Annotated in this window: 52 protein-coding genes; 51 read left to right on the top strand and 1 reads right to left on the bottom strand. The window is 41.1% G+C overall.

Annotated features, from left to right (window positions below):
* Positions 1–177: 177 nt before the first annotated feature.
* The 34 genes from L1D15_RS21585 to L1D15_RS21400 all read left to right on the top strand — a co-directional run bounded on the left by L1D15_RS21585 (position 178) and on the right by L1D15_RS21400 (position 29,331).
* Complete coding sequence (locus L1D15_RS21585; protein ID WP_239877004.1) at positions 178–582, top strand: GFA family protein; 405 nt, start codon at positions 178–180, stop codon at positions 580–582.
* Positions 583–726: 144 nt separating this feature from the next.
* The gene (locus L1D15_RS21580; protein WP_239877003.1) at positions 727–978 is read left to right on the top strand and encodes a hypothetical protein; all 252 of its coding nucleotides are present in this window, start codon (positions 727–729) and stop codon (positions 976–978) included.
* Entirely contained in the window at positions 975–1,172 is a 198-nt protein-coding gene (locus tag L1D15_RS21575; protein WP_239877002.1) for a hypothetical protein, read from the top strand. Before L1D15_RS21580 ends, L1D15_RS21575 begins: the two co-directional genes overlap by 4 nt.
* A 154-nt stretch (positions 1,173–1,326) precedes the next feature.
* A complete protein-coding gene (locus L1D15_RS21565) occupies positions 1,327–2,400 on the top strand; it encodes a hypothetical protein (protein WP_239877000.1) in 1,074 nt (357 codons plus the stop codon).
* 137 nt (positions 2,401–2,537) lie between these two features.
* Positions 2,538–3,140 carry a hypothetical protein gene (locus tag L1D15_RS21560; RefSeq protein ID WP_239876999.1) on the top strand — a complete coding sequence of 201 codons (603 nt, stop codon included), beginning with the start codon at positions 2,538–2,540 and terminating at the stop codon, positions 3,138–3,140.
* Positions 3,141–3,192: 52 nt separating this feature from the next.
* Positions 3,193–3,525, top strand: a complete 333-nt coding sequence (locus tag L1D15_RS21555) for a hypothetical protein (RefSeq protein ID WP_239839134.1) — start codon at positions 3,193–3,195, stop codon at positions 3,523–3,525.
* A 162-nt stretch (positions 3,526–3,687) separates the two neighbouring features.
* Complete coding sequence (locus L1D15_RS21550; RefSeq protein ID WP_239876998.1) at positions 3,688–4,071, top strand: nuclear transport factor 2 family protein; 384 nt, start codon at positions 3,688–3,690, stop codon at positions 4,069–4,071.
* A gap of 1,110 nt (positions 4,072–5,181) precedes the next feature.
* Positions 5,182–5,943, top strand: coding sequence for a PhzF family phenazine biosynthesis protein (locus L1D15_RS21545; RefSeq protein ID WP_345779275.1), 762 nt, complete (start codon positions 5,182–5,184; stop codon positions 5,941–5,943).
* Positions 5,944–6,405: 462 nt separating this feature from the next.
* Entirely contained in the window at positions 6,406–6,555 is a 150-nt protein-coding gene (locus L1D15_RS21535; RefSeq protein WP_239876997.1) for a hypothetical protein, read from the top strand.
* A 28-nt stretch (positions 6,556–6,583) separates the two neighbouring features.
* Positions 6,584–7,126, top strand: coding sequence for a hypothetical protein (locus L1D15_RS21530; RefSeq protein WP_239876996.1), 543 nt, complete (start codon positions 6,584–6,586; stop codon positions 7,124–7,126).
* 144 nt (positions 7,127–7,270) lie between these two features.
* A complete protein-coding gene (locus L1D15_RS21525; RefSeq protein WP_239871547.1) occupies positions 7,271–7,774 on the top strand; it encodes a hypothetical protein in 504 nt (167 codons plus the stop codon).
* A gap of 1,105 nt (positions 7,775–8,879) precedes the next feature.
* Complete coding sequence (locus tag L1D15_RS21520) at positions 8,880–9,500, top strand: hypothetical protein (RefSeq protein ID WP_239876995.1); 621 nt, start codon at positions 8,880–8,882, stop codon at positions 9,498–9,500.
* Positions 9,501–10,058: 558 nt separating this feature from the next.
* Positions 10,059–10,865, top strand: coding sequence for a trypsin-like peptidase domain-containing protein (locus tag L1D15_RS21510; RefSeq protein WP_239876994.1), 807 nt, complete (start codon positions 10,059–10,061; stop codon positions 10,863–10,865).
* 912 nt (positions 10,866–11,777) lie between these two features.
* Positions 11,778–11,945: a hypothetical protein gene (locus L1D15_RS21505; protein WP_239876993.1), complete on the top strand. Its 168-nt coding sequence runs from the start codon at positions 11,778–11,780 to the stop codon at positions 11,943–11,945.
* A gap of 604 nt (positions 11,946–12,549) precedes the next feature.
* The gene (locus tag L1D15_RS21500; protein WP_239876992.1) at positions 12,550–12,747 is read left to right on the top strand and encodes a hypothetical protein; all 198 of its coding nucleotides are present in this window, start codon (positions 12,550–12,552) and stop codon (positions 12,745–12,747) included.
* Between the two features lie 276 nt (positions 12,748–13,023).
* The gene (locus tag L1D15_RS21495; RefSeq protein WP_239876991.1) at positions 13,024–13,569 is read left to right on the top strand and encodes a DUF6228 family protein; all 546 of its coding nucleotides are present in this window, start codon (positions 13,024–13,026) and stop codon (positions 13,567–13,569) included.
* 604 nt (positions 13,570–14,173) lie between these two features.
* A complete protein-coding gene (locus L1D15_RS21490) occupies positions 14,174–14,584 on the top strand; it encodes a hypothetical protein (protein ID WP_239876990.1) in 411 nt (136 codons plus the stop codon).
* A gap of 185 nt (positions 14,585–14,769) precedes the next feature.
* The gene (locus tag L1D15_RS21485; protein WP_038177580.1) at positions 14,770–15,285 is read left to right on the top strand and encodes a hypothetical protein; all 516 of its coding nucleotides are present in this window, start codon (positions 14,770–14,772) and stop codon (positions 15,283–15,285) included.
* A 1,550-nt stretch (positions 15,286–16,835) separates the two neighbouring features.
* The gene (locus L1D15_RS21480; protein WP_239839075.1) at positions 16,836–17,381 is read left to right on the top strand and encodes an N-acetyltransferase; all 546 of its coding nucleotides are present in this window, start codon (positions 16,836–16,838) and stop codon (positions 17,379–17,381) included.
* A 189-nt stretch (positions 17,382–17,570) separates the two neighbouring features.
* A complete protein-coding gene (locus L1D15_RS21475; RefSeq protein WP_239876989.1) occupies positions 17,571–18,317 on the top strand; it encodes a hypothetical protein in 747 nt (248 codons plus the stop codon).
* 581 nt (positions 18,318–18,898) lie between these two features.
* A complete protein-coding gene (locus L1D15_RS21470) occupies positions 18,899–19,306 on the top strand; it encodes a VOC family protein (protein ID WP_132937395.1) in 408 nt (135 codons plus the stop codon).
* 607 nt (positions 19,307–19,913) lie between these two features.
* On the top strand, positions 19,914–20,369 hold the full coding sequence (locus L1D15_RS21460; protein ID WP_239876988.1) for a GNAT family N-acetyltransferase: 456 nt from the start codon (positions 19,914–19,916) through the stop codon (positions 20,367–20,369).
* A gap of 596 nt (positions 20,370–20,965) precedes the next feature.
* Positions 20,966–21,769 carry a hypothetical protein gene (locus L1D15_RS21455; RefSeq protein ID WP_239876987.1) on the top strand — a complete coding sequence of 268 codons (804 nt, stop codon included), beginning with the start codon at positions 20,966–20,968 and terminating at the stop codon, positions 21,767–21,769.
* 624 nt (positions 21,770–22,393) lie between these two features.
* On the top strand, positions 22,394–22,867 hold the full coding sequence (locus L1D15_RS21450; protein WP_239876986.1) for an HAD family hydrolase: 474 nt from the start codon (positions 22,394–22,396) through the stop codon (positions 22,865–22,867).
* A gap of 799 nt (positions 22,868–23,666) precedes the next feature.
* A complete protein-coding gene (locus tag L1D15_RS21445; protein WP_239876985.1) occupies positions 23,667–23,993 on the top strand; it encodes a hypothetical protein in 327 nt (108 codons plus the stop codon).
* Positions 23,994–24,240: 247 nt separating this feature from the next.
* Complete coding sequence (locus tag L1D15_RS21440; RefSeq protein ID WP_239876984.1) at positions 24,241–24,726, top strand: GNAT family N-acetyltransferase; 486 nt, start codon at positions 24,241–24,243, stop codon at positions 24,724–24,726.
* A 645-nt stretch (positions 24,727–25,371) separates the two neighbouring features.
* On the top strand, positions 25,372–25,815 hold the full coding sequence (locus L1D15_RS21435) for a GNAT family N-acetyltransferase (protein ID WP_239876983.1): 444 nt from the start codon (positions 25,372–25,374) through the stop codon (positions 25,813–25,815).
* A gap of 171 nt (positions 25,816–25,986) precedes the next feature.
* Positions 25,987–26,418: a hypothetical protein gene (locus tag L1D15_RS21430; protein ID WP_239876982.1), complete on the top strand. Its 432-nt coding sequence runs from the start codon at positions 25,987–25,989 to the stop codon at positions 26,416–26,418.
* A 957-nt stretch (positions 26,419–27,375) separates the two neighbouring features.
* Entirely contained in the window at positions 27,376–27,534 is a 159-nt protein-coding gene (locus L1D15_RS22130; protein ID WP_345779274.1) for a hypothetical protein, read from the top strand.
* A 41-nt stretch (positions 27,535–27,575) separates the two neighbouring features.
* Entirely contained in the window at positions 27,576–27,836 is a 261-nt protein-coding gene (locus L1D15_RS21415; protein ID WP_239871653.1) for a YrhK family protein, read from the top strand.
* Entirely contained in the window at positions 27,805–28,059 is a 255-nt protein-coding gene (locus tag L1D15_RS21410; protein WP_239876981.1) for a hypothetical protein, read from the top strand. The genes L1D15_RS21415 and L1D15_RS21410 overlap by 32 nt, the downstream gene beginning before the upstream one ends.
* A 240-nt stretch (positions 28,060–28,299) precedes the next feature.
* On the top strand, positions 28,300–28,434 hold the full coding sequence (locus tag L1D15_RS22090) for a hypothetical protein (RefSeq protein WP_275658456.1): 135 nt from the start codon (positions 28,300–28,302) through the stop codon (positions 28,432–28,434).
* Positions 28,435–28,451: 17 nt separating this feature from the next.
* On the top strand, positions 28,452–28,793 hold the full coding sequence (locus tag L1D15_RS21405; protein WP_239876980.1) for a hypothetical protein: 342 nt from the start codon (positions 28,452–28,454) through the stop codon (positions 28,791–28,793).
* Between the two features lie 145 nt (positions 28,794–28,938).
* Entirely contained in the window at positions 28,939–29,331 is a 393-nt protein-coding gene (locus tag L1D15_RS21400; RefSeq protein WP_239876979.1) for a nuclear transport factor 2 family protein, read from the top strand.
* A gap of 648 nt (positions 29,332–29,979) precedes the next feature.
* On the opposite strand, the gene L1D15_RS21395 is transcribed toward L1D15_RS21400, so the two are convergent.
* Positions 29,980–30,369: a hypothetical protein gene (locus tag L1D15_RS21395; RefSeq protein ID WP_042766358.1), complete on the bottom strand. Its 390-nt coding sequence runs from the start codon at positions 30,367–30,369 to the stop codon at positions 29,980–29,982.
* Positions 30,370–31,111: 742 nt separating this feature from the next.
* Between L1D15_RS21395 and L1D15_RS21385 the strand changes: the two genes are divergently transcribed.
* The 17 genes from L1D15_RS21385 to L1D15_RS21305 all read left to right on the top strand — a co-directional run bounded on the left by L1D15_RS21385 (position 31,112) and on the right by L1D15_RS21305 (position 42,748).
* On the top strand, positions 31,112–31,849 hold the full coding sequence (locus tag L1D15_RS21385; RefSeq protein ID WP_102543689.1) for a hypothetical protein: 738 nt from the start codon (positions 31,112–31,114) through the stop codon (positions 31,847–31,849).
* 180 nt (positions 31,850–32,029) lie between these two features.
* On the top strand, positions 32,030–32,269 hold the full coding sequence (locus tag L1D15_RS21380) for a hypothetical protein (protein WP_239876978.1): 240 nt from the start codon (positions 32,030–32,032) through the stop codon (positions 32,267–32,269).
* A gap of 24 nt (positions 32,270–32,293) precedes the next feature.
* Positions 32,294–32,494, top strand: a complete 201-nt coding sequence (locus tag L1D15_RS21375; protein WP_239876977.1) for a hypothetical protein — start codon at positions 32,294–32,296, stop codon at positions 32,492–32,494.
* Positions 32,495–33,141: 647 nt separating this feature from the next.
* On the top strand, positions 33,142–33,537 hold the full coding sequence (locus L1D15_RS21370; protein ID WP_219584165.1) for a hypothetical protein: 396 nt from the start codon (positions 33,142–33,144) through the stop codon (positions 33,535–33,537).
* A 156-nt stretch (positions 33,538–33,693) separates the two neighbouring features.
* Positions 33,694–34,044, top strand: a complete 351-nt coding sequence (locus tag L1D15_RS21365; protein ID WP_239876976.1) for a hypothetical protein — start codon at positions 33,694–33,696, stop codon at positions 34,042–34,044.
* 146 nt (positions 34,045–34,190) lie between these two features.
* Positions 34,191–34,595, top strand: a complete 405-nt coding sequence (locus L1D15_RS21360; protein ID WP_021458089.1) for a lysozyme inhibitor LprI family protein — start codon at positions 34,191–34,193, stop codon at positions 34,593–34,595.
* Positions 34,596–35,042: 447 nt separating this feature from the next.
* Positions 35,043–35,207 carry a hypothetical protein gene (locus L1D15_RS21355; protein WP_239876975.1) on the top strand — a complete coding sequence of 55 codons (165 nt, stop codon included), beginning with the start codon at positions 35,043–35,045 and terminating at the stop codon, positions 35,205–35,207.
* 75 nt (positions 35,208–35,282) lie between these two features.
* Positions 35,283–35,660 (top strand): hypothetical protein, encoded by a 378-nt coding sequence (locus L1D15_RS21350; protein WP_239876974.1) that lies wholly within the window; start codon positions 35,283–35,285, stop codon positions 35,658–35,660.
* A gap of 161 nt (positions 35,661–35,821) precedes the next feature.
* Positions 35,822–36,394 carry a hypothetical protein gene (locus L1D15_RS21345; RefSeq protein WP_239876973.1) on the top strand — a complete coding sequence of 191 codons (573 nt, stop codon included), beginning with the start codon at positions 35,822–35,824 and terminating at the stop codon, positions 36,392–36,394.
* Positions 36,395–37,871: 1,477 nt separating this feature from the next.
* Complete coding sequence (locus L1D15_RS21340; protein ID WP_239876972.1) at positions 37,872–38,243, top strand: hypothetical protein; 372 nt, start codon at positions 37,872–37,874, stop codon at positions 38,241–38,243.
* A 129-nt stretch (positions 38,244–38,372) separates the two neighbouring features.
* Positions 38,373–38,852 carry a hypothetical protein gene (locus L1D15_RS21335; protein WP_239876971.1) on the top strand — a complete coding sequence of 160 codons (480 nt, stop codon included), beginning with the start codon at positions 38,373–38,375 and terminating at the stop codon, positions 38,850–38,852.
* Positions 38,853–38,988: 136 nt separating this feature from the next.
* Positions 38,989–39,576 (top strand): hypothetical protein, encoded by a 588-nt coding sequence (locus tag L1D15_RS21330; RefSeq protein ID WP_239876970.1) that lies wholly within the window; start codon positions 38,989–38,991, stop codon positions 39,574–39,576.
* A gap of 3 nt (positions 39,577–39,579) precedes the next feature.
* A complete protein-coding gene (locus tag L1D15_RS21325) occupies positions 39,580–40,002 on the top strand; it encodes a hypothetical protein (RefSeq protein WP_239876969.1) in 423 nt (140 codons plus the stop codon).
* A 159-nt stretch (positions 40,003–40,161) separates the two neighbouring features.
* Positions 40,162–40,845, top strand: a complete 684-nt coding sequence (locus tag L1D15_RS21320) for a hypothetical protein (RefSeq protein WP_239876968.1) — start codon at positions 40,162–40,164, stop codon at positions 40,843–40,845.
* Positions 40,846–41,281: 436 nt separating this feature from the next.
* Positions 41,282–41,761 (top strand): hypothetical protein, encoded by a 480-nt coding sequence (locus tag L1D15_RS21315; RefSeq protein WP_239876967.1) that lies wholly within the window; start codon positions 41,282–41,284, stop codon positions 41,759–41,761.
* A gap of 161 nt (positions 41,762–41,922) precedes the next feature.
* The gene (locus L1D15_RS21310; protein ID WP_239876966.1) at positions 41,923–42,186 is read left to right on the top strand and encodes a hypothetical protein; all 264 of its coding nucleotides are present in this window, start codon (positions 41,923–41,925) and stop codon (positions 42,184–42,186) included.
* Positions 42,187–42,391: 205 nt separating this feature from the next.
* The gene (locus L1D15_RS21305) at positions 42,392–42,748 is read left to right on the top strand and encodes a hypothetical protein (RefSeq protein WP_239876965.1); all 357 of its coding nucleotides are present in this window, start codon (positions 42,392–42,394) and stop codon (positions 42,746–42,748) included.
* Positions 42,749–42,976 lie beyond the last annotated feature (228 nt).

Raw genomic sequence — 42,976 nt, 5'->3', positions numbered from 1 at the left:
ATTGTTGCTGTCAGTGTTTTCAATAAGAGCAGCAAGAGAACTAGCTTCAAAATTCGCATAACAAAGCATTTAAGAGTGATTCGCAACGTTTGGCGTTTTCGCTTCGCTCAAGTATAGCCAAGCGCCGCTCACACCTTAATGCGGCGTTATACGCTTGATAGTTTATAGGGAATAATAATGAGAAAATTAGTTGGTTCGTGTCTGTGCAGAAAGGTTCAGATAGAAGTTCCAGATGAATTTGAATATATGGGCAATTGCCATTGTTCTGAATGTAGAAAGTTCACTGGTTCGGATTACTCGTCAGTTGGTGGATTAAGCTCTGATAAATTTGGCTTTAAATCCGGTGAAGAGTTTGTATCCGTTTTCAAGAAGAGCGCGGAGACGGAATTAGCGTTTTGTAGTTGTTGTGGTTCGAGCTTATTTTCGCGAAAACTCAAAACGGGCAAGTACAACATTCGCTTGGGTATTTTAGATAACGAGCCGACTCACAAGCCAAGTTTTCATATTTTTACAGGCTCAAAAGCACCTTGGAATGAAATCACTGATGGCTTAAAGCAATTTGATAAAGGTCCGCTTAAATAAAGAAGGTTAGGTACGCGTATAACAAAGCATTTAAGAGTGATTCGCAACGCTTGGCAGTTTCGCTTCGCTCAAGTATAGCCAAGCGTCGCTCACACCTTAATGCGGCGTTATGTGAATTCTAGAAAGTTGAGTAAGGAGTCGATTTTGAAACAGTTAGTGTTATTGACTTTTTTCCTTGGTTTAACTGCTTGTAAATCTAGTACCAGTGAACCAAGTAAAGAGTGCATTCAAGCATTGAATAAGGTAAGTGTTTATACAAAAAGTTTGGAAGATCTGCACGAGTTATATAAAGGTGATTTGGATTCGGACGAGGCTAAACGTCGGATCTCTACGATGGAAAATCGTATTAAAAAAGCTAAAACATATCAAAGTCAAAACTGCGAGGTTGCTGAATGATTCCTCAAATTATATCTGTAGAAAAAGACGGAAAAAGATATGTTGCACAATATAGCGTAAGTAACGGAATACTAGTTGTGACCGCAATGTTTGGCTCAAAGAAAATACACGCAGGAACGTCAGATCCTAACTCAGTCGCAATTGACATTCTGCGGGAGTTAATTAGTGAAGGTAAGGCTTCTGATGCGCTTTAAAACATTCACATAACAAACAATTTAAGAGTGATTCGGCACGCGTGGCATTTTTACTATGCGTTGGCTTTAGTGATTAAGGTGGCATGCGGCGGCACCGACATTGCGTGCCTCACACCTTAATTGGGCGTTAACCGTCTAAATAGGTTCACATAGAATGAATGGAATAGAACAGCTTTCCGATATAGAAAGATTAAAAATACTTAAGTCCATAAGGCTTGGTTGTTCCACTGATAACGAATTTAAACCGTATCTAGAAAACTATGCTGGTAGCTTGGGTGTTACAGAAGCTAATAGGCGCGTTGATGGCCTTTTGCTCGAAGATGAGTTTTTGCTACTTTGCAAGTTAATGAAGTCTTGCTTTGTTATCAATGGACTGGATCAAGGGTTAACGATTGAGAATAACCTTAAAGTCCCGGACTATTTAGCTGTGTTCGATACACGAAACTGTATTTATGATTCAGAGTCGATATTGGAAAAACTATCAGCATTTGTTGAAGTTAAAACGACTGATAATGCCGAAACAAAAAAGTTAGGTGCTGGTTTCTTTAAAAAGTATTCAAACTACGCTGATACCTTTGGCATTCCTTTACTTATTGCGTCAAGGTTGAAAATAAACGCTCAACAGCAATGGTGGATTATACAAAATCAAGAGCAATTTCAAAATCATGGGCGAAAAGCCAGCGTAGAGTGTTTAACTAATAGTGTGGGTCATATTCTACTAAATGACTGCTTCATAACGGCGACTAAAAATATATATGTAGAAAAAACATTTTCAAACTCACCATCTATATCAAAAGTATATGACCCAGCATATGGTTATTTGAAATCTGTAACTGTAAAAACAGATGAAAGTGCTATTGTGCTAGAGGAACGTGACTTTTTATTTAATTTGTTTTTAGATTGCTTTGCGCAAAAGCAACTGCCCATAAGGCAACACGGTGAAGAAGTCATATTAACAGGTGTTATTGATTTTATGCAGAATCAACTTTCAAGCGATATGTTGCTAAGGGCTAATTTTTGCATTCTTGATGGGCATGGTCATAGGTATTCAAGTGCAAGTAGGCTTTTGGCACTAGTTGAAAGTGGTAATGCAACTATTCTATATAGAGATTTTATTGAACATTCTCTGAACTTTTTTAACTCGGATAATTTTTTGTTTATGGTCACAAAAATTGGTAAAGAGAAAACTAATCAAGACATTGTGAGTTCACTCGCAGTCGACGGTTAACAAGCAATTTAAGAGGGATTCACAACGCTTGGCACTTTTGCTTCTACTTCAGTTTTAGTGTTTATGGCACAATGCTTTAGGTTTGGGTGGAGGCGTTGTTCACCCCTTAATTSGGCGTTATGCGAATGGAGGTAATATTGGACTATTCATTATCTAAAGATCTAATTGGCTTCTTTAACAATAGCGAGTCAGTAGCAATTGCTGGTAGCGCATTTCTATACTTTTTCGGAATCTTAATTCGGATCATTTATCATTGGCGTACAAATAAAGAAAGTTCAATTCGTTTGCTTATCGAAAATTTTAATGCGGCTAACGGTAATTTTTACTTAACTGAGCAAGCTTTTGTTGAAAGATATAGGGTTAACATTCCGTACAGAGGTATTCAGTTGTTTCTACGCTCAAACTTTTCCTCCGATCTGTTAGTTAAGTATCGTTTAGGACACAAATATTTGGAATTTTCTGAAGATTACAGAAAAGTATTTCTTAAAAAGACGCTAAATGCTTTAAAAGTTAAGTCAGTTTTGTATGGTCTAGGTTACGCCGTTTTTGGGTTCTTTGGGATATATATGCTGATTATCACTCCAGAAGCAGCCATTGAGTCGGGACTTAACATGGGTGCATGGATTGTTGCTGTCAGTGTTTTCAATAAGAGCAGCAAGAGAACTAGCTTCAAAATTCGCATAACAAAGCATTTAAGAGTGATTCGCAACGTTTGGCGTTTTCGCTTCGCTCAAGTATAGCCAAGCGCCGCTCACACCTTAATGCGGCGTTAAGTTGAAAGAGGAAAGCTAAATGGAAGTTATTAAGAAAGAGTCTAATAAGGGAGCAGTCTCTAAATTAATGTCAGGAGACTACCGCTTAGTCGATGTTTTTTGGGCAGGTTATATTATTTTTGGGGCGGTATTAACAAGCTTTGTTACTAAGCTCTCAACGGTGGAAGCAGCAATCGCGGGAGTTATTCTTCTGTCAATTTACTATCTATTCTTGAGCGTAGCTGTATGGAGATCTGCTAATAAATATACTGGAAGAAAGCTCTGGGTGGTTTTAGCAAAGGTTATTGTTGTTCTTAATTTGTTGCAAACTATTGTTAGTATAGGCGCTATTGTTTATGCATTTGTTTCGTAAAAATTTATCAACTTAACAAAGCGTTTAAGACGGATTCCCAACGCTCGGCATTTTCGGTTTGCTTCAGTTTAAGTGTTTACGGCACAATGGTTTAAGTAGGGTGCTCTGCGTTGCTCACCACTTAACGCGGCGTTATGCAAATTACAAATAAGGATAATTAGCATGTCAGAAAGTGAAAAAATTGAATTGGTCGAGGCCTATATAAGTCGTTACAACGCGTTTGATGTGATTGGGATGTTAGAGCTTCTTAGTGATAATATCGTTTTCGAAAACGAATCAAATGGTGAGATAACGGCGCGTACAGTAGGTAAGGTAGACTTTGAAAACTTAGCTTCCCAGTCAGCAAAAATGTTTAGTGCTCGCCATCAGGTGGTTACGGATATGCAGCTAAGTGATAGTACAGCAACAGTCAGTATCGATTATACGGGTACTTTAGCAATCGATCTTCCCAATGGTCTCAAGGAAGGTCAGGAATTAGTTCTGAAAGGTAAAACGTACTTTGAGTTTCAAAATGGTAAAATACATCACATTAAAGACGTGAGCTAAATTTGCATAACAAAGCGTTCAATGGGACAGTCAACGCTTAGCAGCTTTATCTTACATTTTTGCTTTTGTGTTGATGTTGCAATGGTTTAAGTATGTGGTAGCGTTGCCTGCCCCTTAACGCGGCGTTAGGTTGCTTTAAGCTTGTGTGGTTTGTTGTTTTGCAATCAGCCACTTCAATTGCCTTATTCGTCACAAACTTGAGCGGCTACGTGGCTCGAACTTTTTCAGGTGAAAGCTTCTTTCAATTAGCTAAATCTGGCTTGAATGACTGAGTGTTTCTCGTTTTAAGTGCTCTTGGTCAAGTTTGTTCGTTGAAAGTTCTTTATCTCAATTTGATTAGCTTTTTTGCTTCAGAGAACCACCGCAAAAATGGTGACGTGGCTGTTATTCAGCTTCGGTGGTTATTGCGGTGCATTTGGCTTTGGTATTTCATGGGTTAGTCCTATAGCTCAAGCTAGCTAAAGTGTTCGTAATGAGCATACCTAACCATTCGCTCAAGACGGACAACCAACGCTTTGCGATTTTGTGTCTGGTTGGGTGTGGTGTTTAGGGTGGTTTGCTGTAGTTTTGTGGTATCGTTGGTAGCCGCTTAGCAAGGGCGTTAGGTTGCTTTGGGGTTGTACGGTTTTGTTTTTTTAGTTTAGCGCTTAGCCACTTCAATAGTCTTGTTATCGCGAATCTCAGCAGTCATGTGGCTCGAATTTTTTCAGGTGAAGGTTCATTTAGTTGGCAAGTTTTGACGTTAGTGATTGAGTGTTTTCTGTTTTTAAGTGCTCTTGTCCAAGTCTGCCCATTGGAAGTTCATTATCTCAATTTGGTTAGTCTTTTTGCTTCAGTGAACCACCGCAAAAATAGTGACGTGGTTGTTATTCATCTTCGGTGGTTGTTGCGGTGCAGTTAGCTTTGGTGTTTCATAGGTGAGTCCTATAGCTCCAGCGAGCAAAGATGTTCGTAATGAGCATACCTAACCATCCGCTCAAGACGGACAACCAACGCTTGGCGGTTTTGTGTCTGGTTGAGCTTGGTGTTTACGGTGGTTAGTTTGGGTTTTGTGTTATTGTTGGTTGCCGCTTAGCAAGGGCGTTAAATTGCAATCGAGGGTGGTGAATTATCAAATTAGAAACATATGATGTGTTTGGTGGTGAGTCGGCTTCTGGTAACCCTTGTGGTGTATTAGAGCTTGATAGTTGGCTTTCTGATGAAGAGTTACAGAAAATAACTTGTGAAGCAGGACTTCCTGTTACCTCTTTTGTCGTCCCAATTAATGGACAGTTTCACATTCGTTGGTTTGCGCTGGATGGGGAAATTAACCTGTGTGGGCATGGTAGCTTAGGGGCTGGTGCTGCAATCATCTCTAAGTACAAACTCGATAGTGTACTTTTCATTAGCAAATACGGAGACCTCTCAATTGCCAAAAAGAATGGTGTGTATACTCTTGAGATGCCTAGCTGGAAAAGTGAAACATGTGTTGTTCCGCCAGAAATAGCGGATTTGGCAGCTGATGCTATTGACGTATTTTCAACTCGAGACTTAGTTATAGTCTTGCCCTCAATAGAATCTGTAAGAGATTTTAAGCCTGATGATATGCGCTTTAAACAGCTTGGTAATTACCATGCTTTAATCGTGACTGCAGCAAATGGCGAAAATGGGTACGTATTAAGATATTTTGCGCCCAAAATTGGTATATCTGAAGATCTAGCGACAGGCTCTGCTCAATGTTCTTTAGCTCCATACTGGTTTGACAGGCTTGACTCAGATTCACTTCAGGTACACCAACTTTCGTCGTCAGGTGGCTATTTTGACGTAAGGCGTATTTCAGGTGGCTCAATCGTGTTATCAGCAAATGCAAAGCTACGGAAAATAGCAATTTAACAAACTGTTCAAGAGGGATTCGCAACGCGTGGCATTTTTACTATGCGTTAGTTTTAGTGGTTAAAGTGGTATGCGGCAGCTCCGGTATTACGTTGCTCACCCCTTAACAGGGCGTTAGGTTGCTTTAAGCTAGTACGGTTTGTAGTTTTGCAATCAGCCACTTCGAATCTTTCTTTGTCGCTAGTTTCAGTGGTCATGTGGCTCAAACTTTTTCAGGTGAAGTTTTTATTCAACTGCCAAGTTTTGACGTTAGTGATTGAGTGTTTTCTGTTTTTAAGTGCTCTTGTCCAAGTTTATTCATTGAAAGTTCGCTCTTTCAATTTGGTTAGCTTTTTTTGTTTCAGCGAACCACCGCAAAAATAGTGACGTGGTTGTTGTTCGGCTTTGGTGGTGATTGCGGTGCATTGAGCTTTGTAGTTTTATGGCTTAGGCCTATAGCTTAAGCGAACAGAGATGCTCGTAATGAGCATACCTAACCATCAGCTCAAGACGGACAACCAACGCTTGGCGGTTTTGTGTCTAGTTGGGTATCGTGTTTACGGTGGTTTGTTTGAGTTTTGTGTTATTGTTGGTTGCCGCTTAGCAAGGGCGTTAGGGCTACAGAGGAGTTGAAGTGCTTAGGAAACAGAAAAGTAGGTGTGTGGACTGTAAACAACTACTGTTGTACTCACCGAGCCGTTGTCACCACTGCGGAGCGTATCAAAACATCGTTAAAAGAGGCTTAATATTCTCCGCTCCGGTTATTGCTAGTATATCTGCGGCAGTTGCATTGCTAGTTGCAATATGGCCTTACTATGTTGATGCCTTTGTAGAGAAGCGTGCTGAGTTATATGTGGAAATATTGTCCTTAAATGAAGGTAATGAAGGTGTTGCTGAGTTACTCGTACGAAATGACGGTAGAAAGTCGGGTGTAATTGATCGATTGGTTTTCTCAGCAGAGAATACAGATGAAACTGTATGCGAAGTTCTTGAGTTCAAAATATCTAAAGAGCGAGTTATTAAGCCTTATGAAGAAACAATTGTGGTTACAGACGCTTCTTCATCTTTGCCTCGATTTCCACTTTTACCTCCTATAACGGAGACGCAAAAAGAAAACGCTAGCTATTGTAAAGTAGGAATTGTTGCTATTTCTAAATCAACAGACGTTTACATTAGTAATTCTGAGTTTTATTGTGAAATGTAGCCCTAACAAACTGCTTAAGACGGACTATCAACGCTCGGCGATTTTAGTTCTAGTCTGGTACAGTGTTTACGGTGGTTGGTTTGAGTGTTGTGGTATGCGTTGCTAGCCACTTAGCAGGGCGTTATGTTTTTTGGGGAGAAAAAGGTGACCATTTCAGAGGCAGTATCAGTAATTTCATTGGTTATATCGTTAATTGCGTTGTATTTCGCAGCAATCAAAGAGGTCTATCTTATTCGTATTGTCCTCAAGCGGGTTGACAACTCATTCAAATCATATGTTTCAATTATCAACCATAGCAAATTTCCAATAGACATCTCTGCTCTCGGTTATGTTAATGAAGAAGGTGAATTCAATTGGCTTGAGGGTTTTGCGTCAGCTCGTGAAGGGATGGATGTTGATGTTCCAGTTTCAGTGGGCGCAAGATCTGCTTATGAGGCATCAGTAAGAGATTATTACGTCAAAAATTTCCAAAGCAAAAATTTTGCATTTGTTGTTCAACTAGTCTGTGGAAGGACGTATTTTGCAAATAACGGGTTACCTTACCAAGTTGCGCTTAAATTCTGGCTTAGGTGTAAGTTATCTCACATCACAGGGGGATTACTTGGATTCGAAAAGAACTATGTCCATACTCGCAAATACGGTGACTAGCTTGTGAACTAAAGAAACATAACAAATTGCTTAAGAGTGACGGCTAACCTTTGGCATTTTTGGTTTAGCTGGCTTTCGGGAATACGGTGGCTTTGCTTGGGTTTCGTGGTAGTTAGCCGCACCTTGGCAAGGCGTTATGGTGCAGCAAGATAGAGTTCTTCTTTGGTTGATTGGCTCAGCGTTCGCTGTGAATTTAATGGCAGTTTTTGTACACCCACTTGGTTCTAAATTCTAATCTCTGGTGAAAGTCGCTTTGAGTGCGTCGTGAAGGCTAATCTGCCGTTTGCATTTGGCTCCCAAGTAAAATTTGTATTGCGGCAATTAGCTGAACATAGGCTATAGTGGGGCGGCCCTTCTTTGTTTCAATTGGCCGTATCGTTGTTGTTAGGTTTCTTCTTTAGGCTTTTGGGGGTTGCTGTATGAGGTTTGTTGGGTTTTGTGGTTACAAAGACTTGCAGTTGTGCGGTGAGCGTACTGGTTGTTTCAACCTTCCATAACCAAGCGTTCAATCGGACAACCAACGCTTGGCAGTTTTGGTTTACATTTTAGTTTTTGTGTTTATGGCACAATGGGTTAAGTATGTGGTAGCGTTGCTTGCCCATTAACGCGGCGTTAGGTTGCTTTGGATTTGTACGGTTTTAGTTTAGCGCTCAGCCACTTCGAATCTTTCTTTGTAGCTAGTTTCAGTGTTTATGTGGCTCGAACTTTTTCAGGTGAAGGTTTCATTCAACTGGCAAGCTTGGATGTTAGTGGCTGAGTGTTTTCTGGTTTTAAGTGCTCTTGGCTGGGGTTATTCATTGAAAGTTCGTAATCTCAATCTGGTTAGCTTTTTGGCTTCAGTGAGCCACCGCAAAAATAGTGATGTGGTTGTTATTCAACTTCGGTGGTTGTTGCGGTGCATTTAGCTTTGGTGTTTCATGGTTTAGTCCTATAGCTTAAGCGAGCAAAAGCGTTTGTAATGAGCATACCTAACCATCCGCTCAAGACGGACAACCAACGCTTAGCGGTTTTGTATCTGGTTTTGCTCAGTGTTTACGGTGGTTTTTTGAGTTTGGTGTTATTGTTGGTCGCCGCTTAGCAAGGGCGTTAGGCTTCAGGAGGATAAATGTCAGAATTATGGAAAGCTATTAAGTATGACGTAGTTAAGAGTTTGATAGATAAGCTCTTCATTGGAGCGATAGTTAGCGCGGCTGCATTTTATGCAGCACATTTGTTAGAAGAAAATAAGTCTATTAATAATGCTTATGTCGAATTTAACAAAACAAAAGTGATGAAGCTTGCTGAAGTCTGGGAGCAGGCTTATCTACTCAACACCTCTCTGCATTTATATGATGACTACTACAAATCGGTTGATAAAGAAATTAAGTCTAAACTGATAAAAATGCAGCAGCAAATCAAAGATGGCGTTCCAGCTAAGCAAGCTGAGTTAACCGTTTTGAATGCAGAGAAAACAATAGCTAGGGATTTTAAGAGACAGGTCCTAGTCCTCAATCAAAAACACCTAAAGCCTTTTAATGATATATTAAATAAAAACATGTTCTGGCTAGAACCAGAGCATTTGACTCCTCTGTTAGAGTATTCGAAAGTTGTAAATGAAATAGCGAGAACTGCCTCGTTAACAAATGAGGCATCCAAACAACGAGTAAAAGTATTGCGAGCTAAGGCTGACGAGTATTCAAAAACTATCAATGACGTGAGGGATCAACTATTGCGGCAATCACTCTGAAGCTAAGAAGCCTAACAATCTGTTTAAGAGTGATTCGCAACGCGTGGCATTTTTGCTATGCGTCGCGTTTTGTGTTTAAGGTGGTATGCGGCAGCATCGGTGTTGCGTTGCTCACACCTTAACAGGGCGTTATAGCTACTGGAGGGTTGGTGGTAGTTTTAGATGAAGAACACATGTCATGGCTTCTTTTCCAACACACAAACGATATGTATTTGTCGGTGGTATGTGGAACTGTCGGCATGTTTACCATAGAGATTCAATTAACTCATTCGGAAGCATCAAGTTATAAATCAACGGGCAAATCATATATCGATCAACTTGCTAGTAGTATCCGTGCGAAACCGGAGTATTTTGCACCGAGGAAAGTAGCTAATTTCAGAACTAACTTTAACGTCACTGAGGCTTTATCTGAATGGCGAAGTTCGTAGAGTTGTAGCTATAACAAATTGTTCAACAGCGACTCAAAACGCGTGCCATTTTCGCTTCGCTCAATAGTATGGCACACTAGTTTCTCGCGCGTTAACAAGGCGTTAGCTATTCTCAATAAATAGGTGGTTTATGATTTTTGACTTTTCGGAGTTCAGTGACTCAAATTTAGATTACATAGATAAGATTGTTGATCGCTATAAAGAAGTCATCGTTCCTTTTTACACAAATAACCTTGAAAAAGGTCGAGATTTCAACGGTTTTGGTTCAGGTTTTGTTGTCAAACACCTAGGTAGCTATTTTGTAGTCACAGCAGAACATGTCATGTCAGATGCTAAAAGGTATGGAATGTCAGCTATCATATTTGGTGAGCGAAAAATGATCCTCGAACATATTGCGGTTGTATTTAATAAAAAAAGAGATGTAGCGGCATTCTGTATAGACAAATGGATGAAAAGTGAGGGAATTAAAGAGTTACCTCATACCACCCTTTATGATGATTCTAGCTTTGAATCAGTCAATGAGAATCCTTTCTTTCTTTTAATGGGGTACCCTGGAACAAAAAATCGAGTACGTGATTTCCGTAAAGGGCTAAACCCGCATTTATTCAGTATCACAGCAGAACAAATTTCCGCACCTAATAAGTTGAAAACAAACGTAGAATCACCACTTTACTATGAATTCCATCCCAAAAAATTAATCGATAGTTTCAGTAAAAAATTTGGCAGCCCACCTGATTTATATGGTATGAGCGGTGGTCCCGCATTTGAGCTGCAAGCGAGACGTCCTATGCTGATGCAATCCGACACCAAAATCGAGTTTTCTCTGTGCTTACGTGGAGTGTTAGTCGAATGGCATAAGTCTCACAAATGCATTTTGTCGTCTACAAAAGACGTAGTAGAAGTGCTATTGGAAATGAGCCTAGAAAAAGAAAGCTAACAAAGCATTTAAGAGTGATTCCCAACGCTTGGCATTTCTCATTCCATCGTTGGGTTTTGTGTTTACGGTGGTATGGTTTAGTTATGTGGAAGCGTTGCTCACACCTTAATGCGGCGTTAGGTTGCTTTAAGCCAGTACGGTTTTTTAGTTTTGTACTCAGCCACTTCGAATCTTTCTTTGTCGCTAGTTTCAGTGGTCATGTGGCTCGAACTTTTTCAGGTGAAGGTTTCATTTAATTGGCAAGCTTTGGCGTCAGCGGCTGAGTGTTTTCCGTTTTCAGTGCTCTTGGCTGGGCTTGTTCATTGAAAGTTCGTAATCTCAATTTGGTTAGCTTTTTTGCTTCAGTGAACCACCGCAAAAATAGTGACGTGGTTGCTATTCAGCTTTGGTGTTTCATGGTCTAGTCCTATAGCTCCAGCGAGCAAAGACGTTTGTAATGAGCATACCTAACAATCCGCTCAAGACGGACAACCAACGCCTAGCGGTTTTGTGCCTGGTTATGTTTAGTGTTTACGGTGGTTGGTTTGAGTTTTGTGGGTATCGTTGGTAGCCGCTTAGCAAGGGCGTTAGGTTGCTTTAAGTTTGCACTGTTTTTTAGTTTGGCAGTCAGCCACTTCAATAATCTTGTTTGTCGCGAATCTCAGCGGCCATGTGGCTCAAACGTTTTCAGGTGAAAGTTTCTTCAACTGGTAAGCTTTGACGTTAGTGGCTGAGTGTTTTCTTGTTTTAAGTGCTCTTGGCCAAGCTTGTTCGTTGAAAGTGATCTATCTCCATCCGATTAGTTTTTTGCTTCAGTGAACCACCGCAAAAAAGTGATGTGATTGCTATTCAGTTTCGGTGGTGATTGCGGTGCAGTTGGCTTCGGTGTTTCATGGGCTGGTCCTATAGCTCAAGCTAGCAAAGGCACTCGAAATGAGCATACCTAACCATCCGCTCAAGACGGACAACCAACGCTTGGCGGCTTTGGGTCTGGTTGGGTATCGTGTTTACGGTGGTTTGTCTGAGTTTTGTGGTATCGTTGGTAGCCGCTTAGCAAGGGCGTTAGGTTGCTTTAGGCGAGTACGGTTTTTGGTTTTTTAATCAGCCACTTCAATAATCTTGTTTGTCGCGAATTTCAGCAGCTATGTGGCTCTAGCTTTTTCGGGCGAAAGTTTAATCTGGCAAGCTTTGCCGTCAGTGGCTGAGTNGGCGTTAGGTTGCTTTAGGCGAGTACGGTTTTTGGTTTTTTAATCAGCCACTTCAATAATCTTGTTTGTCGCGAATTTCAGCAGCTATGTGGCTCTAGCTTTTTCGGGCGAAAGTTTAATCTGGCAAGCTTTGCCGTCAGTGGCTGAGTGTTTTCTGTTTTTAAGTGCTCTTGTCCAAGTCTATTCATTGGTAGTTTGTTCTATCAACTAGGTTAGCTTTTGGGCTTCAGCGAACCACCGCTAAAATAGTGGCGTGGTTGTTATTCAGCCTCGGTGGTTATTGCGGTGCAGTTGGCTTTGGTGTTTCATGGGTTAGTCCTATAGCACCAGNTATTCATTGGTAGTTTGTTCTATCAACTAGGTTAGCTTTTGGGCTTCAGCGAACCACCGCTAAAATAGTGGCGTGGTTGTTATTCAGCCTCGGTGGTTATTGCGGTGCAGTTGGCTTTGGTGTTTCATGGGTTAGTCCTATAGCACCAGTGAGCAAAGCGTTCGTAATGAGCATACCTAACCATCCGCTCAAGACGGACAACCAACGTCTGGCGGTTTTGTGTCTGGTTGAGGCTAGTGTTTACGGTGGTTTTCCGGAGTTTTGTGGTATTGTTGGTAGCCGCTTAGCAAGGGCGTTAGGTTGCTTTAAGATTATACGGTTTTTAGTTTGGTGCTCAGCCACTTCGAATCTTTCTTTGTCGTGAGTTTCAGTGGCCATGTGGCTCGAACTTTTTCAGGTGAAGGTTTCATTCAACTGGCAAGCTTGGATGTTAGTGGCTGAGTGTTTTTCGTTTTAAGTGCTCTTGGTCAAGTTTGTTCGTTGAAGTTCGCTATATACATCCGGTTAGTTTTTTTGTTTCAGTGAACCACCACAAAAATAGTGATTTGGTTGTTATTCAGCTTGGGTGGTTATTGCGGTGCAGCTAGCTTTGGTGTTTGATAGTTTAGTCCTATAGCTCAAGCTAGCAAAGGTGTTTGTAGTGAGCATACCTAACAATCCGCTCAAGACGGACAACCAACGCTTGGCGGTTTTGTGTCTGGTTATATTTAGTGTTTACGGTGGTTTGTCTGAGCTTTGTGGTATTGTTGGTAGCCGCTTAGCAAGGGCGTTATATGCTCCACAAGGAATTGAATTAAAGATGAAAAATGTAGTTCTAAAATCGGCAGAAACATCTTCTGAAATTTGCTTCTTCGACCGTGACGGTGATTACTTCTACATCTCGTATAAGTCTCCATTCATGAGCTATAGCAAACGTATATGGGGTTATTCAGACACAGCTCATTGGATGGAAAGTATCCAGTTTATGGCTGAAAATTGGAAGGGCTGGGATGGTCACGTTCTAATTCAGTCAATTGAGCAAGACCTCAGTCTAACTTTTACTTGTGACTCTCTAGGGCATGTTAACGTTTTACTTTCCGTGTGTGAAAATGAAGGTCCGGAGCCTTGGGAAGTCAGGTCAGAACTGACGACAACTACAGTAGCAATGTCATCATTCCATAGTGATGTAGTTGAGTTTTTTAGCTAAGTTTTAGAACGCATATAACAAAGCATTTAAGAGTGATTCGCAACGCTTGGCAGTTTCGCTTCGCTCAAGTATAGCCAAGCGTCGCTCACACCTTAATGCGGCGTTAGGTTGCTTTAAGTTTGTTCGGTTTTTTAGTTTGGCGTCCAGCCACTTCAAAATATTGTTTTCGCTAGTGTCAGTGGTCATGTGGCTCGAACTTTTTTAGGTGAAGGTTTCCTTCTATTGACAAACATTTGTGTGAGTAGGCAGAGCGTCTTCTGTTTTAAGTGCTCTTGTCCAAGTCTATTCATTGGAAGTTTGTCATCTCAATTTGGCTAGCTTTTTGGCTTTAGTGAACCACCGCAAAAATAGTGATGTGATTGCCATTCAGCTTCGGTGGTTGTTGCGGTGTAGTTAGCTTTGGTGTTTCATGGGTTAGTCCTATGGCTCAAGCTAGCTAAAGTGTTCGTAATAAGCATACCTAACCATCCGCTCAAGACGGACAACCAACGCTTGGCGGTTTTGTGTCTAGTTGGGTATCGTGTTTACGGTGGTCTGTCTGAGTTTTGTGGTATCGTTGGTTGCCGCTTAGCAAGGGCGTTATGTGTCAAATCAGGGAGGGAATGTGAGTCAAATATTAATAATAATTGGAGTGTCAATATTCGGTGTTCTGGGCGCTATCCACTTGGTGTATACATTTTTCACAGAAAAGTTTAACCCTTATGACGCTTCAGTGTTTACTGCCATGAAAAGTACGTCACCAAGACTTACCAAAGAAACTACAATGTGGCGCGCTTGGGTAGGTTTCAATGCTAGCCATAGTTTAGGTGCCATGTTACTACCAGCAATTTACCTTCCATTGGCCGTTAACCATTTCGAAGTCATTAAGAACTCTATTTGGTTTTCTCTTTTACCAGTAGTGGTTGGTGTGTCATATTTAATTTTGGCCAAAAAATACTGGTTTAAAATTCCATTTTTAGGTGTACTTATTTCTTTAACTTGCTTTCTGGTTTCAGCATGGTTAATCAACACATAACAATCTGCTCAAGAGGGATTCACAACGCTCGGCAATGTTGGTTTGAATGAGTTTATGTGTTTACGGCACAATGGCTTAGTTTTGATGATATGCGTTGTTCACCCCTTAGCAGGGCGTTATGTTGCAATCGAATCTAGCACGTATTACCGTATCTGAAAGTAACGATAAATCAGGATGTTGCGCTTATGTACCAGTTGCGATGCACAAAAAAAGTTCAAGATGCGCTAGGCTTGAAACCAGCAGATTTAATCGAAGTTCAAGATGAAAACTTCACCATAGGTAATTGGTATGTAAATCTTTTTACGGCTGACCGTAGAAAATGTCTAGTTTTCATGGAAGAACAAACCTTAATGTCGTTCATATTGGTTGGTTATCGAAAGGAGCATGCAAAAGACATAGGTAAAATCTTTAAAAATGGTGTCTTGCAACTACTTGAACTTGAGGGTTTTCCTTCTGAAATTATCGAAGCTTATGAGAAAGCACCGGAAAATGTTCTCTTTACCAAAACAGCGAGCAAAAAGTTGTTGGGTAATATGAAAGATGTTTTAAGTGGCTACGAGCACTTTATCTACATGGACGGTGGGTTAAAGCACTGTGACTTTACTGATGCAATGTTACGCATCAATCGCACACCACAAAGAACTTTGAAGTGGAAATTCCCGATAGAGTCTCTACATCAGCTCTTCGGAACGGCAACATAACAAAGCATTTAAGAGTGATTCGCAACGCTTGGCGGTTTCGCTTCGCTCAAGTATAGCCAAGCGTCGCTCACACCTTAATGCGGCGTTATGTTTCTTGCGTGAATAGCATTATACGTTGGATTGAAGTTTTAATAGTAGGGGCATGATGCTAAATGATTTTTTAACTTCAGGTGGAGCCTTCTTCTTGTTGGTAGTTCTTTCTGGGTTTCACTTTTACAGAAAGTGGCAAGGCAGAGCGTACATCGGAATTAGCTTCATACTTACAGGGAGTTTGTCTTTTGTATGTATGGATGTTCATTTGGAAAACACTGTCGTATGGTTTCTATCTCTTGTACTGCTTTTGGCAAACGTAATCCTTCACATGACGCCTGACAAGAGAACATAACAAAGCGTTCAATTGGACAACCAACGCTTGGCAGTCCTAGCTCATGGTTTGGCATCAGTGTTTATGACACAATGTTTTATGTTTGTGGCAGCGTTGTTTGCCCATTAACGCGGCGTTATGTGCTTTTCGGGAAAGGTTAGATGGAAGAAGATAAAAAGTTGGTTGCTGCGATTTGTGGTGACGGGGCTGAGTACTTTGTAGCGTCTCAAATCATGCTTAATCTGAGGCTGTTAGTAAGTATCGCTCCTACATCTTCACCTAGTTGGGATTTAGAAGTTACGCATCCGCTAACTGGAAAATCTGCAAAAATTCAGGTGAAATACCGCTCTCGTATTGAGAAAAGCACTCCGCATTTGAGGCTACGAGGTGGTGTCAATTTTGACTTCCTTGTATTGGTTGAAACANACCAGAGCATTTGTTTAACTGGCAAATCATAAAAGACGCACTTGAATAGCACGCACATAACAAAGCATTTAAGAGTGACTCGCAACGCTTGGCAGTTTCGCTTCGCTCAAGTATAGCCAAGCGCCGCTCACACCTTAATGCGGCGTTATACAAATGCACCAGAGTATAAGATTTTAGCCCTGCAGACGTGCAGGGCTAGTATTAAGTTCTGTTATATTTCTGCTTCGACATCGAGTTCTAAATAACGCCCTATTTGTTCAGCTCTATATGTAGAACGAACACTTTATTAACCGAGATTTTTAGCATAAGCCTCACCTCTTTTTTAATAGCGTAAGTTATGAGTGACGTAATAAGAATGAGTAAGAATATGAATATAGCTAGATAAAGCATGATCGTATAATCGAATGCCATGTTGGATATACCGCTATATAAAACTCAGTCTGGACAGGAGGTTTTCAATTGACAACAATCAAAAACAGTTATGCGGTATCGCAGGCGCTACAGAAATAGCGGAAGAAGAAAAATGGCGGCACTCACGTGTTGACTTGTTACCCGCCGATAAGTCGCTTTCAACTTAATCCTAAATTATGAGATATGCAAGCTACAAACGCTAATATAGTGGTACTATTCAAAATTTGTATAACAAAGCATTTAAGAGTGATTCGTAACGCTTGGCAGTTTCGCTTCGCTCAAGTATAGCCAAGCGTCACTCACACCTTAATGCGGCGTTATGCGTAATCGATGGACTACGGAGTATTAGATGGAAGTAGTAGAAGCGAGAAAATCGGATTTAGATTCATTCTTTGCGTATCTTGAAAATCAGCTGTCTGAAAATGGTAATGGAGAAGTTCCTCTTTTCCAGCCAATGTCCAGAGAGCAAAGTGAAATTCCAGAAGCAACAAAAGATAAGTTTATCCAAGGTTTTTCCCATCACTTTGGCGATTTAGGTTGGAGAAAGCTCTGGGTTGTAAAAGACACCTCTGGAAGTATCAAAGGTCACATTGATCTTCGCCACCACGGTGATGATAGCCGTTCTCATCGAGTTCTACTTGGTATGGGCGTAGATGTTTCCTGCCGGAAGCAAGGTATTGGTCAACGACTCATTGATGCGGTTATAAATTTCTGCCAAGAAAAAGCCGAAATTGACTGGGTTGATCTTTGTGTACTATCAGAGAATTTCCCAGCAAAGAACCTCTACCTAAAAGCAGGGTTCGATGTTGTTGGAGAGTTCAAAGATCAATATAGAATCGACGGTTTGTCAGTCTCGGAAACAGCAATGACAAAGTACGTCAAAAATTACGCATAACAAAGCGTTTAAGACGGATTCCCAACGCTAGGCATTTTTGCTTCTACTTCAAATTTAGTGCTTACGGTACAATGCTTTAAGTGCAGTGGTAGCGTTGCTCACCACTTAACGCGGCGTTATAAGCTCAATCTATGCATTTGGGTTCATTTGTGATATCAAGGTGACATTCTTATTCGTTTGGAGCGTGAAGTGTCTGAAATAAAACAAAAATTATCAGTTTCGGTGTTCGAGTCGTTACTGAAGCCCAGTACAGATTACTTAGGCACTGAATTAAAGGACTACTTTCAAAATCGAATTGAAGGAGCTAAAGCTAAACGAGAGGAACAAAATCTACTTTCACACATTGAATCGGTTCGCAAAAAGTCGGTTAGCAAGCAAGAGACCGAGCTTTCTTATTCTCAACTAGAACTATTTGAGCAATGGGCTGGGGAGATAGAAAAGATAGATCCTTCAGATGAAACGTTATCAGATATCTGGCATAACTTACTATTAAACTCTGAGGATAGTTTTAATTCTGAAGTACTGCTTACAAAGCTTAAGAAACTATCATCCGGAGACGCTATAACTCTAATTAAGGTGTTTAATCGAGACAGCTTGAGTAGAGAGGACCGTTATCGTCTAACAAATCTAAAAACTCTGGGGTTGGTTGAACAAAATGAATTAAAAATAGGGTTGATCCAATTTTTATTTATGGCAATCACATTTTTAGCGCTCTTATCGACGGTCGTTCTTCTGTTTTCTCCTCCCGAAGTACTAGCAAGCCTTTCCAAGCCAGTCTCTAAAACGATAGCTTTCTTACCTATGATTGTTTCTGGGTTAAGTGCTGTCGGCATTGTAAAGTACCTCAAGGCAGGTAATGGCAAACGTTTCAACATTTGGCGGCTTACTTGGCTAGGAGAACGGTTAGTTTCCCTTAGTAAAAAAGAACGCTTATAACAAAGCATTTAAGAGTGATTCGCAACGCTTGGCAGTTTCGCTTCGCTCAAGTATAGCCAAGCGTCGCTCACACCTTAATGCGGCGTTAGGTTGCTTTAAGTTTGTACGGTTTGTAGTTTTGCAATCAGCCACTTCAATAATCTTGTTTGTCGCTAATCTCAGTGGTCATGTGGCTCGAACTTTTTTCAGGTGAAAGTTTCATTCAACTGGTAAGCTTTGACGTTAGTGGCTGAGGACTTTCCGTTTTAATTGCTCTTGCCCAAGTCTATTCATTGGTAGTTAGTTATCTCAATTTGGTTAGCTTTTTGGCTTCAGCGAGCCACCGCAAAAACAGTGACGTGGTTATTATCCAGCTTTGGTGGTTATTGCGGTGCAGTTGGCCTTGGTGTTTCATGGGTGAGTCCTATAGCTTAAGCAAACGTAGATGCTCGTAATGAGCATACCTAACCATCCGCTCAAGACGGACAACCAACGCTTAGCGGTTTTGTATCTGGTTGTGCTCAGTGTTTACGGTGGTTTTTTGAGTTTGGTGTTATTGTTGGTCGCCGCTTAGCAAGGGCGTTATGTGAATAGGGAAAATCATGACATTACGAGTAGTTCCAGAATTGTATTGTTTCGATATAAATGTAAGTAAGGCTTTCTTCACAGATATTCTTGGTTTTGCCATCAAATACGAAAGGCCAGAAGAACAGTTTGTATATTTAACACTCGATGGTGTCGATTTAATGTTAGAAGGCTTATCCAGTCAAAGTCGTAAGTGGATCACTGGTAATCCAGAATTCCCGCTGGGCCGTGGTATGAACTTTCAGTGGGATGTTAATGACATTGAACGCTTATATCGTGAAGTGTGTTCGAAATCTAATGAGTCAATTTATCTAGCGCTCGAATCTAAATCGTATGAATGTGGTACTAAGTCCGTCGTTCAAAAGCAGTTTATCGTGCAATCACCAGACGGGTACTTGTTTAGGTTCTGTCAGGACGTCCGTTGACAAAATTCACATAACAAAGCATTTAAGAGGGATTCTCAACGATTGGCGGTTTCAGTTTAAAGTTCAGCTTAAGTGTTTATGGCACAATGGCTTAGTTTTGGGTGGCTTGCGTTGTTCACCCCTTAATGCGGCGTTAGGTTGCTTTAAGACTGTACGTTTTTTAGTTTGGTGCTCAGCCACTTCGAATCTTTCTTTGTCGCTAGTTTTAGTGGTTATGTGGCTCAAACTTTGTCGGGTAAAATTTTATTCAATTGGCAAGCTTTGATGTCAGTGGCTGAGTGTTTTCCGTTTTAAGTGCTCTTGGTCAAGTTTGTTCGTTGAAAGTTCGTTATCTCAATTTGGTTAGCTTTTTGGCTTCAGCGAACCACCGCAAAAATAGTGACGTGGTTGTTCTTCAGCTTGCTGGATATTGCGGTGCAGTTAGCTTTGGTGTTTCATAGGTTGGTCTTATAGCTCCAGCGAGCAAAGCGTTCGTAATGAGCATACCTAACCATCCGCTCAAGACGGACAACCAACGCTTGGCGGTTTTGTGTCTGGTTATGTTTAGTGTTTACGGTGGTTTGCTGTAGTTTTGTGGTATCGTTGGTTGCCGCTTAGCAAGGGCGTTATGAGGCATATGGATATTCAACTAGTACAAATAGAAAGTGATGAGTTTGAAAATCTGTTTTCTGTTGTGAAACAAGGACTTTATTCGCATGTTGATGCCGTCTTTGGTTGGTGTGATGAGTTTCAGGTCAATCGCTTAAAAAGTGACTACGAGCCGCATTGGTTTCACTGGGTTTATCTCAATAACACGCAAGTAGGAATGCTATGTTTCAAGCCTTACGACGCTGCACTTCATGTACATTTATTCATTGTGTTTCCAGAGTTTCAAAATCAAAAATTGGGTCGAAAGGTAATGAATATGGTTCACGAAATAGCGCGAGAGCAAGGGCGTAGTCACGTAACCTTATCAAGCTTTACTAGAAATGAGTCAGCGGTAAGGTTTTACAAATCTCTAGGGTACAAGGTGACTGAAAGCGATGAAAACTTCCTTTCTTTGTCTCTTCAAGTTGCCTCATAACAAAGCGTTAAAGACGGACTCGCAACGCTGGGCGGTTTTGGTTGCAAATTTTAGTCCGGTGTTTAAGGTTGTTTTATTTAGTGTAGTGGGGCGTTGCTCACCACTTAACGCGGCGTTATGTTTGCTCGATTGTTAGCAATTTATATAGAGGTCTTAGTGAATTTCATAAAATTATCGATGTTATGCTTTATAAGTGTATTTGTTTTTCAATTAATAGCACTTACAACGTTCCCTAGTGTAATTGAGCAGTATGAATGGATTTCGTGGGTAGAAGTTGTGCTCTTGAGCGTTGGTGTTTTTGGCCTCTGGCTTTCTCCAGCGGTGGTTGCATTTCGTGCCAGAGAGGTTCGACACCGATTTTTAATAATTTTTTTGTCGTTGGGCCTTCCTATTGTAGGTGGTTTTATAGGTTATTTTATTCTCAAAGGAGAGATAAAGCATCTTCAAGAAACATAACAAACTGCTTAAGACGGACAGCCAACGCTCGGTGACTTTATATTTGGTTGAGTTAAGTGTTTAAGGTGGGCTGTTTGAGTTATATGGTATTGTTGGCAGCCGCTTAGCAGGGCGTTATACGAATTATCAGGGAGTATCGATTGGAAGTAGTTGTTCAAAGAATTTTTAAGAGAGTTCTACTGATATTTGCTGGGTCTGGGTTGTTAACCAATGCAATGTATGTCTACGGTCTTGGTTACTACCAAGGGTATGTGGAAGCTTTTGGTTTTGAATATGCATTTTTCGCTATAGACTGGGCTAATGCAATAGTATGGACATATTATGCAAGTAGGGAACTAGGCGTAAACTTAATAATTATAATGGGTACATACCCCCATGCAGTATTAGTGATTTTCCCTACGGTGTATTTATTTGCAAGGGTTTGGTCGTCCTTAACCGCAGAAACTACAACCTCAAATGTACAAGCTATAGATGCAAATGGTCTTAAAAACTATAGGTCGAAAGTACGTTATGTGCGCTTTAAAGCCACTCATCCATTTCTATTTGCTTATATCCTCAAACCACTAGCATGGCTCTTTGCGAAGGAACAGGCATTTTTTGCTTTCTTGGCGTCATATTTTTTCTTATTCATTTTATGTCTACTACCTTTGTTCGTTTCTATATGGGTATTTTTGCCAAGCATTGGCAATCAACATGGTCAACTAGTTGTGTCAGAGTACCTAGACGGGAAAAGTGGTAAAATTTGTGAAAGGGCTGAGAACGGCTGGAATCCCTGCGTTTCAATTAAGACTAAGCATCTTAAGGAGTATAACCCGACTATTGAAGAAGAAGTCACAGGTTTAATTATCTTAAAAAACGGGTCTTATGTTGGTCTCTATACAGAAAGTGGCTCAATTACAATGACATTACCGCAAGGCTTTTACTATAAAAATGAACAGCAATAAAAATTCGTATAACAAAGCGTTTAAGACAGATTCGCAACGCTCGGCATTTTCGGTTTGATTCAGCTTTAGTGTTTACGGCACAATGGTTTAGGTTCAGTGGGTGCGTTGCTCACTACTTAACGCGGCGTTAGGTTGCTTTAAGTTAGTACGGTTTGTAGTTTTGCAATCAGCCACTTTGAATCCTTTTGTTGTTACTAGTGTCAGTGGACATGTGGCTCGAACTTTTTTAGGTGAAAGCTTTCTTCAATTAGCTAACTCTGGCTTGAATGACTAAGTGTTTTCTGTTTTTCAGTGCTCCTGCCCAAGTTTATTCATTGGAAGCTCGTTATCTCAATGTGGTTAGCTTTTTTGTTTCAGTGAACCACCGCAAAAATAGTGACGTGGTTACTATTCCCGTTTCGGTGGTTATTGCGGTGCAGTTGGCTTTGGTGTTTCATGGCTTAGTCTTATAGCACCAACGAGCAAAGGCACTCGAAATAAGCATACCTAACAATCAGCTCAAGACGGACAACCAACGCTTGGCGGTTTTGTGTCTGGTTTGGTGCGGCGTTTACGGTGGTTTGTTTTAGTTTTATGGTATTGTTGGTAGCCGCTTAGCAAGGGCGTTATGTGCAAGGAGGCAATATGACCAAGGTTTACCTATTTGACTGGGGTGACACGTTTATGATCGATTTCCCAGAACACAGCGGAAAAATGTGTGACTGGGTGACGGTTCAGGCTGTCGATGGGGCTCTTGAAGTTCTTAGAAAGCTATCAATAAACAATAAGGTCTACGTAGCCACAAATGCTTCAGATTCATCAGAAGCTGATATCAAGGCTGCATTTGACCGAGTTGGTTTGTCTCAATATATCTCAGGTTACTTCTGTAAAGCGAACCTTGGTATTGGTAAGGGAACGCCAGGGTTTTTCGACAAGATAATCGGGGTGTTAGGCATAGAGCCTAAATCAGTTGTGATGGTTGGGGATACATACGATAAAGACATTGCGCCAGCAATCACAGCGGGCATTAATGTAATCTGGTTTAATCCCACAAAACAAAGTGTTAGTGCTGTCCACAATGTAAAGCAAGTCTGTCATTTGTTGGAAATTTGCACATAACCAAGCATTTAAGAGTGATTCGCAACGCTTGGCAGTTTCGCTTCGCTCAAGTATGGCCAAGCGTCGCTCACACCTTAACTGGGCGTTAGGTTGCTTGAAGTTTGTACGGTTTTTTAGTTTGGCGCTCAGCCACTTCAACTGTTTTGTTTGTCACGAATTTAAGTGGTCGTGTGGCTCGAACTTTTTCAGGTGAGAGCTTCATTCAACTGGCAAGTATTTGATGTTAGTGNGGGCGTTAGGTTGCTTGAAGTTTGTACGGTTTTTTAGTTTGGCGCTCAGCCACTTCAACTGTTTTGTTTGTCACGAATTTAAGTGGTCGTGTGGCTCGAACTTTTTCAGGTGAGAGCTTCATTCAACTGGCAAGTATTTGATGTTAGTGACTGAGTGTTTTCTGTTTTTAAGTGCTTTTGGTCAAGTTTGTTCGTTGAAAGTTCGTTCTCTCAATTTGGCTAGCTTTTTTTGCTTTAGCGAACCACCGCAAAAACAGTGATATGCTCGTTACTCCACTTTGGTGCTTATTGCGGTGCATTGAGCTTTGGTATTTCATGGCTTAGTCCTATAGCTCAAGCCAGCAAAGGTGTTTGTAATGAGCATACCTAACCATTAGCTCAAGACGGACAACCAACGCTTGCCAGCAAAGGTGTTTGTAATGAGCATACCTAACCATTAGCTCAAGACGGACAACCAACGCTTGGCGATTTTGTGTCTGGTTATGTTTAGTGTTTACGGTGGTTGGTTTAAGTTTTGTGGTATCGTTGGTTGCCGCTTAGCAAGGGCGTTATGCGTAACAAGAGGTAATATGACTGATATAGCAACAATAAGTACAGCACTAACGAGTCTGAAAACAGCTGTTGAACTCACGAAAGCGGTTAGAACAAGTACTTCTGCGCTTGAACAAGCAGAAATTAACCTTCAATTGGCTGATCTTATCTCTGCTCTCGCTGATGCACGAATTGAAGTGTCAGAAATACAGGGATTGTTGTTAGAAAAAGAACAACTAATCTCTCAACTTCAAAAACAATTGGAAAACCAAGGCAATACTATCTACGAAAAGCCTTATTACTGGTTAGAGTCTGGTGGTAAAAGGGACGGCCCGTATTGCCAACGTTGTAAGGATATTAGTTAGGCTTCAAGAGGCAGGTTCTAAAGGTCGTTGGTCTTGTCGGTCATGCAGCGAAATATTTCTAGACAGTGATTATGTGGCTCCAAAAAAGAGAAAGCGGGTACATAGTACAGGGTTAGTCAATCGTTGGTAGGTTACGCATAACAAAGCATTTAAGAGTGATTCGCAACGCTTGGCGTTTTCGCTTCGCTCAAGTATAGCCAAGCGTCGCTCACACCTTAATGCGGCGTTATGTTCTAGGAGGAAATTCATGATTAGGGAAATCACAAAAGCCGATTTTGAGTCGTTTTGGCCAACATTTTCAGCGGTAATTCAGGCACAAGAAACTTATGCCTTTGACCCAAATATGACGCTAGAACAATCATTCGCTTTATGGTGTGAATCTCCCCTGAAAGCTTTTGCTTTCGTAGAAAATGACGTTGTACTGGGCTCTTACTACATCAAGCCAAATGCAATGGGGCCAAGTAGCCATATATGTAATTGTGGATACATGGTTTCTAGCGAAGCTAGAGGTAAGGGCATTGCACGCCTTATGTGTGAACATTCTCAGGAAACAGCTCTAAGACTTGGCTTTGATGCGATGCAATTTAACAGCGTGGTCTCTACCAATGAAGTTGCGGTGAAGCTTTGGGAGAAGCTAGGGTTTCAAATCATAGGTACAATTCCCAAGGCATATAAGCATGCTCATTTAGGGTTAGTTGATAGCTACGTCATGTACAAATGGCTACGAACATAACAAGCAATTTAAGAGGGATTCACAACGCTCGGCATTTTTGCTTCTACTTCAAATTTAGTGTTTATGGCACAATGCTTTAGGTGTGGGTGGTGGCGTTGCTCACCCCTTAATTGGGCGTTAGGTTGCTTTAAGTTTGTACGGTTTTTTAGTTTGACAGTCAGCCACTTCAATAATCGTATTTGTAGTGAACCTCAGCGGCCACGTGGCTCGAACTTTTTCAGGAGAAGGTTTCATTCAACTGGCAAGCTTGGATGTTAGTGGCTGAGTGTTTTTCGTTTTAAGTGCTCTTGGCCAAGTTTGTTCGTTGAAAGTTCGCTATATACATCCGGTTAGTTTTTTTGCTTCAGTGAACCACCGCAAAAATAGTGATTTGGTTGTTATTCAGCTTGGGTGGTTATTGCGGTGCAGCTAGCTTTGGTGTTTGATAGTTTAGTCCTATAGCTCCAGCGAGTAAAACGTTCGTAATGAGCATACCTAACCATCAGCTCAAGACGGACAACCAACGCTTGGCTATTTTGTGTCTGGTTTGGTGCGGCGTTTACGGTGGTTGGTTTGAGTTTTGTGATAGGTTGGTAGCCGCTTAGCAAGGGCGTTAGTTTTCACGCCACCACAGGAGGTTTATCATAAATGGTCTCATTCAGAAGTATGAATGACGCTGAATTTCGGTCTTATAGATCGTATTCAAATAAATTTAGGGGCTTAGAATTAGCTCAAGCTAATTATGTTTCTAGCGAAGATGGTATTCGGCTAGCGAATATCGAACTAGATGAGTGCTTACCTCAAGGCTTAGATACACCAAATAATGTTCTTCTTAGTCTTGAAGCTAAAACCCAAAAGGGTAAGAGCCAAATTGGTTATTTTTGGTATGGTTCAAATAGTGACAATGTGTTTATCTATGATTTTCAGGTTTTTCCCGAGTTTCAAGGTAAAGGTTATGGTCAAAAAGTTTTTCAAATACTCAAAGAGCAGTGGTTTAGCACAGGTGTGGTTCAGGTCGAATTATTAGTTGCTTACGAAAATGATAGGGCGTTTAAGCTTTATCAAGAGCTAGGTTTTCAAGCAACAGGCATCAATATGCTATGCAAATGAAAACTAACAAATTGCTTAAGAGTGACGGCTAACCTTAGGCATTTTTGGTTTGCTTGAGTTTTGTGATTACGGTGGCTTTGCTCAGGTTTCGTGGTTTAGCCGCACCTTAGCAAAGCGTTATGTACAAAGAGCTTGACTGCATCTTTCACAAGAAATTACTGGTCGTGTTGTATGAAAAATAATCGAATTCATCTTAATGAGCTGATTGCAGAGTATACTGAGAACTCAAAGATTATAAATAAAGCAAATGAAGAGCTTTTAAATAATGACAGAGGCTTGTTTAAAGCTAAATTAAAAATAAGTCTAAATATTGCAAAATCAGTGCATAAACAACAATTGGAAAAACTCGAAGAGTTAGATGGTAGCTTTGTGGGTGATTTGGAAGACTCTATGCACGATAACTTCGCTCATCTAAGCATCAAGGACACCAATTATAAAGTAGTCGAAAGAGCAAGGGTGGTCTTTACTAGTAGTTTGGGACGGTTCGAAAATACTATTGCTGCTATAGAGGATAGTTTGAATTTTGATCAATCTATTGTGCTGGCGAGAATAAGTATATTTGTTGCTATTTTATCTATTGCTACGAGTTATTTCAGTGGGTAAATTTGTACATAACAAGCAATTTAAGAGGGATTCACAACGCTTGGCATTTTTGCTTCTACTTCGAATTTAGTGTTTATGGCACAATGCGTTAGGTTTGGGTGGAGGCGTTGTTCACCCCTTAATTGGGCGTTAGGTTGCTTTAAGTTTTTACGTTTTTTTAGTTGGGTGCTCAGCCACTTCAACTGCCTTGTTTGTCGCGAATTTCAGCGGCCATGTGGCCCGAACATTTTCAGGTGAGGGTTTCATTCAACTGGCATGTTTTGATGTCAGTGGCTGAGTGTTTTCTGTTTTAAGTGCTCTTGCCCGAGTTTATTCATTGGCAGCTCGTTATCTCGATGTGGTTAGCTTTTTTTGCTTCAGTAAGCCACCGCAAAAAATAGTGATGTGGTTACTATTCAGCTTCGGTGGTTATTGCGGTGCAGTTGGCTTTGGTGTTTTATGGGTAAGTCCTATAGTTCAAGCTGGCTTAGGTGTACGTAATGAGCATACCTAACAATCTACTTAAGACGGACAACCAACGCCTGGCGGTTTTGTATTTGGTTGAGTTTAGTGTTTACGGTGGTTTGCTGTAGTTTTGTGATATCGTTGGTAGCCGCTTAGCAAGGGCGTTAGGTTGCTTTGGGTTTGTACGGTTTTTTAGTTTGGCAGTCAGCCACTTCAATAATCGTATTTGTAGTGAATCTCTGCGGCCATGTGGCTCGAACTTTTTCAGGTGAAGGTTTCATTCAACTGCCAAGTTTTGACGTTAGTGATTGAGTGTTTTCTGTTTTTAAGTGTTCTTGTCCAAGTTTACTCATTAAAAGTACGCTCTCTCAATTTGGTTAGCTTTTTGGCTTCAGCGAGCCACCGCAAAAACAGTGACGTGGTTATTATCTAGCTTTGGTGGTTATTGCGGTGCAGTTGGCCTTGGTGTTTCATGGGGGAGTCCTATAGCTCAAGCTAGCTAAAATGTTCGTAATGAGCATACCTAACCATCCGCTCAAGACGGACAACCAACGCTTGGCGGTTTTGTGTCTGGTTGAGGCTAGTGTTTACGGTGGTTTGTTTGAGTTTTGTGTTATTGTTGGTAGCCGCTTAGCAAGGGCGTTAGGTTGCCAATGGACATTTGCGACCTGATGTTTATTTTATTCGGTCATGGATCGTTTTATGAGGTGAAAATGAGTCAAACTATGAAATTAGATCTAGACATTGGTAATCGACATATTGTTATCCAACGTCGTTATGAGGCCTTGGGAGCAATCAATGATTTGCTAATAGCGATTTGGTTTTTAGTTGGTAGTTTTTTCTTTTTGAATGAGTCTCTTGTTGAAAGTGGTACTTGGTTGTTTGTTGTAGGTAGTGCCCAACTAATCATTAAACCACTAATAAAGCTTACAAGTTTAGTTCATGTTGGAAGAGTATCGAAGTCGTCAACCTAACCATCAGCTCAAGACGGACAACCAACGCTTGGCGATTTTGTGTCTGGCTGTGTTCAGTGTTTACGGTGGTTTGTTTGAGTTTTGTGGTATTGTTGGTAGCCGCTTAGCAAGGGCGTTAGGTTGCTTTGGGTTTGTACGGTTTTTTAGTTTGGCAGTAAGCCACTTCAATAATCGTATTTGTCTCGAATTTAAACGGCCATGTGGCCCTAACTTTTTCTGGTGAAAGATTCATTTAATTAGTAATCTTTGGCGTCAGTGGGTGAGTGTTTTCTGTTTTAAGTGCTCTTGCCCAAGTTTATTCATTAGTAGTTAGTTATCTCGATTTGGTTAGTTTTTTTGCTTCAGTAAACCACCGCAAAAATAGTGACGCGGTTGTTGTTCGGCTTTGGTGGTTATTGCGGTGCATTGAGCTTTGTAGTTTCATGGCTTAGTCCTATAGCTCAAGCTAGCAAAGGTGTTTGTAGTGAGCATACCTAACCATCCGCTCAAGACGGACAACCAACGCTTGGCGGTTTTGTGTCTGGTTGGGTATCGTGTTTACGGTGGTTTGTTTGAGCTTTGTGGTATTGTTGGTAGCCGCTTAGCAAGGGCGTTATGAATCCTTGAGGAAAGTTTATGAAATTAGTAACTACAATCTTATTACTTTTGGTATCTGCGAATGTCTTATCTGCTGAGTGGATTAGCTTGGAACCAAAGGACAATGAGGGAGTTGAAGTATTCCCTTCGAATTTTAGTAGCGGAATCGCAGCAGGCGTCTACTTTGTGCACAAATCGTCATTCGTTTCTTCTGAGACTTGCTCAACTAAGAAGTTCGTCGCAATTACTGATCCTAAGTTAGCGGATCAAGCGTTATCCATTGGGATGTTTGCACTAGCATCAAATAAGACAATTACACTTTGGGTTGACGGCTGCTCAAACAACTATCTACACGGTAAGGCAATTAAAATTCTGCCGTAATTCATAACAAGCAATTTAAGAGGGATTCACAACGCTTGGCACTTTTGCTCCTACTTCACTTTTAGTGTTTATGGCACAATGCTTTTGGTTTGGGTGGAGGCGTTGTTCACCCCTTAATTGGGCGTTATGTGCTTGGAGGGAAATAATGAATTCAAAGGAAGTCGTCTTAGCTTTTTGGGACGCAATGAAAACGAATGATTTCGCGAAAGCAAGTGAGTGGCTTAGCCCAGATTTTGAAGGATTTTGGCCTCAATCTGGTGAGCTTATTGTTGGACGAGACAACTTCACGGCAATTAACTCTTACTATCCAGCAAATGGTACTTGGGAGTTCGTCGTTCATTCAATTGTCTGCGATGGCGAAACAGTAGTCACTGATGTTTCTATAACTGATAGCGTTCAAAAGGCGCGTGCTATTACTTTCCATACGGTAGAAAATGGGTTTATTCGTAAACAGAAAGAGTACTGGCCAGACCCAATGGAAGCTCAGGAGTGGCGTTCCAAGTGGGTGAGGGTGGTGCAAGAGCAGGCACGCACATAACAAAGCGTTCAAGAGGGATTCTCAACGCTTGGCAATTTTGGTTCAAAGTTTAGCTTTTGTGTTTGTGGCACAATAATTTAGATTTGGCGGCTTGCGTTGTTCACCCCTTAACGCGGCGTTAGGTTGCTCTGGATTTGTACGGTTTTTAGTTTAGCGCTCAGCCACTTCAATAATCTTGTTTGTCGCGAGTTTCAGTGGCCATGTGGCTCGAACTTTTTCAGGTGAAAGTTTCCTTCTATTGACAAACATTTGTGTGAGTAGGCAGAGCGTCTTCTGTTTTTAGTGCTCTTGTCCAAGTCTATTCATTGGAAGTTTGTCATCTCAATTTGGTTAGCTTTTTGGCTTCAGTGTGCCACCGCAAAAATAGTGGCTTGGTTGTTATTCAACTTCGGTGGTTGTTGCGGTGCATTTAGCTTTGGTGTTTCATGGTTTAGTCTTATAGCTTAAGCGAGCAAAAGCATTCGTAATGAGCATACCTAACAATCAGCTCAAGACGGACAACCAACGCTTGGCGGTTTTGTGTCTAGTTGGGTATCGTGGTTACGGTGGTTTGCTGTAGTTTTGTGTTATTGTTGGTCGCCGCTTAGCAAGGGCGTTATGCGTCTGCGAGCCCGTTCATATAATCAATTTGAACGGACTTCATTTTGCTTACTTTGTTTGAAATGCTTCTAAGGTGTGCATTGCAGAATAAACCATTGCACGTTCGTGTTCACTAATGAGCTCTAAATTTACTCGTTCAACTCTATTTATGAGGCAAAGGCAAACCGCAGCCTCAACTTCATTATTCGGGGTTATGTTCCCTTTCATTACCTCGGCAAGGTAAGCTGCTAAAGAAATTAAAGCACTGTAGAATATTTTTACTTCTTGTTTTTTTGCTACTTCAAAACTTTCAGCAGGGACAGAGGCAACAACAGTATTGATAAAAGTTTGTTTACGTACTGATATATTTAGAAAACCATCGACCTCTTGGTCAAACTGAGCACCAATATCAGCCTGGACTTTAGCTGTGTATAATCTATTACCTATCGCATTAAACATCGAATGTTTCCTTAATATGGCATTCCACTGGAACGTTATGTTATAAAATTAAGTTTTAAAATCAAGTTGTTGTGTTGGTTAGTGTGGTTCATGTTGGAAATGTTAAAGCCTTACGAACAGTCGCATAACAAACTGTTCAAGAGGGATTCGCAACGCGTGGCATTTTCACTATGCGTTGATTTTAGTGATTAAGGTGGTATGCGGCGACTTTGGTATTGCGTTGCTCACCCCTTAACAGGGCGTTAGGTTGCTTTAAGTTTGCACTGTTTTTTAGTTTGGCAGTCAGCCACTTCAATAATCTCGTTTGTCGCGAATTTCAGCAGCTACGTGGCTCGAAGATTTTCAGGTGAAAGTTTCTTTAACTGGCAAGCTTTGACGTTAGTGGCTGAGTTTTTTCTGGTTTTAAGTGCTCTTGGCCAAGCTTGTTCGTTGAAAGTTAGCTATTTCCATCCGGCTAGTTTTTTGCTTTAGTGAACCACCGCAAAAAAGTGATGTGATTGCTATTCAGTTTCGGTGGTTATTGCGGTGCAGTTAGCTTTGGTGTTTCATGGGTTAGTCCTATAGCTCCAGCGAGCAAAGCGTTCGTAATGAGCATACCTAACCATCAGCTCAAGACGGACAACCAACGCCTGGCGGTTTTGTGTCTGGTTTGGTGCGGCGTTTACGGTGGTTTGTTTTAGTTTTATGGTATTGTTGGTTGCCGCTTAGCAAGGGCGTTAGTTGTTTTAAGAGGAAGTATTGAATGCAGTGGATATCTGCTTATAGTCGTTTGTTTAGTATGTTGGATAAAACAGGTTCACCTGCTTACCATAGCGGCTCAGCCTTCATTAAGGTCGTTCAACAGTTTGACCGTGGCTTGCCAGGTTATTCACTCTACATTGAAGAAAGAAACAGGCTGAAACAGAGTACAACTCGTCGAGACTTTTACTGGGACATCCTCCAAAATCTCGATGAATCAACACGATTCGAAGTGTTTCGTGCCTTTATAGACATTGTCGAGCCACATTGTCCAACTGAAGCTCAAGATCTTCGAGCATATATGTTTGGTAACGGTAACCCTGTTCCCAAGGCTACTATTCCAAACCATCAGTGGAGTTCTGATAAGCTCAATTCGACACTGTCTAAAATTGACAATGCAATAGATACGGCAAACTACAACAATGCAATGACTTTGGCATATACGTGTCTGGAGGGGTTGTATAAATCCTATGTTCAGAAACATGTTCCAGCTAGCAGCAATGTCACTGACTTAATACCGTTGTCCAAGTTGGTTCGAACAGACATTGATTCAAAGCTCTCAGCAGTAGGCAGTTATCCAGTTCAAATGGTGACAAGTATTTCTACACTGACCAGTGCAATTGCAAACTCTAGAAATAGCTTTAGTGATTCACACTTTGATCATGATGCTAATAAATGGCTAGCTATCTATAGTCGAGATTTAGTTAACTCTATTGGACGTTTGTTATTGCATTTTCTGTGAGCCAAACAACTAACAAAGCATTTAAGAGTGATTCGCAACGCTTGGCGTTTTCGCTTCGCTCAAGTATAGCCAAGCGTTGCTCACACCTTAATGCGGCGTTAGGTTGCTTTAAGCCTGTACGGTTTATAGTTTTGCAGTCAGCCACTTCAATAACCTTGTTTGTCGCGAATCTCAGTGGTCATGTGGCTCGAACTTTTTCAGGTTAAGGTTTCATTCAACTGGCAAGCTTTGATGTTAGCGATTGAGTACTGCCTGTTTTTAAGTGCTCTTGTCCAAGTCTATTCATTGGAAGTTCGTTATCTCAATCTGGTTGGTTTTTTGCTTCAGCGAACCACCGCAAAAATAGTGACGTGGTTGTTTTCAGCTTCAGTAGTGATTGCGGTGCAGTTGGCTTTGGTGTTTCATGGTTTAGTCCTATAGCTTAAGCGAGCAAAAGCGTTTGTAATGAGCATACCTAACCATCCGCTCAAGACGGACAACCAACGCTTGGCGGTTTCGTGTCTAGTTGAGCTTGGTGTTTATGGTGGTTTGTTTGAGTTTTGTGTTATGGTTGGTAGCCGCTTAGCAAGGGCGTTAGGTTGCTTTGGGCTTGTGCGTTTTTTAAGTTTGGCAGTCAGCCACTTCAATAACCTTGTTTGTCGCTAGTTTCAGCGGCTATGTGGCTCGAACTTTTTCAGGTGAAGGTTTCATTCAGCTGGCAAGTTTTGATGTTAGTGGCTGAGAGTCTTCCGTTTTAAGNTTTTAAGTTTGGCAGTCAGCCACTTCAATAACCTTGTTTGTCGCTAGTTTCAGCGGCTATGTGGCTCGAACTTTTTCAGGTGAAGGTTTCATTCAGCTGGCAAGTTTTGATGTTAGTGGCTGAGAGTCTTCCGTTTTAAGTGCTTTTGGTCAGGTTTGTTCGTTGCAAGTTCGTAATCTCTATTTGGTTAGCTTTCTTGCTTCAGCGATCCACCGCAAAAAACGGTGACGTGGTTATTATCCAGCTTTGGTGGTTGTTGCGGTGTATTTAGCTTTGGTGTTTCATGGCTTAGTCCTATAGCTCAAGCTAGAAAAGGTGTTCGTAATGAGCATACCTAACCATTAGCTCAAGACGGACAACCAACGCCTAGCGGTTTTGTGTCTGAGAAAAGGTGTTCGTAATGAGCATACCTAACCATTAGCTCAAGACGGACAACCAACGCCTAGCGGTTTTGTGTCTGGCTGAGTATCGTGTTTACGGTGGTTTGTTTGAGTTTTGTGGTATTGTTGGTAGCCGCTTAGCAAGGGCGTTATAAAACTTGGTGAAAAACGACGTGAATGAATACATTATTTTAGAAAAAGATGATCTCTCAATAGCGGTTGATATCGTTGATGATTACGCTGGTGATCAAATCAGAGGTTTACAGCAGGAAGGTTTCGCTGTTGTCTGTGAAAGCACTAAAGCTCACACAAAAGACAAAGCATTAAAACTCTGGTCCGAAACAAAAAAATATAATGCAGAACAATTGCGTTTCAAAAGAGTACGCGGAGAAGCAATCCTAGATTGGGAAACACTAAAAAATGTTGGTGGTGTTCAGAAGTCATATAGAACAAAAGTTCCCGGTGGTTGGTTAGTATCTGTTCAAAATTACAACCATAACGGTATAGGTTGTGGTGTTACTTTTTTACCTGATCCTGAGCATTTGTGGGATGGGAACTCGTTAAAGTAGTGCGCTTAAAAGTTTTATAACAAGCAATTTAAGAGGGATTCTCAACGCTTGGCATTTTTGCTTCTACTTCAAATTTAGTGTTTATGGCACAATGCTTTAGGTTCGGTGGGGGCGTTGTTCACCCCTTAATTGGGCGTTATGTGCTTGGAGGTAATTTTGCCTGATCTATTGAAGAAAGTAGTTCTAATCAACCTCACGGCGGCGTTGCTCGTAGTAGCTCTGTCGCAATTTGTATCTTTCTTTGCGACGACAAGACTCGTCGATTTTCTTTTCTTTGTAGTTATTGTCATTTGGTTTTTAGCAAAGCTCATGTGGGAAGGTGGGGTTCATAGCAAAACAACCCGTCTTGATGACTCTCGAACAGATAAAGTGTACAAAATGGTAGAAGGGCATGATTTTAATAAAGACGAACAAGAACACTACCGAATGAACTATCAAACGGGTTTAGTGTTCTTCGTTGCAGGTTTACCAGCTTTTATCGCTTGTTTAGTTCTGCAATTTCTTTGAGCGCGATCATAACAAAGCGTTCAAAGGGACATCCAACGCTTGGGAGTTTTTACACATAGTTTGGTGTTTGTGTTTATGTCACAATAGGTTAGTTGTGTGGTAGCGTTGCTGCCCATTAACGCGGCGTTAGGTGCTAGGAGGCAAACTTGAAAAAATTACTCGTGATATTGGCATTGGTTTCTGTGCCTAGCTTCGCTTCTGATGATATCGAAGACCCCTGTAAAGTGAAAGGTGGTGGGGTTATGGCCGGTTATCAGTGTGTGGAACAGAAGATGGAACTCGCAGACAAAGAACTTAACGAAAGTTATCAAGAAGCAATCGCTAGAATAAGCGAGGAAGAAGCAGCGCTAAGGGAAACCTGGTCTGAAACCGAGCTGGTGGAGCCGTTTCGAAAGGCCCAAAGGGCTTGGTTAAAATATAGAGACGCTGAGTGCGAGTTTTCAGGTCTTTCTTCCACGCCTTCACCTTGGCAAGGTGTCCAAATTGAAGAATGTAGGTTAAGAATGACGTTAGAACGAGTGGAATACTTCAAGAGTGTATATGTAGGTTAAAAGGAATGCGCCTAACAAAGCATTTAAGAGTGATTCGCAACGCTTGGCGTTTTCGCTTCGCTCAAGTATAGCCAAGCGTCGCTCACACCTTAATGCGGCGTTAGGTCGCTTTAAGCTTGTACGGTTTTTTAGTTTAGCGCTCAGCCACTTCAATAATCTTGTTTGTCGCGAATTTCAGCGTCTACGTGGCTCGAAGATTTTCAGGTGAAAGTTTCATTTAGTTGGCAAGCTTTGGTGTCAATGGCTGAGAGTCTTCCGTTTTAAGTGCTCTAGGCTAGGTTTGTTCGTTGGAGTTTATTATCTCAATTTGGCTAGCTTCTTTGTTTCAGCGAACCACCGCAAAAATAGTGACGCGGTTGTTGTTCGGCTTTGGTGGTTATTGCGGTGCATTGAGCTTTGTAGTTTCATGGCTTAGTCCTATAGTTCAAGCTAGCAAAGGTGTTTGTAGTGAGCATACCTAACCATCCGCTAAAGACGGACAACCAACGCTTTGCGGTTTTGTGTCTGGTTATGTTTAGTGTTTACGGTGGTTTGCTGGAGTTTTGTGGTATCGTTGGTAGCCGCTTAGCAAGGGCGTTAGGTTTCAATCGCGGTAATGGTGCATCTAGTTAAATCTAGATCTAAACTAGAAATCTAGATTTGACTGCAGTACACTATTCGCACTTGAGCAATAAGGAGAAAGTGATTATGCCGAGCTACCATGTAGATGCTGAGGTAGCATCAAAAATTGAAGCCTTAGTTAAAAAAGAGCCTTTCGAAAACCTTACTTTCAATGATGCTCTAATTCGTTTGTTGGCTCTTGTGCCCTCAGATGTACCCAACTCCGATGATATTTTGAATGACTTGCTGGCTTCATTACCTGACAAACGTTCGGTGAAATCTTCACCAAGGCCATCAGAGTGGGTTGAACAAATCCCTGAGTTAAATGGTAAAGCAAGGTTTCCTACATGGAAGTCTATTTGTGACTTCTTATCTATTGATGTTGGTGCTGACTCAGCTCGACGCAAGTTGGATGCATGGGTTACTAGTAATCGCCCTGAGTGGCCAAAGGTGCCAGAAGTTTAAAACCTAACAAAGCGTTTAAGGCAGATTCGCAACGCGTGGCATTCTCAGCCCAAATTGAATTTTGTGTTTAAGGTGTAATGGGTTAGGTCAGGTGTAAGTGTTGCTCACTACTTAACGCGGCGTTAGCAAGCCAAGGGTTTCACTAATAAAGGAGTTTAAATTTGAAGAAGTTTTTAGTTCTGGCTTTGTCATTAATCAGTGTGGAATCCCATGCGATAACTGAAGATGAGTTACTAAATTACTCTGTTGATGATGAGTCAACAATAGAAAATGAATACTTCAATAAAGTATTGCCTCAAAATCGATTCTTGTTATCAGATTACCCTGGACAAAGTAATAGTTATTCAAAAAGTAATTACGTTGGTCTTAATGACGTAGGTACTTTTCTGGTTGCCCAAGTTGGTGCTGGCGTTTTATCAGCGATTGCTGCTGGAGATCCAGAACTTGCAGGGTGGACTTATGTAATAGCGAGCCCAATGGCTGGGGCGGCCCCAAAAAGTAGTGTTGGACTAACTGGAGTCATCGGTTTGGCGGCTTTAGGTGCATATAATTTAAACATTGATCAAGACGAAACAAGTAAGGAGGAAATATTTATAACCAATATGCTTGGGCTGAATCTGCTCGTTTTCTCGTTGTGGTTTTCAGATCAAGTATTTTATGAATATGATACTGACTTTTCAATCTACCCTGACTCTCAGGGTGGCTGGAATTTCAATGTCAGATATAGTTTCTAGAAAACTTGCTAACAAAGCGTTTAAGACGGACTCTCAACGCTTGGTGGCTTCAGCTTACATTCTGGCTTAATTGTTTATGGAACAATAGCTTAGTGTGGTGAAAGCGTTGTTCACCACTTAACGCGGCGTTAGGTTGCTTTAAGCTTGTGTGGTTTTTAGTTTTGCAATGAGCCACTTCAATTGTCTTATTCGTCACAAACTTGAGCGGCCATGTGGCTCGAACTTTTTTAGATAAAGGTTTCATTCAACTGGCAAGCTTTGATGTTAGTGACTGAGTGTTTGCTGTTTTTAAGTGCTTTTGGTCAAGTTTGTTCGTTGAAAGTTCGTTATCTCAATTTGGTTAGCTTTTTTTGCTTCAGTAAAACACCGCAAAATGGTGACGTGGTTGTTATTCAGCTTCGGTGGTGATTGCGGTGTAGTTGGCTTCGGTGTTTCATGGGCTGGCCCTATAGCTCAAGCTAGCAAAGGCATGTTTGATGAGCATACCTAACCATCAGCTCAAGACGGACAACCAACGCTTGGCGGTTTTGTGTCTGGTAGTGTTTAGGGGTTACGGAGGTTTGTTTGAGTTTTGTGTTATTGTTGGTAGCCGCTTAGCAAGGGCGTTAGGTTGCTTGAAGTTTGTACGGTTTTTTAGTTTGGCGCTCAGCCACTTCAACTGTTTTGTTTGTCACGAATTTAAGTGGTCGTGTGGCTCGAACTTTTTCAGGTGAGAGCTTCATTCAACTGGCAAGTATTTGATGTTAGTNAACAGTGATATGCTCGTTACTCCACTTTGGTGCTTATTGCGGTGCATTGAGCTTTGGTATTTCATGGCTTAGTCCTATAGCTCAAGCCAGCAAAGGTGTTTGTAATGAGCATACCTAACCATTAGCTCAAGACGGACAACCAACGCTTGACGATTTTGTGTCTGGTTATGTTTAGTGTTTACGGTGGTTGGTTTAAGTTTTGTGGTATCGTTGGTTGCCGCTTAGCAAGGGCGTTAGGTTGCTTTAAGTTTGTACGGTTTTTTAGTTGGGCGCTCAGCCACTTCAATAATCTTGTTTGTAACGAATCTCAGCGACCATGTGGCTCGAACTTTTTCAGGTTAAAGTTTCTTCAACTGGCAAGCTTTGACGTTAGTGGCTGAGTTTTTTCTGGTTTTAAGTGCTCTTGGCCAAGCTTGTTCGTTGAAAGTTAGCTATTTCCACCCGGCTAGTTTTTTGCTTTAGTGAACCACCGCAAAAAAAAGTGATGTGATTGCTATTCAGTTTCGGTGGTTATTGCGGTGCAGTTGGCTTCGATGTTTCATGGGCTGGTTCTATAGCTCAAGCTAGCAAAGGCATGTTTGATGAGCATACCTAACAATCAGCTCAAGACGGACAACCAACGCTTGGCGATTTTGTGTCTGGTTATGTTTAGTGTTTACGGTGGTTTGCTGTAGTTTTGTGTTATTGTTGGTCGCCGCTTAGCAAGGGCGTTATGCTTTAGGTGAGATATGGACGTTACGTTAAATTCAAGAGAAATAAGAATCTCTTCTGAAAGCGAGTTGGGTGTGTATCTCGAAGAAATAGACAATGTATGTAAAGCAGAAGCTTGGATGTATTCTGAAAGCGGTAGCTCCATATGTATGTTAAAAAACGATGGCGATATGTTTTTAATGTATCTAGAGCATCCAGAAGATGATGGGGTAGTTTCTGTAGGTAAATTTAAAGGGCTCGAAAATATCGAGTTTGAGCTGGCAAATGGTCAAGTCGACGAGTACCCTAAATCATGGTGCTTAGGTTCGGAGTCAGCTTTAAAAGGTTTGGCTTACTTCTACATAAACAACGGCTTAAAGTCAGAGTATATAGATTGGCAAAAAGCATAACAAAAAAATGCAGACGGACCCACCTCCGCTCCGTCAAATTTGGGGTTCGCTGCGCTCACTATACCCCAAATTTGTCTCCACTCCGGTGGGCCGCTGATTTGGGCGTTATGAGTCCCCGAGGTTTTAAGTATGAAGTATCCAGATGATATAGATTTTTTGTACTTCCTAGAGAATCACGGTTGGAGTACGTGCTTAGTTTATGTAGGCGGAGAAATTTATGAAATGGGGCCTACTCATATCTTTGAAAACCCAATCGAGGTATTACTAAATGGATTGATTGAGATGATCCAAGGGGCTGACGAAGTTAATTTTAAGTGGCATGATGAGCCTGGCGAGTATGTCTGGAGTATTAAGCGTAATAAAGAGCAGAAGCATAAGATGGTTGTTTCTATTAGTGGATGTACGCGTGTGAATGCGTCTGGTAAAGCTAAACATGAAACTCTTGATTTTGAGGTTAAGTTAAAATTGTTCTCGGTTTGTGTTCTAAAGCAAATGGAAAAGATTCGTGATCTAATGACTGAGAAAAGTTTCAAGGAGAATCGAGAGGGAGAATTTCCATATACTGTATTTAAGGAGTTTCAGAGAGCGTATGATAGAGCTTACTCATAACAAAAAAATGCACGCGGACCTTCCGCTCCGTTACACAAAATGTGGTTCGCTACGCTCACTCTACCACATTTTGTTCCACTCCGGTCAGGCCGGTGATTTAGGCGTTATACATTAAAAAAGGAAGTGAATCACAATTATGTTAACTTTGTCTATTTTACTGATTTTTATAGGGATAGTTTTGTATTTTACAGTCGTTGTCGACATGTTTAAGCAAAAGATATGGTTGGGTTTCTTAGGGCTGTTCCTGTTTCCTTTCACGTATTATCACGCGTTTAAAAATTACTCTGGAAATAAGCTTCGTATGGGTTTGCTCTTAGTTGTCACGACACTATTACCTGTTACCTATATTCAGTTAGAGCTAAGTGCCGCTGGAAGTGAGTTGGAACCATTTTTGACTTCAGTAGGTGAAAGTAATCTTCTTAATTGCTCACTAGAGTCATCGGTTATGTCATCTGGTGGTGTAACATTTTACACGTTGTTTTGTTCCAGTAAGTTATCCGAAAGCCTTAAATATACAAGTGAAAGCGAGCTGGTCGATGTTTATTGGAAAAATATAATTCAACCTGCATTATCGGTTTATCGAGATAGCTTCGGGAAAGTAGAGGGTAAAGGGGTAGTGCTAGGCATCAAATCTCCTTCCAGTCTTATGGCTTGCTACAAAATAGAGAATCCCGGAAATGTTATTGAAGCATGGAGTTCTGGGTTGTCGGAGCCGTGTGGGTAAAAAATGTATAACAAAGCATTTAAGAGTGATTCGCAACGCTTGGCGTTTTCGCTTCGCTCAAGTATAGCCAAGCGCCGCTCACACCTTAATGCGGCGTTATATTGTTTTTCAAGTTCAGGGATTAAAATGGGTGAGTTATATAACACTCTAATGGTTTGTGCGGTGTTGGCTTCGTTGTTTCCGCTTATAAAATACAGCAAGAGTTTTTATGATGAGTGGAATGAAATGGAGAATGAGCATTGGCGCTCTAGAGGGGCTCCACCGTTCGTAGTGTTCCATTTTGGTATGTTCTTATTTGTCCCAATGCTTTTCGGCAAAGATCTGGATCATCTGAATAATAAGAGGTTGATAAAACTTAGGAATGATCTCAGGTACAGCTTTGCTATTTTTTCGCTACTGTTGCTCGCATCCCAGTTAAATCAATAAATTGGTTTTGGCAGCAGCAATATAACAAAGCGTTTAAGGCGGATTCACAACGCTTGGCGATTTTGGTTCAAGTCAGCTTAAGTGTATAAGGTACAATGGGTTAAGTTTGGTGGTTGACGTTGTTCACCACTTAACGCGGCGTTAGGCATATGGAATGGTATGAAATTAAATGAAGTAGATAAGTACTTAAGAACTTACAAATCCTATATGGAACAAATCAAGTTACGTAGTGCTTTGTTGATGGACATTCAAAAGAAGATCAATGGTTCAGGTAGTTACACTGGGAGTCTGGAAACCGACATTGATATCATATACTTACAAATACGAAAAATATGCGAACTAGTCATGCTATCATGCGTAGTTGCTAACCAAGCCTCAAGTCGAGACCTTAGTTCCAAGCTAAAAAAAAGTTATAAACCTGCAGAGATCAATCGATTGTTATCAAAGGTGAATAGCCGTTTTTACCCAAAGGCGGTAAAGAGACAGCTTCCTCATTTTGATGCTTCTAAATCAGACCTAGCAGGTACAACTCCATTAGATGTCAATGAACTTGTTTTAATGTGGAGTAAAAGTGGAGATTTTCTGCATGTATCAAGAAAGCAGCAATATCAAGAATCTAAAACAATAAATGCAATCTCTGAAGCATTTTTATTTATGCAGAAAACCGTTACGTTACTATCTCATCATTGGGTTGAAGTAGATGATGAACACAATTTAGTCGCAGTAATGAACCCCGTTGATGACATTGGAAATGAATGCGCAGGGGTACAAGTTGGCATTATGCATCGTGTACCAGAATCAAAAGTAAATAAAGATAAGGCTCGAAAGGTTGAATTCTATTAAAACTTATGCCTAACAAACTGCTCAAGGCGGACTATCAACGCTCGGCGATTTTGGTTCTAGTCTGGTACAGTGTTTATGGCGGTTAGGTTAAATGTCGTGCATGCGTTGCTAGCCACTTAGCAGGGCGTTAGGTTGCTTGAAGTTTGTACGGTTTTTTAGTTTGGCGCTCAGCCACTTCAACTGTTTTGTTTGTCACGAATTTAAGTGGTCGTGTGGCTCGAACTTTTTCAGGTGAGAGCTTCATTCAACTGGCAAGTATTTGATGTTAGTNCAGCAAAGGTGTTTGTAATGAGCATACCTAACCATTAGCTCAAGACGGACAACCAACGCTTGGCGATTTTGTGTCTGGTTATGTTTAGTGTTTACGGTGGTTGGTTTAAGTTTTGTGGTATCGTTGGTTGCCGCTTAGCAAGGGCGTTAGGCTAATGAGGTATACATGAGTAACTTGTTCAATGAAATAAATAGTCTCAGGGAAGCGTTTGTTCGTGAGATAAAAGAAAATGAAGAGGGTGATCTTGTTGTTACCTTGGTAGAACTAATATTCCAGAGCTCTGAACTGGAACCAAAAGCGATAAACCAGAAAGGTGGTGTTGATGGTTCTCCGTATCAGTCCTCTCCGATGTTTGCTGAAACCGAGGATAGTAGAGTATATGAGTTAGTTTTCTCTAGACCTGATTATTTTTGTTGCTCTGTAATTGATGAAGGGCGTACGTTTACTAACCCCTATGATGAGATTGAACCACCCGGTGGTAGAGTCATTGTATATAACAAATCAGTTTTCTTAGATTATGTAAAAGCTGAGACTTTTACTGATGAGGACGTTCATGGAGCTTTTAAGCACTATGGAATACTCGACAGCGATACAATAGTCAATGTGGCTTCATCAGCGCCACCAAAAATAAACCGAGTAAATTAGCCTAACAAAGCGTTTAAGACGGACTGCCTTACGCTAGGCACTTTTGGTTTGGTTGGGTTTTGTGTTTACGGTGGCCATGTTAGTTCTGTTGGCAGGCAGCCACTTAACGCAGCGTTATGTGGTACATGAGAATGCATGAGTATTACAAGTTAAAGAGTAGAGTGGCTGAAATCCTAGTTGAAGTAGGCTTCAAAGAAGTGAAACCCGATACTGACTTAGACTCTTGTGGCTCCATACATAGTATTTATGCCTCATACGATTCGAGGTTTATGATTCAGTGGGATGGTGAGGAACGTTTTGGCTCGGTTGAGTTCTGGGAAGATGATAGTTGGAAAATGTTAGAACCTATAGTTCCTGAAGGTTCTGTTCAAATCTTTGACAATAATCTTGCAGCTCTGTGCCTGAGTGTAGAAAATCACCTTTGACCTACCACATAACAAAGCGTTTAAGACAGATTCCCAACGCATGGCATTTTTTATTCCATCGTTGGGTTTTGTGTTTAAGGTAATATGGTTAGGTTCAGTGGTGGCGTTGCTCACTACTTAACGCGGCGCTATGTTTCAAATAGAGCTTGAAAGAGGAATTTTTGCCCTTATTTATTAGTAACCTTCTAATTCATAAGGACTAATAATGAAAAACTCTGCTAGATGGCTCTTAGGGGTAATGTTTGTGATTCCTGCAATTATGTTAGGTATCAACTTCTCAGGCTACGTATTCTGGTTAATTGGCTACATGGTCGTTATGGGCTTGGTCCTACGCGGACGTAGTAGCAATGATGTTAAAGGGGGAAGTGTTATCTACTTGGGTGCTGCTATTGCTGTGCTGGGTAAGCATTACATCCCAATTTTTACCGATCTTCACATCGGTGAAGTCGAAGACAAACTAATTATTGAAACATTTTTTCAAGTCATGCTAATGGCTAGTTCAGGTCTTGGTGGCAGTCTAATTGCTCATTATTACCTGTCGGAAAAACCAAAGAAAAAATGATGTGAGTTTCAAGTTAACCCCTGAAACATAACAAGCAATTTAAGAGGGATTCACAACGCTTGGCACTTTCACTTCTACGTCAAATTTAGTGTTTAAGGCACAATGCTTTAGGTTGGGTGGGGCGTTGTTCACCCCTTAATTGGGCGTTATGTGCTTTTCGGGAAAGGTTAGATGGAAGAAGATAAAAAGTTGGTTGCTGCGATTTGTGGTGACGGGGCTGAGTACTTT

The sequence above is a fragment of the Vibrio sp. Isolate25 genome (assembly GCF_022398025.1).
GTDB classification, from domain to species: domain Bacteria; phylum Pseudomonadota; class Gammaproteobacteria; order Enterobacterales; family Vibrionaceae; genus Vibrio; species Vibrio coralliilyticus_A.
Note: the sequence above shows the minus strand (reverse complement) of the source record. Positions and strands in the feature narration are given on the sequence as shown.

What these genes read in the sequence shown, in the direction of transcription:
- L1D15_RS21585 (WP_239877004.1), top strand. Translation starts at nt 178, where the DNA reads ATGAGAAAATTAGTTGGTTCGTGTCTGTGCAGAAAGGTTCAGATAGAA.
- L1D15_RS21575 (WP_239877002.1), top strand. Translation starts at nt 975, where the DNA reads ATGATTCCTCAAATTATATCTGTAGAAAAAGACGGAAAAAGATATGTT.
- L1D15_RS21565 (WP_239877000.1), top strand. Translation starts at nt 1,327, where the DNA reads ATGAATGGAATAGAACAGCTTTCCGATATAGAAAGATTAAAAATACTT.
- L1D15_RS21555 (WP_239839134.1), top strand. Translation starts at nt 3,193, where the DNA reads ATGGAAGTTATTAAGAAAGAGTCTAATAAGGGAGCAGTCTCTAAATTA.
- L1D15_RS21550 (WP_239876998.1), top strand. Translation starts at nt 3,688, where the DNA reads ATGTCAGAAAGTGAAAAAATTGAATTGGTCGAGGCCTATATAAGTCGT.
- L1D15_RS21535 (WP_239876997.1), top strand. Translation starts at nt 6,406, where the DNA reads ATGAGCATACCTAACCATCAGCTCAAGACGGACAACCAACGCTTGGCG.
- L1D15_RS21520 (WP_239876995.1), top strand. Translation starts at nt 8,880, where the DNA reads ATGTCAGAATTATGGAAAGCTATTAAGTATGACGTAGTTAAGAGTTTG.
- L1D15_RS21510 (WP_239876994.1), top strand. Translation starts at nt 10,059, where the DNA reads ATGATTTTTGACTTTTCGGAGTTCAGTGACTCAAATTTAGATTACATA.
- L1D15_RS21505 (WP_239876993.1), top strand. Translation starts at nt 11,778, where the DNA reads ATGAGCATACCTAACCATCCGCTCAAGACGGACAACCAACGCTTGGCG.
- L1D15_RS21500 (WP_239876992.1), top strand. Translation starts at nt 12,550, where the DNA reads ATGAGCATACCTAACCATCCGCTCAAGACGGACAACCAACGTCTGGCG.
- L1D15_RS21485 (WP_038177580.1), top strand. Translation starts at nt 14,770, where the DNA reads ATGTACCAGTTGCGATGCACAAAAAAAGTTCAAGATGCGCTAGGCTTG.
- L1D15_RS21480 (WP_239839075.1), top strand. Translation starts at nt 16,836, where the DNA reads ATGGAAGTAGTAGAAGCGAGAAAATCGGATTTAGATTCATTCTTTGCG.
- L1D15_RS21470 (WP_132937395.1), top strand. Translation starts at nt 18,899, where the DNA reads ATGACATTACGAGTAGTTCCAGAATTGTATTGTTTCGATATAAATGTA.
- L1D15_RS21460 (WP_239876988.1), top strand. Translation starts at nt 19,914, where the DNA reads ATGAGGCATATGGATATTCAACTAGTACAAATAGAAAGTGATGAGTTT.
- L1D15_RS21450 (WP_239876986.1), top strand. Translation starts at nt 22,394, where the DNA reads ATGACCAAGGTTTACCTATTTGACTGGGGTGACACGTTTATGATCGAT.
- L1D15_RS21445 (WP_239876985.1), top strand. Translation starts at nt 23,667, where the DNA reads ATGACTGATATAGCAACAATAAGTACAGCACTAACGAGTCTGAAAACA.
- L1D15_RS21440 (WP_239876984.1), top strand. Translation starts at nt 24,241, where the DNA reads ATGATTAGGGAAATCACAAAAGCCGATTTTGAGTCGTTTTGGCCAACA.
- L1D15_RS21435 (WP_239876983.1), top strand. Translation starts at nt 25,372, where the DNA reads ATGAATGACGCTGAATTTCGGTCTTATAGATCGTATTCAAATAAATTT.
- L1D15_RS21430 (WP_239876982.1), top strand. Translation starts at nt 25,987, where the DNA reads ATGAAAAATAATCGAATTCATCTTAATGAGCTGATTGCAGAGTATACT.
- L1D15_RS22130 (WP_345779274.1), top strand. Translation starts at nt 27,376, where the DNA reads ATGAGCATACCTAACCATCCGCTCAAGACGGACAACCAACGCTTGGCG.
- L1D15_RS21415 (WP_239871653.1), top strand. Translation starts at nt 27,576, where the DNA reads ATGAGTCAAACTATGAAATTAGATCTAGACATTGGTAATCGACATATT.
- L1D15_RS21410 (WP_239876981.1), top strand. Translation starts at nt 27,805, where the DNA reads ATGTTGGAAGAGTATCGAAGTCGTCAACCTAACCATCAGCTCAAGACG.
- L1D15_RS21405 (WP_239876980.1), top strand. Translation starts at nt 28,452, where the DNA reads ATGAAATTAGTAACTACAATCTTATTACTTTTGGTATCTGCGAATGTC.
- L1D15_RS21400 (WP_239876979.1), top strand. Translation starts at nt 28,939, where the DNA reads ATGAATTCAAAGGAAGTCGTCTTAGCTTTTTGGGACGCAATGAAAACG.
- L1D15_RS21395 (WP_042766358.1), bottom strand. Translation starts at nt 30,369, where the DNA reads ATGTTTAATGCGATAGGTAATAGATTATACACAGCTAAAGTCCAGGCT.
- L1D15_RS21385 (WP_102543689.1), top strand. Translation starts at nt 31,112, where the DNA reads ATGCAGTGGATATCTGCTTATAGTCGTTTGTTTAGTATGTTGGATAAA.
- L1D15_RS21380 (WP_239876978.1), top strand. Translation starts at nt 32,030, where the DNA reads ATGTGGCTCGAACTTTTTCAGGTTAAGGTTTCATTCAACTGGCAAGCT.
- L1D15_RS21375 (WP_239876977.1), top strand. Translation starts at nt 32,294, where the DNA reads ATGAGCATACCTAACCATCCGCTCAAGACGGACAACCAACGCTTGGCG.
- L1D15_RS21350 (WP_239876974.1), top strand. Translation starts at nt 35,283, where the DNA reads ATGCCGAGCTACCATGTAGATGCTGAGGTAGCATCAAAAATTGAAGCC.
- L1D15_RS21340 (WP_239876972.1), top strand. Translation starts at nt 37,872, where the DNA reads ATGGACGTTACGTTAAATTCAAGAGAAATAAGAATCTCTTCTGAAAGC.
- L1D15_RS21335 (WP_239876971.1), top strand. Translation starts at nt 38,373, where the DNA reads ATGAAGTATCCAGATGATATAGATTTTTTGTACTTCCTAGAGAATCAC.
- L1D15_RS21330 (WP_239876970.1), top strand. Translation starts at nt 38,989, where the DNA reads ATGTTAACTTTGTCTATTTTACTGATTTTTATAGGGATAGTTTTGTAT.
- L1D15_RS21325 (WP_239876969.1), top strand. Translation starts at nt 39,580, where the DNA reads ATGTATAACAAAGCATTTAAGAGTGATTCGCAACGCTTGGCGTTTTCG.
- L1D15_RS21320 (WP_239876968.1), top strand. Translation starts at nt 40,162, where the DNA reads ATGAAATTAAATGAAGTAGATAAGTACTTAAGAACTTACAAATCCTAT.
- L1D15_RS21315 (WP_239876967.1), top strand. Translation starts at nt 41,282, where the DNA reads ATGAGTAACTTGTTCAATGAAATAAATAGTCTCAGGGAAGCGTTTGTT.
- L1D15_RS21305 (WP_239876965.1), top strand. Translation starts at nt 42,392, where the DNA reads ATGAAAAACTCTGCTAGATGGCTCTTAGGGGTAATGTTTGTGATTCCT.